This is a genomic window from Hyphomicrobium sp. (genome assembly GCF_051860585.1).
GTDB lineage: Bacteria > Pseudomonadota > Alphaproteobacteria > Rhizobiales > Hyphomicrobiaceae > Hyphomicrobium_C.
Genome location: NZ_JBHYDS010000005.1, coordinates 226,356 through 282,418, shown reverse-complemented (window position 1 = coordinate 282,418; position 56,063 = coordinate 226,356). Strand labels below are relative to the sequence as shown.

Annotated in this window: 50 protein-coding genes and 2 tRNA genes (2 of these 52 cut by a window edge); 30 read left to right on the top strand and 22 right to left on the bottom strand. The window is 65.2% G+C overall.

The annotated features are described in order from the left end of the window. From ACTIFK_RS10540 to ACTIFK_RS10510, 7 genes are all read left to right on the top strand, one after another. Window positions 1-926 carry the 3' portion of an FtsX-like permease family protein gene (locus tag ACTIFK_RS10540; protein WP_439543022.1) on the top strand. 265 nt of this gene lie to the left of the window's left edge, so the window shows 926 of its 1,191 coding nt (coding positions 266-1,191); its start codon lies beyond the left edge, outside the window; its stop codon occupies window positions 924-926. A gap of 256 nt (window positions 927-1,182) precedes the next feature. Beyond that, entirely contained in the window at window positions 1,183-1,959 is a 777-nt protein-coding gene (locus ACTIFK_RS10535) for an ABC transporter ATP-binding protein (protein ID WP_439543021.1), read from the top strand. A gap of 15 nt (window positions 1,960-1,974) precedes the next feature. Continuing rightward, entirely contained in the window at window positions 1,975-2,994 is a 1,020-nt protein-coding gene (locus tag ACTIFK_RS10530) for an HlyD family secretion protein (protein WP_439543020.1), read from the top strand. A gap of 215 nt (window positions 2,995-3,209) precedes the next feature. Beyond that, window positions 3,210-3,515 (top strand): hypothetical protein, encoded by a 306-nt coding sequence (locus ACTIFK_RS10525; protein WP_439543019.1) that lies wholly within the window; start codon window positions 3,210-3,212, stop codon window positions 3,513-3,515. Between the two features lie 26 nt (window positions 3,516-3,541). Next, the gene (locus ACTIFK_RS10520; protein WP_439543018.1) at window positions 3,542-3,982 is read left to right on the top strand and encodes a hypothetical protein; all 441 of its coding nucleotides are present in this window, start codon (window positions 3,542-3,544) and stop codon (window positions 3,980-3,982) included. 50 nt (window positions 3,983-4,032) lie between these two features. Next, window positions 4,033-4,176: a hypothetical protein gene (locus tag ACTIFK_RS10515; RefSeq protein ID WP_439543017.1), complete on the top strand. Its 144-nt coding sequence runs from the start codon at window positions 4,033-4,035 to the stop codon at window positions 4,174-4,176. Window positions 4,177-4,231: 55 nt separating this feature from the next. After that, window positions 4,232-6,079, top strand: coding sequence for a cyclic nucleotide-binding and patatin-like phospholipase domain-containing protein (locus tag ACTIFK_RS10510; protein ID WP_439543016.1), 1,848 nt, complete (start codon window positions 4,232-4,234; stop codon window positions 6,077-6,079). Here the strand turns inward: ACTIFK_RS10510 and ACTIFK_RS10505 are convergent. The 3 genes from ACTIFK_RS10505 to ACTIFK_RS10495 all read right to left on the bottom strand — a co-directional run bounded on the left by ACTIFK_RS10505 (window position 6,076) and on the right by ACTIFK_RS10495 (window position 9,577). Further along, window positions 6,076-7,569 carry an undecaprenyl-phosphate glucose phosphotransferase gene (locus tag ACTIFK_RS10505; RefSeq protein ID WP_439543015.1) on the bottom strand — a complete coding sequence of 498 codons (1,494 nt, stop codon included), beginning with the start codon at window positions 7,567-7,569 and terminating at the stop codon, window positions 6,076-6,078. The two genes, ACTIFK_RS10510 and ACTIFK_RS10505, sit on opposite strands and share 4 nt — an antisense overlap. Before the next feature lie 147 nt (window positions 7,570-7,716). Further along, the gene (locus ACTIFK_RS10500; protein ID WP_439543014.1) at window positions 7,717-8,898 is read right to left on the bottom strand and encodes a glycosyltransferase; all 1,182 of its coding nucleotides are present in this window, start codon (window positions 8,896-8,898) and stop codon (window positions 7,717-7,719) included. Further along, on the bottom strand, window positions 8,876-9,577 hold the full coding sequence (locus ACTIFK_RS10495; RefSeq protein WP_439543013.1) for a polysaccharide biosynthesis/export family protein: 702 nt from the start codon (window positions 9,575-9,577) through the stop codon (window positions 8,876-8,878). The genes ACTIFK_RS10500 and ACTIFK_RS10495 overlap by 23 nt, the downstream gene beginning before the upstream one ends. A 153-nt stretch (window positions 9,578-9,730) precedes the next feature. Between ACTIFK_RS10495 and ACTIFK_RS10490 the strand changes: the two genes are divergently transcribed. Together ACTIFK_RS10490 and ACTIFK_RS10485 are read left to right on the top strand one after the other, a co-directional pair. Continuing rightward, on the top strand, window positions 9,731-11,977 hold the full coding sequence (locus tag ACTIFK_RS10490; protein ID WP_439543012.1) for a GumC family protein: 2,247 nt from the start codon (window positions 9,731-9,733) through the stop codon (window positions 11,975-11,977). Between the two features lie 47 nt (window positions 11,978-12,024). Further along, window positions 12,025-13,152: a polysaccharide deacetylase family protein gene (locus tag ACTIFK_RS10485; protein WP_439543011.1), complete on the top strand. Its 1,128-nt coding sequence runs from the start codon at window positions 12,025-12,027 to the stop codon at window positions 13,150-13,152. Here ACTIFK_RS10485 and ACTIFK_RS10480 read toward each other — a convergent pair. Next, window positions 13,124-13,330, bottom strand: a complete 207-nt coding sequence (locus tag ACTIFK_RS10480) for a DUF2842 domain-containing protein (RefSeq protein ID WP_439543010.1) — start codon at window positions 13,328-13,330, stop codon at window positions 13,124-13,126. The two genes, ACTIFK_RS10485 and ACTIFK_RS10480, sit on opposite strands and share 29 nt — an antisense overlap. A gap of 174 nt (window positions 13,331-13,504) precedes the next feature. Here ACTIFK_RS10480 and ACTIFK_RS10475 point away from each other — a divergent pair, with 174 nt between their 5' ends. Further along, complete coding sequence (locus ACTIFK_RS10475; protein ID WP_439543009.1) at window positions 13,505-14,569, top strand: COX15/CtaA family protein; 1,065 nt, start codon at window positions 13,505-13,507, stop codon at window positions 14,567-14,569. Between the two features lie 271 nt (window positions 14,570-14,840). Here ACTIFK_RS10475 and argC read toward each other — a convergent pair whose 3' ends face one another. The 4 genes from argC to rplM all read right to left on the bottom strand — a co-directional run bounded on the left by argC (window position 14,841) and on the right by rplM (window position 17,627). Then, a complete protein-coding gene (gene argC, locus ACTIFK_RS10470; protein ID WP_439543008.1) occupies window positions 14,841-15,770 on the bottom strand; it encodes an N-acetyl-gamma-glutamyl-phosphate reductase in 930 nt (309 codons plus the stop codon). A gap of 18 nt (window positions 15,771-15,788) precedes the next feature. After that, complete coding sequence (locus ACTIFK_RS10465) at window positions 15,789-16,565, bottom strand: YjbE family putative metal transport protein (protein ID WP_439543007.1); 777 nt, start codon at window positions 16,563-16,565, stop codon at window positions 15,789-15,791. Between the two features lie 118 nt (window positions 16,566-16,683). After that, on the bottom strand, window positions 16,684-17,163 hold the full coding sequence (gene rpsI, locus ACTIFK_RS10460; RefSeq protein ID WP_439543075.1) for a 30S ribosomal protein S9: 480 nt from the start codon (window positions 17,161-17,163) through the stop codon (window positions 16,684-16,686). 2 nt (window positions 17,164-17,165) lie between these two features. After that, window positions 17,166-17,627: a 50S ribosomal protein L13 gene (gene rplM, locus ACTIFK_RS10455; RefSeq protein ID WP_439543006.1), complete on the bottom strand. Its 462-nt coding sequence runs from the start codon at window positions 17,625-17,627 to the stop codon at window positions 17,166-17,168. Between the two features lie 422 nt (window positions 17,628-18,049). Between rplM and ACTIFK_RS10450 the strand changes: the two genes are divergently transcribed. Genes ACTIFK_RS10450 through ACTIFK_RS10435 form a run of 4 tightly spaced genes read left to right on the top strand, consistent with a single transcriptional unit; the run spans window position 18,050 to window position 20,345 of the window. Beyond that, the gene (locus tag ACTIFK_RS10450) at window positions 18,050-18,622 is read left to right on the top strand and encodes a hypothetical protein (RefSeq protein WP_439543005.1); all 573 of its coding nucleotides are present in this window, start codon (window positions 18,050-18,052) and stop codon (window positions 18,620-18,622) included. Continuing rightward, on the top strand, window positions 18,619-19,464 hold the full coding sequence (locus ACTIFK_RS10445; protein ID WP_439543004.1) for an enoyl-CoA hydratase: 846 nt from the start codon (window positions 18,619-18,621) through the stop codon (window positions 19,462-19,464). Before ACTIFK_RS10450 ends, ACTIFK_RS10445 begins: the two co-directional genes overlap by 4 nt. Before the next feature lie 21 nt (window positions 19,465-19,485). Continuing rightward, window positions 19,486-19,920, top strand: coding sequence for a VOC family protein (locus ACTIFK_RS10440; RefSeq protein WP_439543003.1), 435 nt, complete (start codon window positions 19,486-19,488; stop codon window positions 19,918-19,920). Then, window positions 19,917-20,345: a CoA-binding protein gene (locus ACTIFK_RS10435; protein WP_439543002.1), complete on the top strand. Its 429-nt coding sequence runs from the start codon at window positions 19,917-19,919 to the stop codon at window positions 20,343-20,345. Before ACTIFK_RS10440 ends, ACTIFK_RS10435 begins: the two co-directional genes overlap by 4 nt. On the opposite strand, the gene ACTIFK_RS10430 is transcribed toward ACTIFK_RS10435, so the two are convergent. Beyond that, window positions 20,342-22,534 carry a glycoside hydrolase family 3 N-terminal domain-containing protein gene (locus ACTIFK_RS10430; protein ID WP_439543001.1) on the bottom strand — a complete coding sequence of 731 codons (2,193 nt, stop codon included), beginning with the start codon at window positions 22,532-22,534 and terminating at the stop codon, window positions 20,342-20,344. The genes ACTIFK_RS10435 and ACTIFK_RS10430 overlap by 4 nt on opposite strands. Window positions 22,535-22,703: 169 nt before the next feature. Here ACTIFK_RS10430 and ribA point away from each other — a divergent pair, with 169 nt between their 5' ends. Further along, a complete protein-coding gene (gene ribA, locus ACTIFK_RS10425) occupies window positions 22,704-23,339 on the top strand; it encodes a GTP cyclohydrolase II (protein WP_439543000.1) in 636 nt (211 codons plus the stop codon). 51 nt (window positions 23,340-23,390) lie between these two features. Here ribA and ACTIFK_RS10420 read toward each other — a convergent pair whose 3' ends face one another. From ACTIFK_RS10420 to ACTIFK_RS10410, 3 genes are all read right to left on the bottom strand, one after another. Further along, complete coding sequence (locus ACTIFK_RS10420) at window positions 23,391-24,281, bottom strand: TIGR01459 family HAD-type hydrolase (RefSeq protein ID WP_439542999.1); 891 nt, start codon at window positions 24,279-24,281, stop codon at window positions 23,391-23,393. Between the two features lie 157 nt (window positions 24,282-24,438). Next, window positions 24,439-26,400, bottom strand: coding sequence for an alginate lyase family protein (locus tag ACTIFK_RS10415; protein ID WP_439542998.1), 1,962 nt, complete (start codon window positions 26,398-26,400; stop codon window positions 24,439-24,441). Beyond that, on the bottom strand, window positions 26,400-27,524 hold the full coding sequence (locus tag ACTIFK_RS10410) for a glycosyltransferase family 4 protein (protein ID WP_439542997.1): 1,125 nt from the start codon (window positions 27,522-27,524) through the stop codon (window positions 26,400-26,402). Before ACTIFK_RS10410 ends, ACTIFK_RS10415 begins: the two co-directional genes overlap by 1 nt. Window positions 27,525-27,730: 206 nt before the next feature. On the opposite strand from ACTIFK_RS10410, the gene ACTIFK_RS10405 reads away from it, so the two are divergent. The 3 genes from ACTIFK_RS10405 to ACTIFK_RS10395 are packed head-to-tail and all read left to right on the top strand — an operon-like array spanning window position 27,731 to window position 31,397. Next, a complete protein-coding gene (locus ACTIFK_RS10405) occupies window positions 27,731-28,996 on the top strand; it encodes a nucleotide sugar dehydrogenase (protein WP_439542996.1) in 1,266 nt (421 codons plus the stop codon). A gap of 5 nt (window positions 28,997-29,001) precedes the next feature. After that, window positions 29,002-30,255 (top strand): glycosyltransferase family 4 protein, encoded by a 1,254-nt coding sequence (locus tag ACTIFK_RS10400; RefSeq protein WP_439542995.1) that lies wholly within the window; start codon window positions 29,002-29,004, stop codon window positions 30,253-30,255. An 11-nt stretch (window positions 30,256-30,266) separates the two neighbouring features. Continuing rightward, a complete protein-coding gene (locus ACTIFK_RS10395; RefSeq protein WP_439542994.1) occupies window positions 30,267-31,397 on the top strand; it encodes a glycosyltransferase family 4 protein in 1,131 nt (376 codons plus the stop codon). On the opposite strand, the gene ACTIFK_RS10390 is transcribed toward ACTIFK_RS10395, so the two are convergent. Together ACTIFK_RS10390 and ACTIFK_RS10385 are read right to left on the bottom strand one after the other, a co-directional pair. Then, complete coding sequence (locus tag ACTIFK_RS10390) at window positions 31,376-32,704, bottom strand: VpsF family polysaccharide biosynthesis protein (protein ID WP_439542993.1); 1,329 nt, start codon at window positions 32,702-32,704, stop codon at window positions 31,376-31,378. The genes ACTIFK_RS10395 and ACTIFK_RS10390 overlap by 22 nt on opposite strands. Further along, a complete protein-coding gene (locus ACTIFK_RS10385) occupies window positions 32,701-34,866 on the bottom strand; it encodes a GumC family protein (protein WP_439542992.1) in 2,166 nt (721 codons plus the stop codon). Before ACTIFK_RS10385 ends, ACTIFK_RS10390 begins: the two co-directional genes overlap by 4 nt. Before the next feature lie 371 nt (window positions 34,867-35,237). Here ACTIFK_RS10385 and ACTIFK_RS10380 point away from each other — a divergent pair, with 371 nt between their 5' ends. The 3 genes from ACTIFK_RS10380 (at window position 35,238) to ACTIFK_RS10370 (ending at window position 37,604) form a co-directional block, all read left to right on the top strand. Then, a complete protein-coding gene (locus ACTIFK_RS10380) occupies window positions 35,238-36,617 on the top strand; it encodes an exopolysaccharide biosynthesis polyprenyl glycosylphosphotransferase (protein WP_439542991.1) in 1,380 nt (459 codons plus the stop codon). 101 nt (window positions 36,618-36,718) lie between these two features. Further along, complete coding sequence (locus ACTIFK_RS10375; RefSeq protein ID WP_439542990.1) at window positions 36,719-37,111, top strand: hypothetical protein; 393 nt, start codon at window positions 36,719-36,721, stop codon at window positions 37,109-37,111. 178 nt (window positions 37,112-37,289) lie between these two features. After that, window positions 37,290-37,604, top strand: a complete 315-nt coding sequence (locus ACTIFK_RS10370) for a hypothetical protein (RefSeq protein ID WP_439542989.1) — start codon at window positions 37,290-37,292, stop codon at window positions 37,602-37,604. Between the two features lie 76 nt (window positions 37,605-37,680). Here ACTIFK_RS10370 and rlmB read toward each other — a convergent pair whose 3' ends face one another. Further along, window positions 37,681-38,604 (bottom strand): 23S rRNA (guanosine(2251)-2'-O)-methyltransferase RlmB, encoded by a 924-nt coding sequence (gene rlmB / locus ACTIFK_RS10365; protein ID WP_439542988.1) that lies wholly within the window; start codon window positions 38,602-38,604, stop codon window positions 37,681-37,683. Window positions 38,605-38,815: 211 nt separating this feature from the next. Here rlmB and ACTIFK_RS10360 point away from each other — a divergent pair. Next, window positions 38,816-38,900 (top strand) — tRNA-Tyr (locus ACTIFK_RS10360). Window positions 38,901-39,331: 431 nt separating this feature from the next. Here ACTIFK_RS10360 and ACTIFK_RS10355 read toward each other — a convergent pair. Together ACTIFK_RS10355 and ACTIFK_RS10350 are read right to left on the bottom strand one after the other, a co-directional pair. Continuing rightward, window positions 39,332-41,362 carry an OmpA family protein gene (locus ACTIFK_RS10355; protein WP_439542987.1) on the bottom strand — a complete coding sequence of 677 codons (2,031 nt, stop codon included), beginning with the start codon at window positions 41,360-41,362 and terminating at the stop codon, window positions 39,332-39,334. An 802-nt stretch (window positions 41,363-42,164) separates the two neighbouring features. Beyond that, on the bottom strand, window positions 42,165-42,650 hold the full coding sequence (locus ACTIFK_RS10350; protein ID WP_439542986.1) for a hypothetical protein: 486 nt from the start codon (window positions 42,648-42,650) through the stop codon (window positions 42,165-42,167). Window positions 42,651-42,988: 338 nt separating this feature from the next. Here ACTIFK_RS10350 and hemP point away from each other — a divergent pair, with 338 nt between their 5' ends. From hemP to ACTIFK_RS10330, 4 genes are all read left to right on the top strand, one after another. Beyond that, window positions 42,989-43,174: a hemin uptake protein HemP gene (gene hemP, locus ACTIFK_RS10345; protein ID WP_439542985.1), complete on the top strand. Its 186-nt coding sequence runs from the start codon at window positions 42,989-42,991 to the stop codon at window positions 43,172-43,174. A 247-nt stretch (window positions 43,175-43,421) separates the two neighbouring features. Then, window positions 43,422-44,729, top strand: coding sequence for an O-acetylhomoserine aminocarboxypropyltransferase/cysteine synthase family protein (locus tag ACTIFK_RS10340; protein WP_439542984.1), 1,308 nt, complete (start codon window positions 43,422-43,424; stop codon window positions 44,727-44,729). 330 nt (window positions 44,730-45,059) lie between these two features. Further along, on the top strand, window positions 45,060-46,688 hold the full coding sequence (locus tag ACTIFK_RS10335) for an ATP-binding protein (protein WP_439542983.1): 1,629 nt from the start codon (window positions 45,060-45,062) through the stop codon (window positions 46,686-46,688). 16 nt (window positions 46,689-46,704) lie between these two features. Next, complete coding sequence (locus tag ACTIFK_RS10330; RefSeq protein ID WP_439542982.1) at window positions 46,705-47,313, top strand: response regulator transcription factor; 609 nt, start codon at window positions 46,705-46,707, stop codon at window positions 47,311-47,313. A gap of 304 nt (window positions 47,314-47,617) precedes the next feature. Here the strand turns inward: ACTIFK_RS10330 and ACTIFK_RS10325 are convergent, their stop codons facing one another. Both ACTIFK_RS10325 and ACTIFK_RS10320 read right to left on the bottom strand, forming a co-directional pair. Then, window positions 47,618-48,124 (bottom strand): DUF892 family protein, encoded by a 507-nt coding sequence (locus tag ACTIFK_RS10325; RefSeq protein WP_439542981.1) that lies wholly within the window; start codon window positions 48,122-48,124, stop codon window positions 47,618-47,620. A 139-nt stretch (window positions 48,125-48,263) separates the two neighbouring features. Next, complete coding sequence (locus tag ACTIFK_RS10320; protein ID WP_439542980.1) at window positions 48,264-49,304, bottom strand: ROK family protein; 1,041 nt, start codon at window positions 49,302-49,304, stop codon at window positions 48,264-48,266. Window positions 49,305-49,586: 282 nt separating this feature from the next. Here ACTIFK_RS10320 and ACTIFK_RS10315 point away from each other — a divergent pair, with 282 nt between their 5' ends. Then, window positions 49,587-50,966 carry an autotransporter outer membrane beta-barrel domain-containing protein gene (locus ACTIFK_RS10315; protein WP_439542979.1) on the top strand — a complete coding sequence of 460 codons (1,380 nt, stop codon included), beginning with the start codon at window positions 49,587-49,589 and terminating at the stop codon, window positions 50,964-50,966. Window positions 50,967-51,067: 101 nt separating this feature from the next. Here the strand turns inward: ACTIFK_RS10315 and ACTIFK_RS10310 are convergent, their stop codons facing one another. Then, a complete protein-coding gene (locus ACTIFK_RS10310) occupies window positions 51,068-51,862 on the bottom strand; it encodes a matrixin family metalloprotease (RefSeq protein ID WP_439542978.1) in 795 nt (264 codons plus the stop codon). Between the two features lie 216 nt (window positions 51,863-52,078). On the opposite strand from ACTIFK_RS10310, the gene ACTIFK_RS10305 reads away from it, so the two are divergent. After that, window positions 52,079-52,402: a hypothetical protein gene (locus ACTIFK_RS10305; protein WP_439542977.1), complete on the top strand. Its 324-nt coding sequence runs from the start codon at window positions 52,079-52,081 to the stop codon at window positions 52,400-52,402. 106 nt (window positions 52,403-52,508) lie between these two features. On the opposite strand, the gene otsB is transcribed toward ACTIFK_RS10305, so the two are convergent. Beyond that, complete coding sequence (gene otsB, locus ACTIFK_RS10300; RefSeq protein WP_439542976.1) at window positions 52,509-53,321, bottom strand: trehalose-phosphatase; 813 nt, start codon at window positions 53,319-53,321, stop codon at window positions 52,509-52,511. Window positions 53,322-53,442: 121 nt separating this feature from the next. After that, window positions 53,443-54,537, bottom strand: coding sequence for a carbohydrate kinase family protein (locus ACTIFK_RS10295; RefSeq protein WP_439542975.1), 1,095 nt, complete (start codon window positions 54,535-54,537; stop codon window positions 53,443-53,445). A gap of 754 nt (window positions 54,538-55,291) precedes the next feature. Between ACTIFK_RS10295 and ACTIFK_RS10290 the strand changes: the two genes are divergently transcribed. Continuing rightward, window positions 55,292-55,831 (top strand): PRC-barrel domain-containing protein, encoded by a 540-nt coding sequence (locus tag ACTIFK_RS10290; RefSeq protein WP_439542974.1) that lies wholly within the window; start codon window positions 55,292-55,294, stop codon window positions 55,829-55,831. Window positions 55,832-56,008: 177 nt separating this feature from the next. Then, window positions 56,009-56,063, top strand: a tRNA-Gly gene (locus tag ACTIFK_RS10285); it runs 19 nt beyond the window's last position.

Below are 56,063 nucleotides of genomic sequence, written 5' to 3'. Positions count from 1 at the left end.
TTTTGATCGGCCACGAGAAGTACGCAGCGTTGTCGACGCCGGGCGTCCTCAAGGCCGAGGATATGATGGTCAGCTTCTCGTCGTGGCGCAAACCGGGAGGCGGAAAGAAGTCGTTCGTTCTCGTCGGCCTCGACTGGGAGAAGGGCGAAACCCATACCTGGGGTCTCGAAGAAGGAACCGAAGAGGATCTGGAAACTCCGATGGCCGTAGCCGCCGATCGGTCTTACCTCGTGGACCTGGGCATCGAGGGCCGAGGGGAATATGCGGAAATCAATGGCCAGCGTGTCAAGGTCACGGCGATAACGAAGGGCATTCGTTCGTTCGCGACGCTGCCCTACATTTTCACCCCGATCACGACGGCGCGCAAATTGAACAACGCGAGCCCAGTGCAGGCGAGCTACGTCCTGGTCACGCTTTTCAAGGACGCCGATGTTGAGAGCGTCAAGAAGACTCTGACCGAGCGCTTCAAAGACGGAGCAGAGGTTCTGACCCACGAGGAGTTCCGAGCACGCAGCATCAAGTACTGGATGTTCAGCACGGGTGCCGGTCTGGCCCTCATCACCGGCATGGTGCTCGGCGCCATCGTCGGCGTCGTCATCGTCGCTCAGACACTGTACGCCAGCACCAAAGACCACTTGAACGAATTCGCGACCCTGCGCGCTCTCGGCGCGTCCGCCAGCTACATCCACCAGGTCATTCTGGTGCAAGCGCTTCTCAGTGCCGTGCTGGGCTACGCGGCGGGTATGCTGCTCGCCATGCTGGCGATTGCACGGCTGAAGGTCCGCGTGCCGACACTGACCATCCTCATGACGCCCGAGATCGCCGGTTACTTGTTCGCGCTTACGGTCGGAATGTGCATTTTCGCGGCCATCACCGCGATCCGAAAAGTCACGAGGATCGACCCGGCGGGCGTCTTCAACAGGTGACGCCGATTAAAGGCCGGCTGCATGTCGTGGCCGGCCCGCGGCGGACCTCGCGTCCGCCGCACGCAAGGGGTTGCTCTTGCGTCGGAGAGTTCGGCTGAGTAGCGTTGGACGGGGTCGATCCGTTGTAAGAGCGATTGAGTTTTCGATTGGTGCGAAAAGCGCTTGTCCTGTGTCTGAAGTAACAGCCAGAGCGTCGAGTTAGTGCCAAATACGCAGGGTTGATTTCTGCGCTTCGGTTTCGGGAGACTTCGTGACTATGTCCAAGGGTTCAAGAGGGCCAAGCGGCCCGCAGCCGCTTCTGGAAGCCCGCAACATCGTCAAGACGATCGGCACCGGCGCAGGTGAGCTGCACATCCTGAAGGGTGTCAGCATGGATCTCCGTCCGGGCGAACTCACCCTTCTGATGGGACCGTCCGGCAGCGGCAAGACCACTCTGCTGTCGATCCTCGGCTGCATCTTGACGGCGACCAGCGGCGAGCTGCATCTGGCCGGCCACCAAGCCGTCGGCCTCCCCTCTGAGGACCTCGCCGAGATCCGCCGTCTCCACGTCGGCTTCGTGTTTCAGAGCTACAATCTTTTCCCGACGCTCACCGCCATCGAGAACGTGCTCGTTGCGCTGGACGTTCGCGATGCCCGCTCCTTGGATCCGATGGAAACGGCAGCTGAAGCGCTTAAGGCCGTGGGCCTGAGCCACCGCATGCACACCTACCCGTCGAAACTTTCGGGTGGCGAGAAGCAGCGCGTCGCCATCGCTCGCTCGCTCGCCGGCCGCCCCTCGGTCGTGCTGGCAGACGAGCCGACGGCGGCCCTCGACAGCGAAAACGGCAAGGCCGTGATGGAGCTTTTGAAGGAAGTATCGCAAGACCCGACGCGCGCCGTGATGGCCGTGACCCACGACCACCGCACGCTTCATTACGCCGATCGCATCATCACCATCGAGGACGGCCGCATCGTCGGCGACGACAGATCGCCCGGCAAGACGCATCTCCCTCCCGGGGGCACGCCGCCCAAGAGAAAAAACGCCTTAGCTTAAGAGAGATCTCGCATCATGTTGAAGCCACTCAATCTCATTCTCATGTTGGGTCTTGCCGGTGCCGGCGGATACCTCGCGTACGACAAGTACAAGAGCAGCACCGCCGAGCCGGTCGCGCTGGAAACCAAGGACTACGAAGTGGCCGCCCCCGGCGTCGTCGAGCCGAAGTCCGGCGAGATACGTTTGGGCGCCACCTATCTCGGCCGCGTCGAGGAAGTCCTCGTCGAAGTCGACGACAAGGTCGAGGAAGGCGAGCTACTGCTGCGTCTCGACGATGCGGAAGCCCGCGCCAAGCTCGCCTCGGCCGAGACCGAAGCGGAAGCAAGTCGCGAGGATAGCGAGAAGTCTGTCGTGAGCGGGCGCGAAGATGTGCGCAAGGCCGAGGACGCGATCTACTCGGCCGAGCGCGCCGTTACGGGCGCCCGCATCGAGCTCGACTACGCCATCGCGGCCAAGCGCAGTGGCAACGGCAGCGAAGCCGCCGTCAGCGACGCACGCCGCCGCCTGAAGGATTCGAACGACCGCCTGGAGCGCGAGCGCATCGCCTACGTCAAGGCTCAGTCGAAAGCGAACCTGCCGGCGCCGAATAACGCCGAGTCAAAAGTCAGCGCTGCCCGCGCCCAGGTGAGAATGGCCGAAGCGCTGCTCGACAAGACGCGCATTCGCGCGCCCTCGATCGGCACCATTCTTCAGGTCAACGCCAAGCAGGGCGAGATCGTCGCGCCGTCTCCGGAAACGCCGCTGGTCGTGATGGGCGACATGAGCATTGTTCGCGTCAAGGCCGAAGTCGACGAAGGTGACGTCGGCAAGATCTCGATGAACCAGTCGGCTTACGTGACCAGCGTCAGCCAAACGGCCAAGATCGACGGCAAAGTGACAAACATTGCGCCCACGCTCGGGTCGGCACGCATCGGCCCGCGCGGCCCACGGCGTGTGACGGATGTTGAAGTGATGGAAGTGACAATCGAATTGCAGGGGACGGCCACGGGTTTAAAACCCGGCATGCGGGTAGACGCCTTTTTTCGTAAGAACTAACGCGACCAGCCCCCCGTCCGGGCCGCCGGCCCGCCGAAAGCCCATTGCGCTGGCGGAATTCGACGCCGGCTCTGGGGTTAACGAGGGCGCAGAATAGCGCCCCCGTTGTGCCCGAGAAGCTACAATCTGCGACATAGTGTGGGCCGTCCTCAAAGACGGCCCATTTTTGTTGGCAATGTCCGGCGTGCCGGTCCACAATCTTGAAAAGATTGAGAATGTTCCAGCAGGAACAGCGCACGTCGGCCATCTCCCGCAAGGTCATGCAGTTCGCAGAAGCGGACTTCGACCCGTCGAGATGGAGATGTGTGATGCAAGGTCAGATTACGAAGTTTCACGAGGACATCGGGTTTGGCGTCATCAGCGCCACCGATGGTCGGAAATACCGGTTCGCGAAATCGGATATCCGCAACCCAAATGGGCACCTCTTGGGTATCGACGTGGATTTCCTCGTCGAATCACGTAGTCCGAAGGAGATCATCCTTCTGCACGGCTCGCCCTGGACCGTATTCGGCCGCAGCTAAGCAATTGCCAAGCGGGAATAGAAGACATGACGAACGAAATGATTGAACAGCCGTCCGGAGCCCTGGACACCAGCGACGTCCCGCCGGTCGGCGCGCGCGAGCTGGCGCTGGCTCTCAAGATTTTGTCGGCCGGGAACGGTCTCCTGCTTCCGACGGTGGTTCTCTCCGACAGCGACCTGCGCCGCGTCGAGCAGGACTTCTGGCAGATCTCCCCGCGCGCCCGCGTCCGCAAGGTTGCGGTTCTGCTGCGGTTCCGCAGTTTCCTTGCGGCCTGCAATTCGCGCCACGTCAGCGAAGTCATCGCCCGCCACGGCCAGAGCGCCGTCGTTATGGCCCTCGAAGTCGCCGCCAACATGCGTCTCAACGCCAAGTGGGGCTTCAATCCTCACAAGATGGCGCGCGCCATGAACGAAGCGCTGGCAGCCGCTGCCGACGGCTATCGCGGCGATCAATACGCCGCAGCATAAATTTACCATCCAGGGGTGATCCGTTCGCCGCTCGTTGCCATATCTTGGATATGGCAACCAAGGTCATCCTCGTCTCGTCCTTCCTGACGGTGTTTCTGCCAGCGCTGGGCTTGTTCGCGGCCGGGCTGGCGCGGGCGGCGAATATTAACCGCGCTTCCGCGCAGCAACGATTTGCCAATTTAAGCCGGCCCTGATTGGCCTCGGCCCACGTATAGTGGGCCATGACGGCAACGATCCGGCCGGATGCCAATGGACCCTGCTGACGGGCTTGCGCACGAGATCCCCGATATCGACCTGTTCTCGGGCCTGACCGAGACTGAGCGCACAGCCCTGGCCGCGCGCCTTGCCTTGCGCACCCTGCGCCGCGGCGACGTCCTGATGCGCCAGGGCGACGAGGCCGACGCGCTGTTCGTCGTTCTGTCAGGGCGTCTCGCCGTCACGCTCGACCACCAAACCGACCCGGTGAGCGAGATCGGCTCCGGCCAGCCCGTGGGCGAGATCGCGTTTCTCACCGGGCGGCGCCGTACGGCGACCGTCATCGCCATGCGCGACAGCCTCCTGTTTGCCCTCTCACGCGTGGAATTCGACGCCCTGGTCGCCGCCCATCCCGGCATCTGGCGCACATTGACCTCCATGTTGGCCAAACGCCTCGCCAAGACGACGTCGATTGCGCAGGCGATCCACGCCCCGCCGCGCCCGCGCACGATCTGCATCATTCCTGCCGGCGGCGCGCCGCTCAAAAGCGAATTCGTCGTCGCCCTCGCGCGCGCGCTTCGCCACAGCGCCCGCTGCGTCGTGCTGCACGGCGTCGCCGCGCGCAACATGCTGAACATGGGCGAGGGGCTCGATGGCCCGGAGGCGATCTCCCGCCTCAACGCGCTCGAAGCCGGACACGATCACGTGCTGCTCGTTGCCGACGATGCCCTGACACCCTGGTCGGAAAAGGCAATCCGCCATGCCGATCTCATCATCGCCGCCGGAGACCACACAGCCGACGCCACGCCGAACGCCAGCGAGCGCTTTGCCTCGCGGTTCGTGACGCCTGATGCGACCCGCCTCGTCCTGCTGCATCCGCAGCGAACGAAAGTGCACGGCACGTCCCGGTGGCTCGCCCCGCGTGCGGTGGCCATGCACCATCATGTCGCCCTCGACAGCTCCGCGGACATCGAACGGCTCGTGCGCTTTATCGAGGGACGCGCGGTGGGCTTCGTGGCGGCAGGCGGGGGCGCGCTCGCGGCTGCCCACACCGGCGTCTACAAGGCGCTGACGCAGGCGGGCATCGCCTTCGACATCATGGGCGGCACCTCAGCCGGCGCCGCGCTGGCGGCGGCCTTCATGATGGACACGAGCCCGGATGAGATCGACAAGTCCATGGGCGAAATGTTCGTCACCAACCGGGCGATGCGCCGCTATACGTTGCCGCGCTACGGTCTGCTCGACCACACCGTTTTCGATGCCGAGCTGAAGCGCCTCTATGGCCCGGCGGAAATCGAGGATCTATGGCTGCCGTTTTTCGCCGTCTCGACAAACCTCACGCGCTTCGCCGTGTCGGTCCATCGCACGGGACCGCTCTGGCGGGCCATCCGTGCCTCGTCCTCGATCCCCGTGCTGCTGCCGCCCGTCAACACGCCCGACGGCGAGATGCTGGTCGACGGCTGCCTGCTCGACAACACGCCCATCAGGATCATGCGAGATTTGAAACAGGGCCCGAACGTCGTGGTGAGCTTCAAGCCGCCTGAGATCGGACGCTTCGATGTCGACTACGACGCCCTGCCGTCGCGCGGCGAGTTGATGCGTCTCGTGCTCAACCCGATGCGCCGGGATCGACTGCCGGCCGCCCCCGGCTTGGTGACGGTGCTGATGCGGGCCCTGATGGCCAATCGCCACGACTTCCAGCGCGAGATGACGGCCGACGACATCTTGGTCGTGCCGCCGATCCCCGATGCGATGAGTTTTCTAGACTGGCACCGCCACGGCGAACTGTTCCAGGCCGCGTTCGCCTGGACGCAGGACGAGGTCGCGCGCCTCGCCACGGCCGGGCAACCGCCGTGGCTGGCGTCCGCGCTCAAGGACGCGATCGCCCGTCCTGTGAGCTAATAGGCGTTCTCGGACTTGAGCAGCGCGATCGGCGTCATGGCGAGAATGTAGAGGTCGAAGAACACCGACCAGTTCTCGATGTAGTAGAGATCGTGCTCGACACGCTTTTCGATCTTCTCGCGCGTATCGGTTTCGCCGCGCCAGCCGGAAATTTGGGCCCATCCGGTGATGCCCGGCTTCACTTTGTGCCGCGCGAAATACCGGGCGACGACCTCGTCATAGAGCCGGTCCGCGGCTTTGGCGGAAACGGCATGCGGCCGCGGCCCGACGAGCGAAAGGTCGCCCTTGAGCACGTTGAAAAGCTGCGGCAGCTCGTCGAGGCTGGTCTTGCGGATGAAGCGGCCGACGCGGGTCACACGCGGATCGTGCTTGGTCACGAGACGGTCGGCCGTCGCATCGCACATGTCGACGTGCATCGAACGGAACTTCAAGACCTCGATCATCTCGTTATTGAAGCCGTAGCGCTTCTGCCGGAAAAGCACGGGCCCGCGCGTCTCCAGCCGCACCGCGAGTGCGACCAGCAGCAGCACGGGCGACAGCAGGATCAAGCTAAGGAGGCCGATGCCTCTGTCGAACAGCCACTTGAACACGACGTCCCAGTCGGCGATCGGCCGGTCGTAGAGGTCGATCATGGCGACCGGCCCGACGTGCGAATAGAGGCGCGGCGAAAGCCGGATCTGCGTTGCCTGGGCGGGCAGACGGATGTCGGCCGGCAGCACCGAGAGCCGGTCCGTCACGTCGTTGAGCCGCTGCTCGCCCGCAACGGGAAGCGCCACGATCACGAGGTCGACCCGCATCGCGCGCGCCACGTCGAGCAGATCGTCGAGCGTGCCGAGGCGATTGCGCGAGGAGCCGTCGCGACGGAGGCGTTCGTCCGTGCGGTCGTCGAACACGCCGACGATGCGGATGCCCGCGCCCTGGTCCGCTTCGATGGATCGGATCAATCCGTCGGTCAGCGCCCCCGCGCCGTAGATGACGGCCCGCCGCAAAAGCCTGCCGCTGTTCGTGAGCTGCCGCATGACGAGGCTGACGGCGGCGCGCTCGGCCGTGAGGGCGAGGCCGCCGACGACGAACCACAGGGCGAGCCAGACGCGCGAGAATTCCGTGCCGGCCTTGAGAAAGAAGATCAGCACGCCGGCCGCGGCGAAAGCCGACGCCCAGCCCAGCATCAAGCGAGGCAGGTTGCGGTGGAAGGCCGCCAGCGGACGCGAGCCGTAGAGGCCGAGCAGATCGAGCACGAGAACGGCGCCGATGGACGACGTCAGAATGACCGCAATGTAGAGCGGATCGGTCACGACCTCGCCTTCGCCGAGATAGAGGACGGCCAACGCCAAGCCCGTGACGACGGCCGTTGCGAAGTCGGCAAGCCGCACGAGGCCGGCCAGCACGACGGGTGACAGATGGGCCAGGCGCGTCGCGGACAGCAGCGTGCGATCCAGATAGGCGGCGGCCGGCGTCGGCGCGGAGGAAGGCAGGGCAGGCGAAACCATGGTTGGCTCACAATGTGACGATGGCCGGGAAAATGTCCGGTCTCGAGACATTGGGTGCAGGCTCCATGCCACGGGGGTTCCGGGCCGGAAAAGGGCTCAAACACGGGCATTTGCGCCGGTATGGCGGGGTAGGGGAGTGCCGGCGTCTCAGGCCGGGACGGGAGCGCGGTAAAAGGCGAGCACTGCGTCGGCCATGGCCGAGACGGTAAACTTGCGGGCGACATTGTCGCGTAGTGCCTCGGCCCGCTCGAGCGCGGCCTCGGGGTCCGCCAGCACGTCGGTCATGGCCCGGAGAAGGTCTTCGACGGAGCCCGGCGCGACGAGGCGCGTGCTCGTTCCGGCAACGATTTCCGGAATCCCGCCGACGTCGGTCGCGATCACGGGCTTGCCGGCCGCACCGGCTTCCAGCACCACGTAGGGGAAGCTCTCCGCCCGCGACGGAACGACCAGGCAGTGCCCCAGCGGAAACGCCGCCCGCGCGGGCATGGCGCCCGGAAAGGTTACGTGAGCCCCGAGGCCGAGCGCCCGTGCCTGCTGCTTGAAGTCGTCGGCATCGGGACCCGCGCCGACAATCACGGCGCGCACCGGATGGGTGGCGACCAGGCGCGCGAGGGCTTCGAGCAGGATGTCCACGCCCTTGAGCGTGCGCAACTCGCCGATGAAAAGGAAATTTGCGGCGTCCGGGTTGGGCGGCGTTTGCTCGAAATCGGCTCGCCCGAGACCGTTCGGGATGACGCGCCTCGGCGCGCCGCTTTCCCCGATCAGGCGTCCGTACGCCTTGCGCGCGTAATCGGACTCGAAAATGAGACCGTCCGTCATCCGGCCCATGATGCGCTCGAGCACGAAGAAGACCGTGCCCGCGGCCGTGCCCGGCTTGTAGTGAAGCGTGCCGCCGTGGGGCGTGTAGAACACCTTCGCCCGTTCGCCGGCCATGGAGAGCCTTTTCCCCGCGAAGCGCGCATAGGCGCCGCCCTTGGCGCCATGGCCATGCAAGACGTCGAGGTCGAGCGCGCGTGCGATTTTCGCGATCGAGCGGATGGCGGCGATGTCGCCGAGGCCCGGCTGACGGCTCATCGGAATGAGCGACAGTCCGAGCTTGAGCTTGGGCGCGAGGGTGGCGAGGCGTGCTTGCGTGAGGCTGTCGGCCGCCGTGCGATCCGCGATGATGCCGACGTAATGCCCTCGCTCGGCCTGTTCGAGCGCCAGATCGTAGACATGCCGGAACAGCCCGCCGACGGGCGCGCGCATGATGTGGAGGATGCGAAGGGGCGCCTCGGCCGGACGCGGGTCGGTCACGTCGCTGGCCTCAGAAGAACCGCTCGTTGACATAGACGGTGTCCCCCGGAAGCAGCGGATAATCGCCCGGGGCATCGATCTGGTCGACGAACCCGTTGATCCGCCGCGTGATGCGGAAGCTTCGCGAGCTGGCGCGCTCCGAATAGCCGCCGGCGATGGCGATGGCCGTCTCGACTGTCATGCCGGAGACGAAGGGATACTGTCCGCCCGTCTTGACCTCGCCGTAGATGAAGAACGGCCGGTTCTGCAGCACGTCGACCGTCACTTGCGGATCGCGCACGAACTCGGCTCCGAGCCGTGAGCGGATGGCACTCGCGACATCGCGCGTCGTGCGGCCACGGGCGTCCACGTTGCCGATCAAGGGTACGGTGATGCGCCCGTCGTGATCCACGGTATAGGCGCGCGAAAGATTGGGCTGCCCGTAGACGAAGACGCGCAGCCGGTCGCCCGTGTCGAGAAGGTAGGGACCTTCGGCATCGGACACCATTTGCGAGCCTTGGAAACCGGCGGGCTGCACGGTCGGCGCACCCCAGGTGACGGTCTCGGCAGTCTGCTCGGGGCCGTTTTCGTAGACGTGCACCTGCCCGGCATGCCCGCCGATATTGGCGAGCGCGGCCGCGACGACGGATTCGGGATCGTGCGCACAGCCCGCCAGCAGCAACGCTGCAGCGGGGACAACGAAACGAACCGAAGCTCTGATACCGGTGCGCATGACTATCCGTTTACGGAAACCTACGCTCCGAGTGATAGGCCACGAGAGTTAATAAAATCTGAGGGGGCGATCCTTTTCGGGAAACTTAAGGAAATTCTAACGCGCCACCTCCTATCTCTATCAATCCGAGAGAAGGTTTGCGGATCGAGAGACATGCCCCCGAGACCCATCCAGCGTTCCGACGACATCGACTTGAAATCCGTCTGGCAGGCCGTCACCGGCAGTTTCAGGCGGCTGGTCGTCATTTCCGTTGTCTTGGCCGGCGCGACGTTCGGCGTGCTCAAGATGATGGCGCCGCTCTATGTCTCGGAAACGCAACTCGCGATCGAATCCAAGAGCACGAACAATCCGTTCTCCGACCCCTCGCGCAACGGGTCCTCGGACAGCGTCAGCGTCCGCATGGACAAGGAAGCCGTCAACACCCACGTCCGCGCGCTCATGTCGACGGACCTCGCCGAGACCATCGTGCGCGAGATGAAGCTCGCCGACTTGCCGGAGTTCAACAGCGCGCGCGGCTCACCGGACGCTCTATCCGGCATCCTGCGCCTGGCTGGCATCGGCGCACCGCGTGCGAATGAGACCGACCAGGACCGCGCCCTGAGGTCGTTTCTCGATCGTCTCGAGGTTTACTCGCCGAAGGAAAGCCGCTTCATTGGCATTCGCTTCACCTCGATCGATCCGGACCTCGCGGCCGCAATCGCCAATCGCGTGGCTGAAACCTATCGCAACAAACTTGCCCAACAGAGCCTGACCGAGACCGACGACGTCCAGAAGGCGCTCGCCCCCAAGATCGAGGAACTCGCCCAGGAAGCCGCGCGCGCCGAGTCGGAAGTCGAGAAGTTCCGCGGCGAAGCCAACATCTTCAAGGGTGGGCAGCAGGCGACGGGCCTCAACGAGCAGCAGCTCGCCGAGCTCAACGCCGAGCTGTCGAAGGTCAAGGCCTCCCGCAGCGAAGCCGAAGCGCGCGCCAAGCAGGCCCGCGAGATGCAGGACCTCGGCAGCGCCGAGACCTTGGCCGACGTGCAGAAGTCGCCGCTCATCCAAAACTTGGTGCAGAGCCGCGTGCGCGTGGAGCGGCAGATCTCGGAACTGTCCGCGACGCTGCTCTCCGGCCACCCGCGCATGCGTCAGCTCCACGCCGACCTCACCGGGCTGAAGGGCCAGATCGCAGGCGAGGTCGCCAAGATCGTCGACGGCATCGGCAAGGAAGCGAAGGTCGCGGCGCTCCGCGAAGAGGCCGTCGAGAAAAGCGTGAGCGACATCAAGCGCCAAATCGTCGGCGCCGGTCCGGAGGAAGCGAAGCTCCGCAGCCTCGAGGCCGACGCCAAATCGAAGCGCGGCGAGCTGGACCGCCTGCGCGCCCAGTATGAGGCCAACCGCGTCCGCGCCGACGATACCCGCACGATCCCGGTCGAGGCCCAGATCGTGTCGAGCGCGCGTCCGTCGACCGTGCCCTTCTTCCCGAAGCGCGGCGCAACGGCGCTGCTCGTGGCGATCGCCTCGTTCCTGATCGGCTTGGCCCTGGTCGTGACGAAAGCGCTGCTGAGCGAGAGCCCGGTCGCCCGACAGGGCCGCAAGGGACCTCAGAACAGGCGTGAGTTTGCCCCGGTGCTGCCGGAGCCGCCGCCGTCACCGGCACCGCCCGCGCCGCGCCGTGGCACGCCGCAGACCTATCGCGCCGATCCGCTGCCCGCCCCTTCCATGCCGGCCCCGCCGATGCCTGAGGTTGCTCACGCCGCTGCGCCAGCCGCCTCGCATGCGGCTCCTCCGGTCTCGATCTCGACCGCCGACGCCTTGGCCGGAAGTGTCGAAGGCCTGCGCAAAGGCAATCTGGCCGGCGTCCGCACGCTCTTCGTCGGCGCGTCCGACGTGTTTTCTCTGGCCACGGAAAGCGCGGCCTTCTGCCGGCGCCTGGCCGAAAAGGGCCTGACCGTCATCATGGTCGATTGGAGCCCGGCCGGCTCTGGCGTCGCCGAGCCGCTGGGACAGGCCTCTTGGCCCGGCTTCAGCGAGCTGCTCGACGGCAAGGCCCGCTTCGAGGATGTCGTGCTCTCGCTGCACGACAGCGACGTCCACCTCATTCCCTCGGGGCAGCGGATCGACCTGTCCGCCACCGCGCTCGATAGCGACAGCGTCAACTTCCTGCTCGACGCCCTGGACGACGTCTACGACCACATTGTCGTCGTCAGCCACGTCGAGCCGGCGAAGGATCTGTTCGAGGCCATGCAGGGCCGCTTCGATTGCGGCGTCGTGCTGGTCGAAGACAAGGCGCAGAAGGCGAAGGCCGTCGGCGCGCCGGGTACGTTCCTCGGCTACGAGGTCGACGGCATTGCGCTCTTCGCCTTCGAGAAGCAGCCCGAGGCCAATCGCACGCGTCAGAAGTTCGCCCGGGCAAGTTGAGCCTGGGCAGCCCCGAACGATGCGTGAAATGCACCCGCGAGCGACCCATGACCGGTAAAGCCACGATCCTGATGCAAGCCGCCTTGAAAGCGCTCCATGCGACCGGATTGGCTGCCGCGTTCGCGCCGGTGGCGCGTGGACGTGGCGTCGTATTCACGATGCACAGCGTGTCGCCCGCACCGCCCCGCGCGTTCGAGCCGAACCGCATCCTCAAGATCACGCCCCAGTTTCTCGACACCGCACTCTCGACGGTCAGGCGCTGCGGCTACGACATCGTTTCGCTCGACGAAGCAGCGCGCCGCCTGAAGGATGACGGTGCGGCACGGCCCTTCGCGTGTTTCACCCTCGACGACGGCTATCGCGACAATCGTGAGCATGCCTACCCGGTGTTCAAGCGGCACAACGCTCCGTTCGCCATCTATGTTCCGGCCGATTATGCCGACGGCAAGGGCGACCTCTGGTGGTACGTGCTGGAAGCCGCCATCGCCAAGGCCGATCGGGTCCGCTTCGAGGTCGATGGCCACGAGCAGGTGTTCGAAACCGCCACACCGGCAGCCAAAGATCGCGCGTTTCAGCAGATCTATTGGTCTCTACGAGCGCGCCCAGAAACCGAGATGCGGGCGAAGATCGCCGCCATTGCAGCGGCCGCAGGATACGACACGGCGTCGCTCTGCCGCGACCTGATCATGGACTGGGACGAGATCCGCGCCCTCGCAGCCGATCCGCTCGTCACCATCGGCGCACACACCTGCCGCCACTTCGCGATTGCCAAACTGCCCGAGGACGAAGCGCGCGCCGAGATCGCCGGCAGCGTCGCCCGCATCGAGCGCGAGCTGAGCCGCCCCTGCCGTCACTTCAGCTTCCCCTACGGCGATGCGACGAGCGCTGGGCCGCGCGACTTTGCCATCGCCCGCTCCCTCGGCCTCGAAACGGCCGTGACGACGCACAAGGACGTGGTGAGGACGGGCTCCGACCCGTTCGGCCTGCCGCGCATTTCGCTCAACGGGGATTATCAGGAGGCACGCTACGTCGAGGTGATGATGACGGGCGTCCCGTTCGCCTTGTTCGACGCCGCGAAGGCAGTCGTCCGCCGGGTCAGGCGTCTGTCTGGCGTCGGCCGCCATGAAGCGCCAAGCGGTCTCCCGGTCACGCGTCCGGACGCTGCATCCATTTGATGAGCCACATCGCCGGCAACACCCACAAAAGTCCGGCGACCGGATAGTAGATGAGCTCGACGACCTTGCTGGCGCTGACCTGCAGCACAATCGCGACCATCATGGCCGCCAGCGCATAGACCGACAGGAACACCAGCAGCAGAATGGCGCCGACTAATTTGCGCGTCCGGAGGGTCATGGGCTCGCCTGGCGTTACGGGATCGAGCGCCACCTTAAATCCGAGAAGCACCCCTCCGTCTAGCGCCGCTTCATCGCATTGAACCGGGGGCTCCGACGGCCTATCACCGGGGCGGCGAAAAGAAACACGCGCGCCACCATGGGGAAAGCCGCGCGGTATCCGAGGACAAGGCGCATGACGGCCATCGGCACGGACAGTTCGGGCAGCGCAGGCACGCATGCCGCGGCGTGGGACAAGGCCGTGCAGGGCTGGATCTGGATCATCGCGCTCCTGGTTCTGGCGATGATCACGGTCGGCGGCGCCACGCGCCTGACGGATTCCGGCCTCTCGATCACCGAATGGAAGCCTATTCTCGGCGCCATCCCCCCACTGACGGACGCGCACTGGCAGGAGGCGTTCGCCAAGTACAAGGAAATTCCCGAATACCACCTCGTCAACAAGGGCATGTCGCTCGAGGCCTTCAAGGCCATCTACTGGTGGGAGTGGGGGCATCGCTTCCTCGGCCGCATCATCGGCCTCGCCTTTGCCCTGCCGTTCGCTGCCTTCTGGTTTATGGGCGCGCTGCGGCAGGGATATCCGCTGCGCCTTGCCGGCGTCCTCGCCCTGGGCGGCCTTCAGGGCGCCATCGGCTGGTACATGGTGCAGTCCGGCCTCGTCGATCGCGTCGACGTGAGCCAGTACCGCCTGGCGCTGCATCTGACGGTCGCGTTCCTGATCCTCGCCCTGGTGATCTGGCTCGCACGCGAAATCGGCCAGCATGAACGGGCCGGCACCGCGCGCCTCGCCCGCCTTCCGGCGGCGATCGTGGCGCTCATTCTCACGCAGGTGGTGATTGGTGCCTTCGTTGCGAGCCTGAAAGGCGGGCTCGTCTACAACACGTGGCCGATGATGAACGGGGAGCTGATTCCGGACGATCTCTTCGTCCTCGAGCCCTGGTACCACAATCCCTTCGAGAACCCGGTGATGGCTCAGTTCGTCCATCGCCTGGTCGCCTACACCGTTGTGCTGGCCGTCGCGGTCGAGGCGTGGCGCTCGTTCCGGAAGGCGACGGACGGCGAGCGCCGCGCGTCCGCCGCACTGATGCTCGCGGCCGTCTTGGGACAGGCAGCGCTGGGGATCTGGACGTTGCTGGAAGCCGTGCCGATCGGGCTCGGGATCGCGCATCAGGCGTGCGCCGCGATCCTGCTCGTGATCGCAACCCGCCACCTGCATATCGTCTCGCGTCAGGCGCGAGCGTAGACGGACAGAAGCGTCTTATGCGGCGCGCTTCAATCCAGGACGCTGCGGCAGCGACGAGGGCGTCTTGGACGCGAACGCTGCAATCGCGAAGGCACCCACGACCAGGAAGACTTTAAAAGACAGGATCATCGCCAAACCTCCGCGCGCATTTGGTCGACCCTAAGTCGCCGAGCAATCCCACGCAGTACTGTACGGAACACCGACGGGTCTTTCGCAGGCGACCGGTCTTTCGCGGGCGACGTATCTTTCGCGGGATCGTGCGTTCCGGGGCCTAAAGCCCGAGCATCAGCCGGATGTTCTGCACGGCCGCGCCGGCCGCGCCCTTGCCGAGGTTGTCCAGGCGCGCGACCAGCAACACCTGCCCGTGGTCCTCCTGCGGAAACACGTACAGCTCGAGCTGGTCGGTCCCGTTGAGGCCGAGCGCATCGAGCCGCCCGCCGAGCTTCGCGGTTTCCGCGGCAGGCACCACCCGAACCTGGCTGGAGCCCTGGTAGTGCCGCTCGAGTGCCGCTTGCACATCGCGCGGCTCGGGTTTCCCCGGCAGCAGGTCGAGGTGCAATGGAACGCTGACAAGCATGCCCTGGCGGAAATTGCCGACGGACGGCACGAAGATCGGCCGCCGCGTGAGCCCGCTGTAACGATGCAGTTCCGGCACATGCTTGTGCGCAAGACCGAGGCCGTAGAGTTCGAACGCCGGCGCGGTCTTGGCGACCTCGTAGGACTCGATCATCGGCTTTCCGCCGCCCGAATAGCCGGACACCGCGTTGACCGTGACACCGGTGTCAGCCGGCAGAAGTCCCGCGTCGACGAGCGGGCGAATGAGCGCGATGGCGCCCGTCGGATAGCAGCCCGGGTTCGCGACATGCGTGGCGGCCTTGATGGCCTGCGCCTGAGCGCCGTCGAGTTCGGCAAACCCATACACCCAGCCGTCCGCGACACGGTGCGCGGTCGACGCGTCGACAATCCGCGGCGCCCGGTCGCCGAGCGATGCCGCGAGCGCGACGGCCTCCACGGCGGCCGCATCGGGCAGGCACAGCACCACAACGTCCACGTTCGACATGGCATCGCGGCGCGCGGCGGGATCTTTGCGCAGGGCGGCGTCCACGCTCACGACGTCGATCGCGGGATCGGCGGCGAGCCGGTCCCGGATCTCGAGGCCGGTGGTTCCGGCCTCGCCGTCGATGAAGACGCGTGCTGTCATTGCTGCGCCGGCCTATCCCTAAGGAGCCACGGGAGCCGGTTCAGGCGCGGCCGGAACCGTCAACCCGTCGACCGAGATATGAACGTGCTTCGGCACCCAATCGCACAACATGTTCGAGTGTTCGCAGGCAAGCTGCGTCGTGCCGGAAAAAATCATGTCGAGCGCCACATAGACGATGATGAGCAAGCCGATCCAGGTGATCCAGGGGTATTTGACCAGCAAGGATGCAATGAGCCGCGAGGCCAGCGCCATGAGAATGATGGCCACTGCAAGGCCGATTACGAGTACGAGCGTCGAGCCCTTGGCGGCGCCGGCGACCGCGAGAACGTTATCGAGCGACATCGACACGTCGGCGAGCGTGATGGTCCAGACCGCCGGCCAGAAGCCGAGGTGCGGCAGAGGCACGCCGCCGCCACCATCGACGGCCTCGACGTGCTCATGCTCTCCAACGACGACCTGCCGGTACATCTTCCAGCTAACCCAAAGCAGCAGCAACCCGCCGCCGAGGATCATGATCCCGCCGATCGCGAGAAGCTGGGTCGTCAACGCGGCGAACAAGATGCGCAGAACGACTGCGGCTGCGATGCCCCAGAAGATCACCTGATTGCGGATCGACTTGTCGACCCGGGATGCCGCCAGTCCCACGACGATGGCATTGTCGCCGGCGAGCACGAGGTCGATGATCAGAATGTTGAGGAGAGCAACCGAGTTCTGCTCCCACCAGGTCGTGCTAGCGAGATGGCCGATTTCGGTCAGCAGGGCTTCGATCATCGAGACGAACCTTTCCAGCTCCATTGGCCCGGCGGCTCTATCTGCCCCGGTCGTTTGGCGGCAGAAGAACACCATTCCGCGCAAAAAAACAACGGCCCGCGCGAGGGCGGGCCGTTGCCGATGTCCGTAGGTAGAAGGCCGACTAGCGCTTCGAGAACTGGAAGCTGCGGCGAGCCTTCATGCGGCCGTACTTCTTGCGCTCGACGGTACGGCTGTCGCGCGTCAGGAAGCCGCCCTTCTTGAGAACGCCGCGCAGTTCGGGCTCGAAGTAGGTCAGAGCCTTGGAGATGCCGTGGCGAACGGCGCCAGCCTGACCGGAAAGACCGCCACCGGCGACCGTCACCATAATGTCAAACTGGCTCGCGCGGTTGGCTGCTGCGAGCGGCTGCTGAAGCAGCATCTGCAGCACAGGGCGTGCGAAATACGCCTTGAAGTCTTTTTTGTTGACCACGATCAGGCCCTTGCCGGGCTTGATCCAGACGCGTGCGACGGCGTCCTTGCGCTTGCCGGTGGCATAGGCGCGGCCGAGCTTGTCGAGTTTCTGCACGTGCACCGGCGCGTCTGCCGGCGAGGAGCCCTTGAGGGCGCCCAGGTCGTCCAGGGACTTGGTTTCCTGCACCATGGTCATGCCCTCGAATTCTTACGATTGAGCTTCGCGACGTCGAGCTGCGTCGGCGCCTGCGCCGCATGCGGATGCTCGGCACCCTTGTAGATCTTGAGATTGCGCATCAGCTTGCGCTGCAGCGGGCCGCGAGCGAGCATGCGCTCGACTGCGAGTTCGATGACGCGCTCAGGAAAGCGGCCGTCGAAGATGCGCTTCGGCGTCGTCGCCTTGATGCCGCCCGGATAGCCGGTGTGGCGATAATAGACCTTGTCCTCGCGCTTTTTGCCCGTGAACACGACCTTCTCGGCGTTGACGATGATGACGTTGTCGCCGCAGTCGACGTGCGGCGTATAGAGTGCCTTGTGCTTACCTTTGAGGCGCACGGCAATGAGAGTGGCTAACCGGCCGACGACGAGACCCTCGGCGTCGATGACGATCCACTTCTTGTCGACCTCGCCAGGCTTGGCGACGAAAGTTTTCATGGCGGGAAGTGCTCCTGCCTTCTGGAAGGGGAAGATGGATGGCGCGTTTCCGCACCGTTCGGAAAGCAGGTGTCTACGTGATTGCCGCGAGACCGTCAATGGTGCAATAAATCTAAAAACGTCAACAAAATCAACTAATTGGATAGTACGGTAATATATAACCACACGTGCGGTAACGACGTACCGTAGTCATCGATGCGTCGGCGGCTCTTTTCGGCGCGCGCTAACATTCTTGCTGATGCCGCCATGGAGGTGTAGCCCAGAACGCGCGCACCGACGGATCGGGCCGCTGCGGGGGTTATGAACAAGAAGCGCGGGGACCCGGAAGTTCTTACATCCGTCCCACTTCTGCGCTTTGGTAAGACTCGCGCTGGGAAGCCAACGAAATCCGGTACGGTCTCGGAAATGGGAGATGACGCTTGATGAGCACGTTCTTTTCGCGCCTTAAGGCGCTCGCCGCATGTGTCGGCCTTGGTGCGGGCATGGCGGTCGCGGCAGCATCGAACCTTGCGGCGCAGGAATTCAAGCAGATTGAGCTGACCGACACGATGGTGACGTCGTTCATCGCTGCGCAGAAGGATTTCGCGCCGCTCGCCAGCAAGCTCGTCGAGGGCGGCGAGACGCCGGACGACGCGCTCACCAAGGAACTCGAGAACATCGCCAAGAAGCACGGCTTTACCAGCTTCGAGGAGTTCGAGGACGTCGGCGCCAACATCACGCTCATTCTCGATGGTCTCGATCGCTCGAGCGGCAAGTTCACCGACCCCGTCGAGAAGATGAAAAAGGAACTCGAGGAGATCAAGGCCGACAGCTCGATCCCCGCCGAGGATAAGAAGCTCGCCGTCGACGATCTGACGCAGGAAATCGCCGCCGCCCAGCCGCTGAAGCATCCGGCCAACATCGAGGTCGTCAAGAAGCGCGCCGACGAGATCGAAGCCCTGATTCCCGAAGAAGCCGGCGAGAGCGCACCCGACGGCGAAACGCCGGCACCATGACGGCAGCGGCTCAGCCCGCGGCGTCTGTTGATACCGGTGCGCCGGGCGATGCCGCGCTCCTGCGCGTCGATCGCCCGGAGCCGGGCGTGCTCCTCGTCACACTCGACGCGCCCGAGCGACGCAACAGCTTGTCGCGCCGCATGATGGCGGCCCTCGCCGAGGCGATATCGAGTGCCTCGGCCGACCGCGACGTGGCGGCCATTGTGCTGGCCGCCGCCGGCCCCGCGTTCTCCGCCGGACACGATCTGAAGGAGCTGTCCGCGCACCGCGCCGACGCCGATGGCGGGCGCGCATTCTACGAAGACACCATGCGGGCGTGCGCGCGCCTGATGCAGGACATCGTCGCAAGCCCCAAGCCGGTGATCGCGGCCGTGCAGGGCATCGCGACGGCGGCCGGCTGCCAGCTCGTCGCCACCTGCGATCTCGCCGTCGCCGCATCGTCCGCGACCTTCGCCACGCCGGGCGTCAATATCGGCTTGTTCTGTTCGACGCCGATGGTAGCGCTGTCGCGCAACGTGCCGCGCAAGCAGGCGATGGAAATGCTTCTGCTGGGCGAAGCGATGTCAGCCGGGGATGCTGCCCGTTATGGCCTGGTCAACCGGGTGGTTCCGCCCGAGCGCGTGCTGGACGAAGCGCTCGCCATGGCGCGCATCGTCGCCGCCAAGTCGCGCACCACGGTCTCGATCGGGAAGCACGCCTTCTATCGACAGATCGAGCAGCCTCTCGCGGCCGCCTACGATGATGCCGCCGCGGTCATGGTCGAAAACATGATGGCCCGCGACGCCGCCGAGGGCATCTGCGCCTTCCTGGAAAAGCGGCCGCCCAACTGGAACGAAACCTGAGAACTCGGAGCAGGGAGTGAGATGGAGCCACGCGTATCCTTCGTGACGCTGGGTGTTTCGGACATCGCCCGCGCGCGCGCCTTTTATGAAATCTTGGGCTTCCGCGCCTCATCCGCCTCGAATGCCAACGTCACGTTTTTCGATGGCGGTGGCATCGTGCTGGCGCTGTACGGGCGAGCCCCGCTGGCCGACGACGCAGGCTTGGCCGATAGCGCGCCCGGCTTTTCCGGCGTCGCGCTCGCGCACAACGTGCGCACCGAAACTGAGGTCGCGGCCACGCTGGCTGAGGCGGAAGCCGCCGGCGGCAAGATCGTGAAGCCCGCGCAGCGCGCCTTCTGGGGCGGTCATTCCGGCTACTTCGCAGATCCCGACGGCCACCTTTGGGAAGTGGCCTACAACCCGGGCTTTCCAATCGACGAGCACGGCCGCGTAACGCTGCCGTTCGACGCGGCATGATCACTCCGACCGACGACGACATCGCGGAAATCCTGAGGACGCAGCGCACGTTTGCGATGATCGGCGCGTCGAACAATCCGAACCGCCCGAGCTTCGGCGTCATGGCCTACATGCAGGCCAAGGGCTTCCGCATCATCCCGGTCAACCCGACCCTTGAGAATGGCGAAATTCTGGGAGAACGCATCTACCCCGATCTCGCAGCCCTCGCAGGCCCGATCGATGTCGTCGATATTTTCCGCCGCCCCGACGCAGTCCCGGAAGTCGTGCGCGCCGCCATCGCCGAAAAGGACCGCCTGTCCATCAAGACGATCTGGATGCAGATCGGCGTCATCCACGCAGGTGCCGCCGAAGAGGCGCGCGCTGCGGGGCTCGCCGTGGTCATGAACCGGTGTCCCAAGATCGAGTACGCGCGACTGCTGCTCTAGTCGGTGATGTCGAATCCGGTTTCCAAGTCCGCCGCCGAGCTTCCCCCCACGAACACGCGGATCGGCCCCGCCTCGACGATCTTGTTGCCGTCCTCGTCGTGATATCCGAGCGCCGACGCCGGGAGCATGAAGCGCACCGTACGTTGCTCGCCGGGCTGGAGCGCGATCTTCTCGAAGCCCTTGAGCTCGCGCATCGGCCGCGAGCGCGAGGCCACGGTCTGGCGCGTATAGAGCTGGACCACTTCCTGGCCGGCCCGCAGGCCCGCGTTTTTCACTTCAACCCGGACCTCGATCTTTCCGTTCGCGCGAACCGCCGGCGCGCTGATTTTGAGCCCGCTGTACTCGAACGTCGTGTAGCTGAGCCCGTGTCCGAACGGATAGAGCGGCGTCGGCTTCTCGTCCACATAGCCGGTCGTGTAGCGGTCTCCCGTCGCCGGCCGGCTGGTCGGCAGATCGCTGTACGAGATCGGGATTTGCCCCACCGACCGCGGGAACGTCATCGGCAGCTTGCCCGATGGCGCCACCTCGCCGAGCAGAACTTCTGCCAGCGCCGTCCGGCCCTCGGTGCCGGGGTTCCACGCGATCAGCATCGACGCGACCAGCTCGTTGGCGGCCGAAAGCGCGAGGGGGCGTCCCGTTTCCACGACGAGCGCGATGGGTTTGCCGATCTTGGAGAGCGCATCCAGCATCTCCTGCTGGACGCCGGAAAGTGTAAGATCCGCCCGCGAGGCGCCTTCCCCCGACACCGTGCAATCCTCCGACACGATGAGCACGATGAGATCGGCGCCGCGAGCGATGCTCAGGGCATGCTCCTTGTCCTTGAAGGACTGCCCGCACGGATCCGCGAACGCTTCCGAGTAGAGCAGCCTCTGCCTGTCGCCGATGCGGGTCAGCAGCGCGTTGAGCAGCGTTTCGGTGCGAGGCTTCTCGAGGTCGGCCGGGCCGTACCAGGAATGGTCGTTCGTGGAGAGCGCGGCCGATCCGATCAGCGCGACCGTGCCTGACGCCTCGGTGATCGGCAGCGTGGCGCCGCTGTTCTTGAGCAGCACGAAGCTCTCCCGCGCCACCTCTCGCGCGCGCTTGCGCACCGTTTCCTCGTCCATCTTGGCGGGGATCTTGCGGACGCCGCCGGGCGAATCCTCGAACAATCCCATGCGGTATTTCACGCGCAGGATGCGGCGCACCGCGGCGTCGACCTCGCTGATTGGCACCTTGCCGGCTTCGACCGCGGCTTCCAGGTGGCGGTCGTAGGCCTTGCTTTCCATGTCGAAATCGATGCCCGCATGCAGCGCGCGGCGGGCGGCGTCCGCGAGGTCGGCCGCGACGCCATGGTTTTTGAGCTCCATGATGGCGGCGAAGTCCGACATCACGAGCCCGTCGAACCCGAGCCGTGTCTTGAGCACATCGGTGATCAGCCGCCGGTTGGCGGTCACGGGCACGCCGTTGACGGTGTTGAACGACGCCATCACCGTTTCCGACCCGGCCTCGATCGCAGCCTGGAACGGCGGGATGTAGCGGTCGAACAGCTCGGGCGCCGAGATCTGCGCGCCATTGTAGTCGCGCCCGCCTTCCGGCGCGCCATAGCCCACGAAGTGCTTGGCCGACGTCGCGAGGCCGCCCTTTCGGTAGCCCCGCACGCGGGCCGCCGCAAAGGCAGCCCCAAGCAGCGGGTCTTCGCCGGCCCCCTCGATCACGCGCCCCCAGCGGGGATCGCGGGAAATGTCGATCATCGGCGCAAACGTGAGATTGACCCCCGTCTGGGCCGTTTCGAGCGCAATGGCCTCGGCGGCGCGCTCGGCCAGCTCCGGCCGCCACGTGGCGGCCCAGGCGATCGGCGTCGGAAACGAGATGTGGAAGGCATAGATGGCGTCGATCGCGAACAGCAGCGGGATCTTGAGGCGGGAGGCTTGGACGACGGCCTCGAAATCCTTGACGTGCGCCGGATTGACGACGTTGAGCAGGCCGCCGATGCGGCCTTGCTTAACCGCTTCAAGCTGAGGCTCGCGCGGGAAGGCATAGGACGGAAAATTCAGCTGGCCCACCTTCTCGGTGAGCGTCATGCGGGCCATCAGCGCCGTGATCTTGGCTTCGATGGCGCGGTCTGCCGAGGGTGTGGCCGTGGGGGTCGAGCGAGCGGGTGTGGAACAGAGCGAGGCCAGCAGGGTCAACAGCAAAAGGCCATGTTTCATCGATGCGCGCCGCCCTTGTGCGTTTGCGAAGAAGCCATGCTATACGGACCCCGAGCCCCGCGTCCAATTCGCATCTTGTGGACTGGGCCATGTGCTACAACATGTCGTCCCGGCAAGGTTCCATTCCACCCGGCGGCCAAGGCGAAGATCTGAGACGATGGAGGGCAAGATGCCGCTCAGCGGCGTCCAGCCGAAGAAACTCGACACCGATCGTTCGGCGCACACGATGCTGCCGATCGAACTCGATGGCGTTGAGGTCGTGTTTGAGGCACGTGCCTACGAAGGCAAGGACGAACATTCCCAGGCGATGGCCCTCATCAATCGCGGCACCGGTGCCGAGGCGAACGAGATCCCGCTCGTCCGCGTCCATTCCGGCTGCGTGACGGGTGACATTTTTCATTCCCTGCGGTGCGATTGCCGCGATCAGCTTGAGGTGGCCCTGCACCGCATCAGCGTGACGCCGAACGGCGTGCTGGTCTATCTGCCCTATCATGAGGGCCGCGGCATTGGCTTGTTCAACAAGATCCGTGCCTATGCGCTCCAGGATCAGGGCCTCGACACGGTCGATGCCAACATCGAGATCGGCGCGCCGATCGACGCGCGTAACTACGAACTCGCGGCGGAGATCCTGCTGAGCCTCGGGTTCGACAAGATCCGCCTGATGACGAACAACATGACCAAGGTCGACGCGCTCGAGCAGGCCGGCATCGAGATCGTGGACCGCATTCCACTGGTCGTTCGCCCCGGCGCCCACAACGAACATTATCTCGACACCAAGCGCCGGCGCATGGCGCACAAGCTCTAGCCCCGCGTTGCCGCAGGGCTCGTTGTCAGGAAACGCCACCTAGCGGTCGCGTCACCAGGCGAGCCCGGCCATGGCCCCGAGCGCCGACGGCCCGCCGGCCGGAAAGAGCGTGGTCAGCTTGGCCTCGTCGATTTCCGCTCCGGTCATGGCCTCGCCTCGATGGATCCCGCCGGCAATGAACAGGGCGTCGAGCCCGGCGGCCGTTGCGCCTGTAAGATCCGTACGCACCGCGTCGCCGATGACCAGGATCCGGTCGTCGCATACTGTCGTCCCACGGATTTTCTCGGCCATCGCTTTGGCCGCCGCATACGCAGCCGCGTGCGGCTTTCCAGCCCAGAACACCTGCCCGCCGATGTGCGCGTAGGCGTCCGCAATGGCGCCCGCGCACAGGAACAGGCGTCCGCCCACATCGACCACGAGATCCGGATTGGCGCATACGAACGGCAGCCCGAGCGCCTTCGCGCGCGACAGCACCTCGCGATAGGTCTCGACCGTTTCGTTGATGTCGTCATTCAGGCCGGTGCACACGATGGCATCCGCGTGTTCCAGGTCCGCTTCCTCCGCGGCTGAGCGTTCGAAGAATGCGGCGTCGCGCGCGCGCGGGCCAATGAAGTAGACGCGCCGGTAGCCGGCGTCGGACATGTGCGCGAGCGCGATCTCGCCCGACGAGACGATCCCGTCGTAGGCGTCGGGAGAAACATGGCGCGCTTCGAGCATCGCGACGACCCGGTGCACCGGCACGGGCGCATTGGTGAGCAGGATCACCGTGCCGCCGCCATCGCGAAACCGGATCAGCGCGTCGGTCGCTTTGGGATACGCCCGGACGCCGTCGTGAACGACGCCCCAGACATCGCAGTAGAGCACGTCGTAGCGCACGAGCAGGTCGCCCGCCTGGGCGAGGATCGGCGGCGGCGCGGATTGGGCAGGGGAAGGGGACGTCATTGAGAAATCCAAGGAGGTCATGGGAAAGGAAGCGGCGGGACGCGTCACATCGCAGGCGGACCGTAAAGCAACTGCGGTGCTCCGATCCAGCCGCTCGCCTGCGCCATAGTCGCCCAGTCCCTGCTCGGTTCCCAGTCCTTGCCCGGTGCGGAGTGCGCTAGGCCAACTGAACGCGCACGACGGCTCCCGTGCTGGCGATCCGCCCGCGCCACACGATCCGCCACGCCGGGTGTTTGATACCAAAGGCAGGCGAAACCCATCCGCCGCCGCCTTGGATCGCCGGGCTTTCGGACGTGCTGTCGAGGGCGCCGCCGCGGGCAAGCCCGATTTCACCGGGCGTCTCGAAGTGCAGGAGAATGGGGGCGCCATCCGCGACCCGCACCGTGACCGTCCGCTCGTCCAGCGTGGCTTCGCAGTCCGCAGCGAGCTGGAAGGCGATCTCGACGGGCAGGGGCGTGTCCGTTCCGAGCAGCCGGTCCCGGATCGCAAAGCCGTCGTTCGTCGCCGACACCGTCCGTTCGTGGCGCACGCCGAAGCTGCGCTCATAGCCGTCGTGCGAGGCGCGAAGCTGCCAGTTGCTTCCCTCGCGCGCGTCGTCGAGGCGCGCGTTCGCCTTGGTGCGCCAGTTGAACGCGCCTGCGATCTCGCTCTGGTTGGCTCCGCCGATTGAAAGCGTCGTGTGGGCCGCCGTGCCGCGGAACCAGTCCCGCCACGCGCCGCCCGAGTGATAGAGGTACGTTCCCGGATCGGCCAGCACCGGCCGCCCGTCGATGGCAGCCACAAGCGAGAGCGCGTCCGCATGGCCGTGTGCGGCGATCGAGAGGTAGCCGAGCGGCCCATGATCGAGCGCCAAGGTCACCGCCCGTCCGCCGCGCGTTTCACGCACAACCGTAAGGCCGCCCTCGGCGAACGTCGCCAGCCCCGCCATCTCGGGAGCGGGAGCGGGGAGCGAAAAAATGGCGTCGCGAAGCTGCGGACTGACAGGCGGCAGGCTATTCGGCTGTCCCGCGAATCCGGCCACGGCGCGCGCGACCGACACGGCATAGCAGGGCTCGTGCGCGCCGAGCGACAGCACACGCCCCTCGTCGTCGTCGCCCATGGCGGGCACACGGCCGCGCGCGTCAGCGAGCCAGGCGATGTAGTGCGCGAAGAGAGCCAGGCGGCGGGACACGGTCTTGGGCAGGGGTGAGCGCGCAGCTTTGGCGGCGAACGCGGAGAGGAGGAGGAATTCCGCGGTGAACGCGCCGTAGGTTGGCGATTGTTCGGCGGGTGTGCCGTCGGCGTGGATTTGCAGGCCCGCTTCGCGCACGAGCACGTCGCGCGCGGCGGCTTCCTGCGCGTCGGCATCCCGAAGGTCCGGCATCGCCAGCGCCAGCAGAAACGTCCCCGCGGCCTCGGCGACCAGATGGTTGTTGGCCGATGAAAAGCGCGATGGAAAGCGCGCGATCCAGAACGCATGCGCGGCGAGCAGCGCGCGCACCCGCCGGACGGTGTCGGCCGAGAAGCGGTCTCCCGCAAGGCTGGCCGCCACGAGGAGGCTGATCGTGCGCAGCGCGCATTCGATGCCGGAATTCCACCCAACGCCGCGGAACGGCGGGTTCGCCTCGTACCAGCTCGCGATGACGTCCTCTATCAGCGCCAGCGCGCGGGGATTGCCGGTCAGCGCCACATCGGCCGCCAGCGGCTGCAGGAACTGAAGCCGGTTGAACTCCCACACGTACTTGATGTCGCCGAAGCGCCGTTCGTGGCGGTATTGGATATCGAACGTGAAGGCCTCCGCGCCCGGCCACAGCCGCCCTGTCACCGGATCGAGACGCCAGAGATCCGGCGAGATCGGAACGCCGGGCAGACGGCGTGGCCAATCGCGTCCGAGCGCGCTGAAGCGGCCGTCGACATGCCGGCGCGCGGCGTCGCCGATGGCGGCGCGCACCTCGGGCGGTGCGGACATCAGCGCCTGCCGCAGTCCTGGAATGACCGGCGCGATCCCTTCGGACGCATACCGCTCCCACCCCTCGGTCAAGGTGCGCGCGCTGAACTTGAGCGCCAGCTCCTGCACGCGATGGAGCACTTCACCGGGGCTCATGCTCTTCAGGCGGCGGACATACCAAGCGAGGGACATCAGCGCACAGCCTCCGACCAGATTGCTGCGAGCCGGCCGACGTAGTCGGCCATGTCGAGGTTCGTCCGATGGAAGTCCCGCGCGGTCTTGCCGAGCCGGATGCGGAGCGGGGCGTCCGTCACCACGCGCCGCAACGCCGCGGCCAGCGCAGGCGCGTCGCCCGGCGGCACCAGCAGGCCGGTTTCGCCGTCGCGCACGATATCCTCCACCGCGCCCACCGGTGTCGCGATCACGGCGAGCCCCGCCGACATGCCCTCGATGACCGACATCGGCAGGTTTTCATCGAACGACGGCAGCACGAGAATGTGGGACGAACGGAGCAGCGCGCGAGCCTCGTCCGGACCGGCCCAGCCCGGCACGTCGACCCGAGAGGACAAGCCAAGAGCCTCGATCCGCTGCCGCGTCTCCGCGACATCTCCGTCGCCCGCGATCACGGCCCGCCAGTCCGCGAGATCCGAGATCGCGTGCAAGGCTTCGACCAGCTCCGGCACGCCTTTGCGCGCCCCGACGCGTCCGAGAAAAAGGATGCGGAGCGGCCCCGGGCCGCCTGCCCCCGCCACATCCGGCATGGCGTCGGACGCATTCGGCAGAATGACGATGCGGTCGCGCGCCTCGGGCACGCGCGCGGCGATGAAGTCGCGCCAGACGCGTCCCAGCACGATGACTCGCGCCGCGCCGCCGATCAGCTTGCGCGCGCTCGCCTGAACCTGCGGGGTGGCCCCATCGAAAAATGTACGAAATCGCGATCCGTGCAGGTGGATGACGTAAGGCACGCCAAGACCCCGGGCGGCCTTGCCGACGATCGCCTTGCGGCGCGCGCTGCCGTCGCTCGAAAGATTGATATGCAAGAGGTCCACGCGCCCGAGAGCCTTGCATCCTGCGAGCTCCACCAGAAACGCGGCAAGATAAACGGGCGAGGCCCAGATGCTGCCTTGTCCGCGGGTGGTCCCGAAACGCACCGTCCAGCGTCCAAGGCGGCCGTCGCCGGTGCCGTCTGGGCCGAGAGCGTCCCGTAAACCATCCATGAGGCGGTCGATGCCGCCGCGTCCGCCCCGCCCGAGGGGGGTCGCCACGAGCACCGTGGGCGGCTTCTCCCACGCGTCAGGTTGTCGCTCGCCGGTCATGCCGCCCCGCCAGATCAGACCAACCGCCCCTCGAATGGGCAGCAATTTCGCGCGCAAATGCAAGGTTGCGGACAGGCCCAACATGCCGTCCGTACCCCTATGAAGTTGTTAACTCGTTTCAGAAGCTTAGCGCGATTTATTCCGCATGCGCGGGCATGGTGGCGGCGTTGTTTAACGAGCCCAGCGGCGCATTGAAGGCAGTACGAGTGAAGATCGCGATTTTTGGACTGGGGTACGTCGGCATTACCGGCGCGGCCTGCCTGTTGGGCGAAGGTCACACCGTTGTCGGGGTGGAAATCAGCGAGCAGAAGAGCCGCATGATCGCGGCCGGCCGGTCCCCCATCGTGGAGACGGGCGTCGACGAGTTGCTGGCGGCAGGCGTGCGCGACGGCCGTTTGTCGGTGGTCGCGACTGCGGGCGAGGCCATTGCCGACGCCGACATCGCGATGGTCTGCGTCGGCACGCCGAGCGCGCCCGACGGCTCCCACAACATGACGTACATCATCAACGTCTCGCAGCAGATCGCCGCCGCGTTGGGCGAAGCCGCGCGCTCGGTGCCGCTGACGGTGGCCTTCCGCTCCACGATGCGGCCGGGCTCGATCGACGGATTGATCCAGCCGATCTTCGACGCCGCGCTGGGCGACCGGCGGAACGAGTTGGTCGAGCTTGTCTACAACCCGGAATTCCTGCGCGAGTCCTCCGCCGTTGCCGACTACATGGCGCCGCCGAAGATCGTCGTCGGCACCGCCGACGGCAAAGCCTCCGCCCGCATGACCGAGCTTTACAAGACGATCGACGCTCCCACCTTCATCACCGGCTACAAGGAAGCGGAGTTCACGAAGTTCGTCGACAACACGTTCCACGCCGTCAAGGTGGCGTTCGCCAACGAGATCGGCCGCTTCTGCGTGTCGCTCGGCATCGATGCGTCGAAGGTGCACGAGATCTTCGTGTCCGACCGCAAGCTCAACATCTCGCCCTATTACACGCGACCCGGCGGCGCCTTCGGCGGATCGTGCCTGCCGAAGGATGTCCGCGCCCTCCAGTATCTGTCCGACGATACCGGATCGAGCGCCTACCTGATCGAATCCCTCATCAAGTCGAACGACGCGCATAAGCGCTTCCTCTACGAGCACGCCACGCGCGACCTCGAAAAGGGCGCCCACGTTCTGATGGTCGGCTTGGCCTTCAAGCCCGGCACCGATGATCTCCGCGAGGCTCCGCAGCTCGATCTCGCGCGCCGCTTGCTGCAGAACAATTACCGCGTCTCGATCTTCGATCCTGCCGTCAAGCCGAGCCAGCTCGTCGGCCAGAACCTCGGCTATGCGTTCGCGCACCTGCCCAACATGGCGAAGCTTCTGGTCTCGGAAGAGGAGGTCGCCGCGACCGCCTACGACCGCGTCCTCGACACCAATGGCCGCGCCAAGCACGTCACCTTCAAGCCCGCACCCGTCGTCGATCTCAACACGCTGTAGGGGCCATGAACGATCAAACCGCACTTCGGATTGAAGACGCCACTGCGAAAGCTAGTCCGGCTGCGCCGCTGGCGGGCCGCAAGATCCTGATCGTCGTTGAGAACCTGCCGGTTCCCTTCGACCGCCGTGTCTGGCAGGAAGCGCGCGCGCTCACCGCGGCGGGCGCGCTGGTTTCCGTCATCTGCCCGGTCGGCAAGGCGCACACCGAAACGTACGAGTGCCTTGAAGGCATTCATGTCTATCGCCATCCGCTGCCGGTCGAGGCCAATTCCGCGGCGGGCTATGCGCTCGAATACGGCGCCGCGCTCTTTCACGAACTCCGCCTGGCCTTCAAAGTGTGGCGCCGCCACGGCTTCGATACGCTTCACGGCTGCAATCCGCCGGATCTCATTTTTCTCGTCGCGCTGCCGTTCAAGCTGATGGGCAAGCGCTACGTCTTCGATCACCATGACATCAACCCGGAGCTCTACGAGGCCAAGTTCGGCCGCCGGGATGTGTTCTGGAGGCTGATGCGGTTCTGCGAATGGCTCACCTTCAAGACCGCCAACGTCGTCATCTCCACCAATGAAAGCTACCGCCGCATCGCCATCGAGCGCGGCGGCAAGAACCCGGATGACGTGTTCGTCGTGCGCAGCGGCCCGGACCTGTCGCGCGTGAAGCACGCGGCGCCGAACCCGGCGCTCAAAAACGGCCGCCGCTATCTGGTCGGCTATGTGGGCGTCATGGGCGATCAGGAGGGCATCGATCTTCTGCTCGAGACGGCGCGCCACATCGTCCACGACCTCGGCCGCGAAGACATCCAGTTTTGCCTCGCCGGCGCAGGTCCGAGCGCCGAGAAGTTGAAGCAGGAGGCCATCCGCCTCGGGCTCGCGAGCCACGTCACGTTCATGGGCCGCGTTCCCGATGATGCGCTGTTCGAGTTGCTTTCCACAGCGGACGTTTGCGTCAATCCGGATCGCGTCAATCCGATGAACGATAAGTCGACGATGAACAAGATCCTCGAATACATGGCGCTCGGGAAGCCCATCGTTCAGTTCGATGTCACGGAAGGGCGCGTCAGCGCCGGCGAGGCGTCGCTCTATGCGCGCGCGAACGATCCGGTGGACTTTGCCGACAAAGTGCTGGAGCTTCTGGCCGACCCGGCGGCGTGTGCGCACATGGGCGCGTTCGGCCGCCACCGCATCGAGACGGAAATGGCGTGGGCGTATGAAGTGCCGCGCCTGATCGCGGCCTACCAGCGCGTGAAGACGAGAGGCTGACGAAGACCGCCATGACGTCGGCAAGCGCATCGGCGCCGAGGCTTGTTCACGTCATCTCGTCGCTGGGCGTCGGCGGGGCCGAGCGGCTGCTCGTCGATTTCATGGCCTCATTGCGCCCCCAAGAGCACGACGCCGTCACGGTCATCGTCATGAACGGGTCCGACCCGGTCATGCTCGCCGATTTATGCAAGACGGGCGTGCGCGTGCTCGCCTGGGATCGGCCGCGTGGCTCGCGCGACCCGCGTTATCTGTTCCGGCTGATGGAGGATATCGGCTCCGGCCCGGTCGTCGTTCACGCCCACAATCGAGGCAGCAAATTCTGGGCGATGCTGGTGCGCCTGCTGCGGCCGAAAACCCGCCTCGTGTTCACCGTCCACGCAATGCACATCGTCGAAGCCTACGGCGCCGTTCACCGCGCGGTCCACAACCGGCTCGTCGATTGCACTGTAGCGATTTCGCGCGCCGTCGCGGCCGAATGCGAAGCGAGTGGATTGCGCAATGTCGTCGTGGTGCGCAATGGCGTCGATCTATCGCGCTTCCGCATCTCCCCCGAATCCGAGGCGTGCCGCCTGGAGCGTGAGCCGGATCGCGTGCCGGTGATCGTCACGGTTGCCCGGCTCGTCCACGCCATCAAAGGCCAGGACGTGTTGATCGAGGCGGTGGCGCGGCTGAAGCAGCGCGGGATGGCAACGCGCCTGCGCCTGATCGGCTCTCCATCGAGCGATCAGCCAGAAACTCCAGCCTACTTGCGCGAGCTCGTCACGCGCCATGGGTTAGAGGGCGACGTGACATTCGTAGAAGGCGTCGCGGATGCGGCGCCCGAAATCCGCGCCGCCGATATCTGCGCCGTACCCTCGCGCGCGGAGGGCTTCGGCCTCGTCATCCTGGAGGCGATGGCGTCGGGCGTGCCCGTGGTCGCGTCGCGGCTCGATGGCCCGGCGGAGCTGATCGAGACCGGACGGACCGGCTACCTGGCCGAGCCAGGAAATGCAGACGACCTCGCCGATAAAATCGCCTTGCTGCTGTCCGATCCCGCGCTCGCCTCGCGCATGGTGCGGGATGCCCGCGCCGTCGCGGATACCCACGACATCGCCGTCATGCGCGACGCGTATTTGGATCTCTACCGGCGTCTCGCGAGATAGGCGGCCGCGGGAAGCGCGCGCGCCGGAGCGAAGGGCCGCAGCAAGACCAGCACCAGGAATGTCGCGATGGTGAGAACACTCGATTTGCCGCCGAGGCTGAGCGAGGTCGTCGCCACGGCGAGGAAGTAGAGCAGCGGCCACACGGCGCCCGGGCGGCAGCGCCGCACGATCGTCCAGCCGTGCGCGAAAAGAGCGGCAAACACGAGACCGGCGACGATGAGCCCGTACGACAGCGCCATGCTGAGCCAGAAGCTCTCGATACCGCGCTCGAGACCGAGAATGCCCTGCCATGTCAGAACCTGCCGATGGTCGGGCGCGAACACGAAATCGCTGAAGGGAATGCGGCCGACAAGTTCGAGCATGTCCCAGCGGGTCTGCGCGCTGCCCGTGTCGTCGGCGAAGCGGTCGAGGATGCGCTCGAAGAAATTGGAATGCGCCAGCAGCAGCAGGCCGATGCCGGCGACCGGCACGGCGACGATGGCCGCCATCATGGCCCGCGTGTCGAGATGCCCGCCGTTGAGAACGGCCAGCAACCGGCGCCCGGCGATCAGCGCGAGCATCAGGAGAGCGAGCACCGTCGCGCCGCGCCCGCCGAACGCGGCCATCGAGGCCAGGCAGATCGCGAACGCCGCCGCCCGCACAAGCGGCCGAAGATCGCGGCCGCCGCCGACGGCCAGGATCACGATGTAGGTGCCCGTCAGCATGGCATTGGCGAGGGGATGGCCGAGCAGCGCCGTGGCCCGCCATTCGTAGTTCAGGTCTTCGCCATCGATGACGAACGGGGTCAGCCGCCATCCGGTCAGGAACTCGCCGATCCCAAGCACGGCATTGCCGATCAGCAGGGCATGCAGCAGCAGCGCCAGCGTGCGCCCCCTCCGTTCCGGGATGACCCGCAGAAGCAGCAACACCAGCGGCGCGGGGAGAAAGGTCTCGAGCAGCGGCGTGAAGGGAATCTTGGTGACCACGATCGCCTGCGCGCAGGCGATGAGCACGGCGCCGATCATGAAAAGAGCAGCCGGCGTTTCGTGAAACGCGCGAACGGCGGCGCTCAGCGGGTCGCCGGTGCCGCAGGCCGCCGCGAGTGCAAGGAAGCAGATGAAGAACGTCGCCGGGTGAAACTTGGTCAGCACGTTGCCGCCCGCGTCGCCGTAGTCGAAACCGAGCGCAGCCAGTGCGAACGGCGAGATCGACAGGATCAGCACGGCGTAGACGGCGAGCGCCGCGGTCAGCAGCCGGCTTTCCGCGCTCGCCCGTGCGACGTGAGGCGCGCGAACGTTCGGCCGGTAGGCAAGGGACGCGGCCGTCACGTGCGCCTCGCGTCCGCGTCGTTGAGAACGATGCCGGCGACTTTGTCCAGCATGGGCGCAAGCACCCGCAAGGTATCGTCGAGGGCCGATTGCGAGGTGACGCCGCTGCGCGTCACGATGGCAATGCGGTCGGCGAGCGGCAGGAGGGCGGAGCCGGACTCGTCCTGGGCGAGCGGGCCCGCATCGATGATGACGAGATCGTAGTCGAGCGCGGCTGCCGCGAGGTTGGCCGCGAGCCGCCGCCGCTCGGCGCGCTTGAGCAGACGCAGGTCGGCCGGCGCGAGCGGCAGGAACGCCAGGCTCGATTTCGCATCCCGGACGGTGTGCGAGGTCAAGGCTTCAGGCTTTGCGAGCAGCGTCGCCCAATCGGAGGAGATATCCGGAGCCAGCGCCGCGGACAGCGCCGCCGCGGACGAGCACGCATCGACGAGCAGAACGCGCTCGCCGCGCAGCGCGCCAGCTTGTGCGATCGCCAGCGCCACGGACGACGTGCCCGTGCCGTGCGAGGCCCCGACCATCATGACGGCCGTCGGATAATCCTGATGGCGATCCTGCTCGAATGCCGCGAGCAGTTGCAGGATACTCTGCCGGTAGGCGCCGTCCGCCGGGCCGTCGGGCTCGGAGACTGCGACGAGCGCGCGTCCGAGTTCGCCCTCCCCATTCTCCGCACGGAGTGTCGCGCCGCGTCGGCCGAGCTTGAGGAGTGACGGCGGCCCGGACACCAGCGACGGCACCGGGAACAGGGCGTGCTCGCTCAGTGCCGGTGCCCGCGAGGTCGATCGAACGGTGGGAGCCAGTTGCTCGCCGGCCAGCGCCCGCACGATGCCGAACCCGAGGCCCGCGAATGCGCCGAGCCCAAGCACGAGGATGTTGATCGGCCAGCTCGGCACGGCCGGAGCGGTCGCCGGAGAAACGACACGCGCGTAGGGAATGGAGATCTGCTCCTGCTCGCGCGTTTCCTTGGCGCGTTGCAGGAAGGTGCCGAGCACATCGCGGCTCGTCGCCACGTCCTGCTGCAGTTCGCGCAGCTTGATTTGCGCGGTCGATGACCGCGAGACTTCGGTCTTGCTCGTCTCGATGATCGTTTGCAGCTCGCGCTCGCGCCGCGATGCCACGTCGTGTTCGGCCGTCAGCGCGCCGGAGAGACGGCGCAGTTCGGCGTCGATTTCCGCCTGGATTTCCCCAAGCTGGGAGCGGGCCTCGATCATCACGGGATGGCGGCCCTTGAGCTGCGACTCGAGCGACGCGACGCGGCGCGAAACCTGCGCATGCTGTTCGCGCAGCCGCTGGATCGTCGGCGAACGCACCGCCTCCGGCATGCTGTCGAGCGCCGCCTTCGTGGAGCGTGCGGCGCGGATCGACTCGAGCCGGCTCTTCGCCTCGGCCGCCGTCGCGCGCGCGGTCGCGAGCTCACCGTTGAGCTTGCCGAGTTGCTGCTCGTCGAACATGCCGCCTTCGGAAACCGTGATCCGGTTGCGCTGCTTGAATTCGTCGACTCGATCCTCGGCTTTCCGCACTTGCTCGCGCAGTTCGCCGAGACGGCTGTTGATGAGTTCGTTCGCCCGCCGCTCGTCGTCGGCGCGTGCCGAGGTCTGGTTGGCGAGATAAAGGCTCACGAGGGTGTCGGCGATCTGCGCCGCCTTCGCCGCCGATCCGGAGCTGACTTCCACTTCGACGATGTAGGTGCGCGGCGCGCGAATGATCTTGACCTTCTTGGCGAGCTTGGCCGCGGCCAGTGCCTTGGCCGGGACCGCGTCCGAGGACGCCGAAAAGAGAGTGCGGAGTTTGGTCAGCGGGCCGGTGCCCGTGAATTCGCTATCCGTGTCCAGGCTCAGCGTCTCGACGACGCGCTGCATCATCGCATCCGAGCCGATGATCGAAACCTGGCTGTCGACGATCGCAAGATCGGCGCCGCTGCTGTTCGGCGCCAGCCGCTCTTCGTTGACAACGCGATTGGGCAGCGGATTGATATAGAGGACCGAGCTCGATGTGTAGGTCGGCGGAGTAACGACCAAATACGCGACGGCGAGCCCGAGAGCGATCAGCGTGGAGGCCGCGATTTCGCCGGAACGCCGGCGCAGCACCGCCAGCAGCCCGGAAAAATCCGTCGGCCCGGCGTGCGCCTCTTGCGCGGCCATGGCGTAGTTCGAACTCATCATCATCACTTGCGCTCGACTGAAACTGCCGGATGTCCCGCCCCGGAGGATGCACGCACAATTGTGCCCAATCGGCGTCAAATGAAACATGTCGTTAAGCAGTTGGTTACCGCGCGGCCGGCGAGGCGGATGCGTGCGGCGGACACGCTTCCAGCATCCGCCGATGTGGGCAGATGTCTGACGATCCGTAGGCGATGCAGATATTAACGAACGCTTTACCAAGCTATTGAGATGAAGCCAGATTTGCTCCATCTATGCCCGGTTGCTGAAGCAATCGGCCGCCTCGCGGCTGAGAGGGTCTACGTCCGCGTATCAAAATGGAAATTTCAAGAAAACCGGTCAGCCGCAGCGCTGAGATCGAGCCGCTGCCGCGTGGCATGTCGAGCACGACATTCGCGATTGGCGTCTTCGCGCTTAGCATCGTCGCGGTGCTCGGCTTTGCCGTGGCGATTGGCGCTCTATTGGAATTCTTCGTCTCGGATCGGATCGAGAGCCTTCGCCCCTACGTTTTGGCGGGCCTGCTGACCGGCCTTCTCTATGCCGTGCCCCATCTTGTGATGGAAACGTCGGCGCGCTGGCCGGGCGTGGCGCAAGGCGGTGCTCCGAGCCGCAAGTTCGAAATCTGGACGTTTGCGAACCTGATCCTGGCGCTCGTCTCGACGGTGCCGACCGATCGCGACCTGCTGTCGTACGGCTACCTGGCCTTATTCTATGCCGCGGGTCTGGGTCTTCTCACCGGTTTGTCGATGGGCGCGTCCGCGGTCCGCGCACACCTCGTCGAAACCGGCCGTATCCGGGGACGCCGCATTATGGTGCTCGGCCCCCCCGCGGAACTTGAGACGATGACCGAGCGTGCGGCCAGCAGCCGGCAGGGCTTCCATGTCGTCGCCGCCGAGGTGTTGCCGACGCACGCACTGAGCGACAATCGCGCGGCGATGTTGAAAGCCATCGATGACGTGACGTATCGGGCGCGGACGCTTGCCATCGACGACATCATCGTATCCAGCACCGCGTTGGCCGACAGCGACGTCATGATGCGCCTGTCCGGAATCCCGGCCTCGGTCCACATTCAAACGCTGATGCCGCTCGATCGGTTTGCGGGCGTACGCGTCGCGCAGTTTTCCGAGCTGTCCGCGCTGACCGTTTCGCTGCCGCCGTTGGCTCCGCTGCAGCGAATCTGCAAGCGCGTCTTCGACATCGCGCTCGCCTCGCTGGCCGTCGTTGCGCTCTTTCCGCTGCTGGCCGTCGTGGCGCTGATCATCAAGCTCACGAGTCCCGGCCCGGCGTTGTTCCTGCAGCGCCGCCGCGGCTTCAACATGGGCGAATTCCGGATCTGGAAGTTCCGCACGATGACCGTGGTCGAAAGCGGAGCGGATCTCGCTCCAGCCGATCAGGATCAGAGCCGGCTGACATGGATCGGGCGTCACCTGCGCCGATTGAACATCGACGAGCTTCCCCAGCTCTTCAACGTCATCAAGGGCGACATGACGATGGTCGGCCCGCGCCCCCATGCGCTCGAGGAGGACGATCTGTTCTCGCAATGGATCGAGACCTACAGCTCGCGCGCCAAGGTCGTCCCCGGCATTACCGGCTGGGCTCAGGTGAACGGCTGCAGGGGCCGGGCATCGACGATGCAGGTGATCAGGAAGCGCGTCGAATACGACAGGTATTACATCGAGAACTGGTCGATGATGTTCGACCTGCACATCATCGTCCTCACGCTTTTTTCACCAAAAGCCTATCGTAACGCGCGCTAGCAGGCGTTCCCGGCCCCGCCAGGCCACCGGTTAAAGCAATGTTATGCGATTTGCGCTATCGTCCCGGTCTAGAGTTTCTTGTGTCGCCCGAGGAGTTTGTCATGCGTTTACGGGTTTTCGCTTTGCTTGCGGCTGCCGTCGGCCTCGTGCTGACGCCGCTCGCGGCTGAAGCCGGCCATCGCCGCGCGCCGCGCGGTTACGGCGAGGTGCAGGTCGTGCACCACTACGGCTACTATCCGCGCTATCGCAACGTCTATCACCGCGACTTCTATACCGACCCCTACGCGTATCGGGCGTCGCCGCGCGGCTACTATCCGTACTACAACTCGGGCTACTGGCGTCCGACCGAGGAGCTGCGCTATCGCCGCGCCTGCTGCCGTCCGTACTCGGGGTTGCCGCCTTACTATCAGGCTTGGGGCTACCCGAAGCGCTATTACAACCATCGCGCATCGTACCGCAGCTATCACCGCCACCGCCACCATCGCCATTGGTAGAGCGATCTGATCCGGACACGCAAAGGCCGCTCTTTCGAGCGGCCTTTGGCGTTTTTCGGCTACGCGAAATCCGCGTTCATGCCCCATTCATGCGGCATGGTTTTTTCTGATGTCATGAACTTTTCCGTTCCGCGTTGCGTTGTCTGCGCGGATCACTCTTGAGATTGGGACCTGACCCATGATGAAGAAGCTTATGCACGCACTGATGGCCTTGACCTTGATCGCCGGCGTGAGCGCGTCGTCGATCCAGCCTGCGGAAGCAGGCCGCGGAGGCCGTGTTGCAGCCGGTGTTGCCGCAGGGATTATCGGTCTTGGCATTCTCGGCGCTTACGGCCATGCCCGCGACCGTGAGTATTACCGCGCGAGCGGCGAATGCTATCCCGGCCCTGAGGAATGCGGCTGGCGCGACCGCCGCTGCTTCGAAAACAGGTATGGCGAAATGGTCTGCCGTGGCGGCCGTTGGACCTGCTGGCGCCCGACCTACTGCGATTGATCGGTTAGACGCGTTTGAGGTTCGAGGGCGGTGCCGTTTCGGCGCCGCCCGTTTTCGTGCGCGTCGTATGTTGGTGTCAGGTCGTGGCGCCTGCGCGCTTCCGCGAGATCGCCGCCCAGTGCAGCGTCACCGCTGCGGCATTCGACACGTTGAGACTGTGCAGCGATCCGCCGGTTGTGATTGAGACCAGCCGATCGCACGTTTGCGCGGTGAGTTCCCGCAGGCCCTTGCCTTCGGCGCCGAGCACGATGGCACACGGCCCCTCGAACGACTGGTCTTCCAGCCGCACGTCGGACGCGCCCTCGAGGCCGATGAGCTGGAAGCCCTGAGCCTTGAGATCCTCCATCGTCTTCGCGAGATTTTGCACCGGCAGCACCGGGACGAGGTCGAGCGCGCCGGACGCCGCTTTCGCGAGCACGCCATTCAGCGGCGGACTGTGGCGTCGCGTCATGATGAGACCGGCCGTCCCGAACGCGGCCGCCGAGCGCAGCACGGCGCCGAAATTGTGCGGGTCCGTGACGTGGTCGAGCAGCACGAGCGGCCCATGCGTCTTGGCGCGCGCGATCAGCTCGGCCAGCAGCGGCTCCTCGAGCGGTTGCGCTTCGAGCAGCAAGCCCTGATGCACGGTGTCCGGGCCGAGCAGATGGTCGAGATCGCCCGGTGTCGCGCGGTCGATCAGCACGCGGCGGGCGGCGATCACCTCGGCCAGGCGGATTTCCGCGTTCTCGGTCGCGAGCAGGCGAACGACGCGGCGGTGTTTATTGTTGAGGGCGGCTTCCACCGCATGGCTGCCGAAAATACGCACGAGGCCGTCGTCGATGTCGCGGCGCGCAACGGGCGGTTGGCGTCCGTGGCCGGACCGTCCTGGTCCTCCGGGACCGCTAGGGCGATCACCACCGCGTCCGCCGGACTGGCCACCAGAGTGTCCGCCGGGGCGCTTTGCGCCTGGGCCCTTCTGCCAAGGTTTGCGGTCTGACTTGCCCGCCCGGCTGTCTTTCATGGTGAGGTGTGCTCCGGATGGCGGCGATGCCGCCCAACGTCAGACCCATACGGGTTTTCGCCCGCTTTTCCAATTGACATTGGGGGGCCGGATTACCATAAGGACGGCGTTGCCCTGCCGCTCGGCGCGCGCAGGGCGATTTTGTTTGATAGGCCGGATGGAAAGCCGTTGGCGCGCCGCCACGGAGGAGACCGGTCTACCGGATTGGCACGGAGAGGTGCCCGAGTGGCTAAAGGGGACGGACTGTAAATCCGTTGGCTTCGCCTACGCTGGTTCGAATCCAGCCCTCTCCACCACCAATCCCAAATCCAGCCGGCAGCACGTCCTAGGTAGCGCGATCGTGGCCTCGAAGGTCACTCCTGCAGGCCGGCTTTGCGCAGGCCCTCGGCGAACATGGCGAGATGCGCCGCGCCGTGGATCGGAATCCGATCCTTGATATTTGAGACACGCAGCTTCGGATCGAGGCGGCGCCAATCCGCAAATGCACGCCGTACTTTGGGGCGGGGCCACGATTTGGTTGTCGGGCCACGCGCTGTTTCATTTTTGGGAAGTGGCCGTGGGGATCTGCACGCCTTCGAACCTCGCGCGCGATTTCCCAGCTTGACGCTCTGGGCGATCTCCGATGCGCGGGTCGCCCGTTCCGCAACCGCTTGAACGTCCGCAAACCGCTTGAGCGGACGCGTCACCCGGCCGGCGCTCGGCCGTCCGGGCGACGCGATGCCGGTGATCAGTCGCGGTCGTTCCAGCCTTCCTTCGAAAGCAGCGGCGTGATGCGGCGGACCGAGACGCGGCGGTTGATGCGCGACGGCTCCTCCGTCGGCACCTTGAGATATTGCTCGCCGTAACCCTGGGTCGTGAGGTTCTCGGGCGGCACATCGAACACGTCCGAGAGGATGACCGCCACCGTCTCTGCGCGCCGGTCAGAAAGCGACAGGTTGTCAATGTCGGAGCCCACGGCGTCGGTATGGCCCTCGATCAGGAAGACCTCATCCGGCGAGCGGTTGAGAATACGCAGCATCGCCTTCGCCATGCTCTCGAGCTTCGGATACTGATCCTCGCCCACCTCCCACGATCCGAAGCCGAAATTGACGGCATCGAGATCGACGCGCCGCATGCGCTCCAGAACGGAGTAGCTGTGACGTACTTCGTCGAGCGAGTAGCCGCGGTCCAAGCGTTCCACCGGGGGCGCCATCAGGGTGTCGTAGACTTCTTCGGAAGAGGCGCGGTCGTAGTCGACGATGTACTCGTCACGCGGAATGCGGATGCGCGGCGGTGGAAGCTCGACGTAGGCATCGCGGTAGTCGCGATCCTCGTCGAACCGTGAGTGGCGATGGCGGCCGTAATAGTGGCGGTTGTCGATCAGCACGAGCTCACGGCCGTCCCGATCCCTGCGGCTGCGGCGGTAAAGTTGTCCGTCGTCATCCTGCAGCGAATAGATGAGTGCGCCAGCGAGGCCCATCGTCACGATCATCGTCAGGCCGTCCTTCCGCCGCTCGCGCCGAACCTCGCGGCCCGTCCGCTTGAAGCGGTTGCTCTCGTCGTGGCGAATGAAGGAGCGGTCGTTCTGCCGGATGATGACGCGATTGTCGGGCTCGATGATGTCGCGGCGGCGGCCGTCGAACAGCGTGCGCTCCTTGCGGCCGTTACGCACGTCGTCGAACTTCTTCGTCGCATCGGGACGCCAGTTCTCGACTTCACGAAAACCGCCTAGATTCTTATCGCCACCCTTATTGCCGCCACCCTTGTTGAAGTCACGGGCCTGATCGCGCGCGCGCTGGAACTCTTTGTCGGCGGCGCCCCGGTCGAACGCTTTCGGCGGTGTGCCAAAAATCGCCTTCCCATTCGCCGCTCCGCTCCAATTGCCCTTGGGCCCTGCGCCTTGCGTCTGTTTCAGCGCGTTCTGACGAGCGGCCTCCGCGTCGAGCTGCTTCTTGCGGACCGCGTCGTCCCGCGCCTTGAGCGCGTCCTGGCGCGCGCGGGTGGCATTGTCGACGGCATCCTTGCGCTGCTGCAGCGCCTTGTCGCGCGCCTGGACCTTGTCGTCGATGGCTTTCTGGCGGTTCTTCAGCGCCTCGTCGCGCGCGCGGATGGCGTCCTGCTGTTGCTGCAGGGCCTTCTGCTTGGCCTGCTCGCCCTGGAGCTGCTTCTGCTTGAGAGCGTTCTGCCGGGCCTGCTCGTTCTGAAGTTGTTTGTCCTTGATGGCGTTCTGGCGGTTCTTGATCGCCTCATCGCGCGCTTTGATCGCGTTCTGCTGTTGCTGAAGGGCTTTCTGCTTCGCCTGCTCGCCCTGGATCTGCCGGTTCTTCAGCGCCTCGTCGCGCGCCTTGATCGCGTTTTGCTGCTGCTGGAGCGCCTTTTGCTTCGCCTGCTCGCCTTGGAGCTGCTGTTGCTTGACGGCGTTCTGACGGTTCTTCAACGCCTCGTCGCGTGCTTTGATCGCGTTCTGCTGCTGTTGCAGGGCCTTCTGCTTGGCCTGCTCGGCCTGGATCTGCTTTTGTTTGATGGCTTTCTGGCGCGCCGCGTTTGCGTCTGCGGGGTTGCCGCCGTTGTTGTTGCCAGGCGGGGGGTTGCCTTCTGCCCAGGGCTGCTTCTGCGCAAGCTCGATACGCCCATCCATCGGGGTCTTGTCGCTGCGAATAGTGTCCGCGCGGGAAAACCCCGGAGCGGAATCGTGTCCGGGCACTTCGGAGACGGCGCGCCCCGAGTTGAAGAAAGCGAGCGGAAGAGCGAGGAGGAGGGGGACAGCGCGAAGGGTCATACTGGGTCCATGTTCAAAGGGCCGGAGTAAAAAAGGGCCAGAGTCGAAGGGCCGGTGTCAAAGGCCCGGAGTCACCCCAGGGCGGGGCTGCGATCGAGCGAGAAGCCTCTGCCGGCGGAAACTGCCGAACGCAACACTCTATCCATCAAAATCACTCTACCGATCGAAACCGCGCAAATCATGGCGCAGGCGGGTCGGACACCAGTTGAATTTGCTGGAAATTTCGACGGAGCGTTGGCAAAAATGACTTGTCCTGAGGAAGCCCTGACGGCGGCGCGGCCGGTTGATCTTCCGGGCCAGCATCCGCTTTAAATCCGAATGCGACGAAAGCGATGCCCGGACAACACGATCCGCCCGCGCCAGCACTCAACCGATGATGACGAGCACCAGCCGATGATCAGGCCGAGCCGACCCGCCCGCCGCACGCTCGAGCGAGCACGCAACGCACTCCAGCGAGCACGCTTTGCGACCGGATGCGCCGTGGCGCTGGCGGCTTTCGCGAGCGGAGAGGCCGCAGCAATCCCTGGCCGGTACTGTGGGAACATCGTGGAAAGCGGCCAGTCATCGGGGGCCACGCAGGAAGAAGCGTTGAAGACGGCACAGACACGGTGGTCCTCGCGAGCGGGTGCTCTCGGACCGGGCTACGAAAACTGGGAGAGCGCCGGCGAGCGCGCGCTCGAATGCGAGAAGGAGGGCCCCGGCACGTTCAGGTGCAAAGCGACTGGACGACCATGTCTCCCGCCAGGCACGCTTCCGAAAGTCGAGATGTGAAAGGCCGCCGCGTGCCCTGAGGCATCGAGGCTCAGTGCAGCGCGAGGCTTGGCGATGTCAACGGCCGGCGGTTGTCGGTCGGCGCCAACGCGGACCCGAACCGCGCCGCGGCGGCAGCCAGAACCGGCGCTTCGCTCCGTCCGGAGAATTCCGCCGCCGCATCCGCGATGTCGCCGCGATCCCCCCGGACTCCCGCCTGCATCAGCAGAAGCAGCAGCCACTCGTCTTCGGTCACCTTGAGACGGCAGGACGGACATTGCGGAGACAGGTATCCGAAGCTGCCCATCCGTTCGGCGCGCATGGCGCGGATGATCCCGGTAATGCGCGAAGCGATCAACGGGCCATTGTCCGCGCCGTAACGCATCTCGGCGTGACTGATCGCGCGGTCGCAGCCTTCGGCGCGGTTGTGTTCGTAGCTCATGCAAGTGAGACGAACGAGATGAAGCCATTCCCGCTCCATCTCGCCAAGGTCGTTCACGTCGAAATTGTGCGAGAGCGCATTTGCGTCGGTGCACATGGTGAGCTCCAGCCTCCGCACGCGCGCTCGTGAAGAACGCATGAGAGAAAAAGGGCGGCGGCAGCGACCAGCCGATCTCGGAAGAACGATCGGAAGATGCGCTGCCGCCAGTGTGGAGGCCCAGGCAGTGCGGGAGGCGTAACTGGGTCCCCAGAGCGCATCGTTGAATTCCAGCGTAAGCGGTGGGGTTAGTCACCGAACGCGCCTGCGGCGAAACAGGCAAATCACGATGCGGACTTGCGGACCATAGTAATCTGGATATAAATAGTCAACAATAGATCGGCGCCACAACGCCGCGCCCGCAGCACGTTACGCCATCAGCACGATACGGAAGAGCGATGTCCGGAGACGACGATAATCACAACTCAGGACAACGCGTCGTCCAGCCGTCGCGTGCGGTCACGATCGTCCGCCACAAGGTGTCCGATCTGATGAGGGGTGGCCGCGAGGCGGTCCTCGAACACGACGGCGCCGACTATCACCTTCGCATCACGGCCAACGGGCGATTGATCCTGACCAAATGACAGATGAGGTGAGGGCATGATCGCGTTTCTCAGGCAGGTCCGCCGGTTGATCGGCGCAGTCGCAGGCGATGTCGAAGCCACCGAGCGCCAGCCGTAAGCGCCCAAGGGGTCCATGAAAGCGGGTCCACAAAAGCGGGTCCGATAAATTGGAATGTGCTCCGCTTCTCGCACGCCCCTCCTGACGCCGTCGCCATGGTGAGGTAGACCTGTCGGCTGTCACAAATTGGCGGTTCGGGAGGACCTCACTATGAGCACGAGCAAGACAACGGCGCCGCGCGTCGAAACCCTGTCGCTGCATGCGGGCTGGCGCGCGGACCCCACCACCGGCGCCGTGGCCGTCCCGATCTACCAGACGACGTCCTATCAGTTCCGCGACACGGAGCACGCCGAGAACCTGTTCGGCTTGAAGGAACTCGGCAACATCTACACGCGCATCATGAACCCGACGACGGACGTGCTGGAAAAACGCATCGCCGCGCTCGAAGGTGGCGTGGCTGCGCTCGCCGTCGCATCGGGACAGGCGGCATCGGCCTTCGCCGTCCAGAACCTTGCCCACGCCGGCGACAATGTCGTGAGTTCGACCGATCTCTACGGCGGGACTTGGAACTTGTTCGCCAACACGCTGAAGGATCAGGGGCTCGAGATCCGTTTTGTCGATCCCTCCGACCCGGAGAATTTCCGCCGCGCAACCGACTCCCGCACGCGCGCCTACTACGCCGAGACCCTGCCGAACCCGAAGCTCGCCGTATTCCCGATTGCAGAAGTGGCCGCGATCGGCCGTCCGCTCGGCATCCCGCTGATTGTCGACAACACGGCGGCGCCGATCCTGTGCCGGCCGCTCGATCATGGCGCGGCTATCGTCGTCTACTCGTCGACGAAGTACCTCGGCGGACATGGCACGTCGATCGGCGGCGTGATCGTGGATGGCGGCACGTTCGACTGGGCGGCTCATGCCGAGCGCCAGCCTGCGCTCAACACGCCGGATCCGAGCTATCACGGCGCGGTCTGGACGGAGGCCGTCAAACCGCTCGGCCCCATCGCCTACATCTTGAAGGCGCGCGTGACGCTGTTGCGCGACCTGGGCGCGGCGCTCTCGCCGTTCAATGCGTTTCTCCTGTTGCAGGGCGTCGAAACGCTCGCGCTGCGCATCGCCCGCCATTCGGAAAATGCGGCGGCGGTGGCCGCCTGGCTCGCGAAGCATCCGGCGGTGACGCGCGTCATTCACCCGTCGCAGCAGACCGGCGTGCAGCGCGAACGGGCAACACGCTATCTCTCCGGTGGCGAGGGCGGATTGGTCGGCTTCGAACTGTCAGCGGGTCGGCAGGCGGGCCGCCGCTTCATCGATGCGCTCAAGCTTTTCTATCACGTCGCCAACATCGGCGACACGCGCAGCCTTGCGATCCACCCCGCGTCCACGACCCACTCCCAGCTTACTGGCGAGGAGTTGATGGCCACCGGCGTGACCGACGGCTACGTGCGGCTCGCAGTCGGCATCGAGCATATCGACGACATCCTGGGCGACCTCGATCAGGCGCTCGCCACCGCGACCGCATGAGTGCGCGCCCGGGACGGATATCGGGGCATACGCGAGACATGGACAAACAAAGCCCCGAGCTTCGCCAGAGGCTCGGAGGCGGGATGCATGGGCCCGCCAGATCCACGTCCTTGCGGCAAATCGGATGTTTTCCAGCTCAGCGCGCCGTCGATCCCCCTGCGAGGCGAGCATTAAGCGGCGCTGTGATATAGTGTTGCACTTCCAAAGCGCGAACTGTTAGCCATTCTATAGACAATCACGTGGCGTCAATTGCGCATCCGCAACCAGGGCGGCGTACATCGGGAAGGATACCTCGGTACTTTGGCTGACATGCAGGAAGCGAGAAAAGCGATGCATGGATGGGGTCAGGAAGCTGCGGCGAGAAAGCTGCCCGTAGCCGCTCTGCTGGCCCATCCGCCGATCGTCATCGGATTGCTTTATCTTGCGAGCTACGCGCTGCTGGACTGGCTGAGCTTCATCAGCCCGATTGCGCCCGTGGGCGTCACTCCCTGGAACCCCGCGACCGGGCTGAGCTTCGCGCTCGTTCTGCTGCTTGGGCGCGAATACGTGCCGTGGCTGTTTCTCGCCCCGCTCGTCACCAGCGCGCTCGTGCTCGATTTGCCCGTGCCCATCCTCGTCCATGTCCTCGGCGCCATTATCGTCGGTGCGGGCTACGGCATTGCGACCAGCATCTTGAATTTGCCGCGTCTCGCATTCGACCGGACCCTCAGCACCAAGCAATCTCTTGTGCTGCTGATCACGGTAGCGCTTGTGAGTACCGGTATCGTCGCGGTGACGTACGTTGGCTTGCTTGCCGCCTTTGGCCTCGTGCCGAGTGGCGAGTTCGTGATGACAGCCACCCAGCTCTGGATCGGCGATATGATCGGCGTGACGGTGCTGACGCCATTCCTGCTCATCGTTTCGACGCGGCGGCGCATCCTCGTGCCCTCATTCGAGCTGGCCGCGGTCATCGTTGTGCTAGCGCTCACGCTTGCGGCGGTTTTCGGCCTTTCGGACACGTTCCGCGTCAAGCAGTTCTATCTGTTCTTCCTGCCCGTCATGTGGATGGCGGTGCGGTTCGGCCTCGAAGGCGTGACGCCGGGTTTGGTGATCGCGCAAATCGGCCTGATGACCGCCATGCACTACGCCGGCGTGAATGCGAACGAGATCACCGCCTATCAGGCTCTGATGATCGTGCTGTCCTTGACCGGCCTGACCATCGGCGCGGTGGTGAACGAGCAGCAGAAAACGCAGGCGCAACTGCGCCAGAACCAGGAAGCGCTCGAACGCGCCGCTCGCCTCGATACCATGGGCGCCTTCGCCGCCGCTCTCGCGCACGAGATCAACCAGCCGCTGACCGCCATTTCGAACTACACGCGCCTGGCCAAGATGGCCGTCGAGAAGCAACCGCCCGACAACGAAGCCGCGCGCGAAGCGGCCAAGAACGCCGTTGCTCAGGTCGACCGGGCGGCGGAAGTCGTGCGCCGCTTGCGGGATTTCATCCGGCTCGGCCACAACGAGATGCGATCGCACTCGATGACGGACCTGATCCGGGAGTCGATCTCCCATTGCCAGTTGGACGCGCAGGCAAAGAACTTGACGCTGGAAACGCGCGCGCTGCGAACGCTTCCGCCCGTCCTCTGCGACGGCCTGCAGATTCAGCAAGTATTGATTAATCTTATCCGCAATGCGGCCGAATCCATAGCCTCCGGCGCGCGGCCCGATGGCCGGATCAGTGTCGAAGCGGAGCTGTCCGGTGCTCGCGTAGTTGTGACCGTTCGTGACAACGGTCCAGGCTTCGATCCGGATATCCTGGAGCGCGCACTGACGCCGTTCACGACGACCAAAGACGAGGGCTTCGGCCTCGGATTGGCGCTTGCGCGGTCGACTGCGGAATCGCACGGCGGCCAGCTTTCGGTGGAAAGCACTGGCGGCGGCGCGTCGGTTTCCTTTACACTTCCCACGGCCAACCCGAAATGAAACGCGAGGAAAGCAAGTGACCGTAGCTTTGATCGATGACGATTCCGCAGTTCTGCATTCCATGCGGCTGCTGATCGAGAGCCGTGACATCCCTGTCGCGTGCTATGAATCGGCCGAGGCCTTCCTGAAGGAACTCCCGGCCGCCAAGCCCGCATGCGTTGTCGCGGACGTGCGTATGCCCGGCATGACCGGCCTGGAACTGCAGCGGGAGTTGAAGCACCGCAATCAGGAAGCCCCGCTCATCCTCATCAGCGGCCACGCCGATGTATCGATGGCCGTCGAGGCCTTGAAGCAGGGCGCCTTCGACTTTTTCGAAAAGCCTTACGATGGCGAGCGTCTTGCCGCGAGCGTGTCCGATGCCGTGCAGAAGGGCCGTCAGCGCTCCAGCGAGAACGTCGAGCGCGACGACATTGCCGAGCGTTTGAAGGGGCTCTCTCCGCGTCAGCGCGAGGTCCTCGAGTTCGTCGCCTCCGGCATGTCGAACAAGCAGATCGCCGCCAAGCTCAACATCAGCCCGCGCACCGTCGAGACCTATCGCGCCTGGGTGATGGAGCGCATCGGCGCGCAGAACGTCGCCGATCTGGTTCGCAAGGTGAGCGCGTTTCTGCCGGCGGAAACGAAATAGCCAGGCGGGCGTATCGGGAACTTTCGTGAGTGATTGCGGGTTAAATCGCCATAGCACTTAGGCGACGCAAGCCGCGCCGCACAGAACGAAAGATCTCAAGATGCGATACATAGTTTTATGGGCCATGGGCGTTCCAATCGCCGGTTTGATCGTTCTTCACCTTCTCGGAATGATCTGATCGGGCCAGCCCTGGACAATCGACAAAGCCGGCCCACGTGGGCCGGCTTTGTTGTTTCGAGCGGTGTGAACGGAATTGGATCGCCGGCCGCCAAATCTGGCGTTCAAGATCAGGCGTCATCGGGCGTCAGTGCAACCCGGCCTGTTCGACCATCGGCAGTTCGGGCGTAATGCCCTCCTCGATGAAGGCGAGGTCGGACAGGATGCTCGCTTGCACGAGCTCTTCGGCGATGCTGCGCCGGATGTCGCCGATCGCTTCTTCGAGTTCGCACTGCTCCGACCAGCGCAGCAGCGCTTCGTAAAGCGTGATTTCGTATCGCTTGAGGGCCAGGAGTGCGGCGGCGCATCCCTGCGTGCCGCCTTCGTGCGCGCCTGAGCAAGATTCCATGGCTTCCCGCAGCAAGGCTGTCGCCACCCAAGAGGCTTCCGTCCGCGGCTCGAGAAAGAGGACTTCGAACAGCTGCTCGATGCGCCGCAGCTGATCCTGCGACTGCCGCTCGATCTCACGGACGGCGTGCACAAGCCGCTCGTCGCTCACGGCGGCGGCGATGGCCCGCATGGTGACCATCAACTGCTTTTCGGTATCGTAGATGTGGCGCAACGTACGCATGTAGACGCGTTCGAACTTGTGCATGGCGCGACATCCGTCTCCGGCACACTGGCTGTGCCTCCCGGCACTGGCAATGACGGTAACGCGGCAGAATGCGGGCAGTTCCCTGCAGCGCAGCATCGCCGCCTGACGAACGGCGAAAAAAGTTCGATTTTCGGCTGCCTTATCGCTTGCTGCGCGTGGTGAAGCGCACGTTGCCAAGCCCGGTGCCGATCGTGAGTGCGCCCCAGTGCTTGTAGGTGCGCATGGTGGGCAATTCGCTCAAGCCCTGCACCACAGCGTCGTTGTGCATCACAACCGCCGTCTCGTGCTTCCCGATCTCCGGGATGGCCTCGCGAATGGTGGCGGGAAGATTGAACCCTTTGCTCTGCCAGTTGCCGGGCAGATTCTGCGCCCCGGTCTCGATGGACCCATCCGCGTTGATCAAGCCTGGACAGCCCACTCCGATCACCGGTGCGAGGTTGATCTTCGCCTTCGCCGCCTGCTTGAGAAGATCCTTCAGCATGTCCGTCATGCGCTCGACGGCTTCGTCACGCTTGGTCTTCTCGTCGCCATGCCGCCACAGCTCCGACTTCCACACCTCGGCCTTTTCGAGCTTGGACGACTTCTTGAGGTTCAGCTCCACGAGGCCGGTGCGGATGTTCGTGCCGCCAATGTCGACGGCGAGAATTCCGTCGAAGCCTTCCAGCGTCCACGACGGCATCAGATGCGCTGCGCCGATCAGGCCCGCCTCGTCCGGATGGTTCTTGATCAGATGCAGCTCGACGTCCGTCCCGGCGGATTTGAGCAGCACCGCCGTCCGGCCGACCGCCAATTCGCCGACCCGGCTTTGGCGGAAACCGCCGCCGACGACGATGGCTTCCGTACCCCGCCAACTCGCGCTCTTGAGGAAGCGATGGATCACATGGGTCAACTCCTGCGCGAAGGCCTCGACGGCGCTGTGCACCAGACCGGCCGCCTCGTGGTCGCCGTCTGCGAGCAGCGCATCGAGCGTCTTCTTGCTGACATCCTCGATGGCCTCGTCACCGAGCGGATCCGCGCCGAGCTTGCGCAGCGGCTCGCGCCACTCGTCCATGATGGCGTTGAAAGCCCCTCGGCTCGCCCGGTCGCCGACAAAGCCGTCTTCGTCGCGGATCTCGAGATTGTAGCTATCGACTTCGACGCTCGGCAGCGTTTTGGCGCCATGTTCGGTGATGACTGGCAAATGGGCATCCTGTGCGAGGGGAGGGAGGCGAAGGACGGGGCGCGAGAGGCATGGAAAAAGGGCGTGGAGAAAGGCTCAACGCAGTGAGAACGCGCAACGCCCCTGGAAAGTCGAACCCGCCGCGAAAAATTCTTGCAGCCGGTTATCGAGGCCGCCGGCAGAGCGTGCGCTGATGCACTGCATCATTTAGCCACCGAGGGGGTCATCCTTTGGTCCTTTTTCCGCGTCATAGAACATGTTGATCAGGCGAGAGAATTAGAACCGGAAGGAGGCGAGCGGGCGATGCAGCAAATCGTTCCTGGCCGCTCCGTGCTCGGAGTGGTTTTGTCAGGTGTGTGCGGTGTCCTGATGGCGGGCGCGAGCGAGGCGCAGGCGTATGTCAGCGCCGGGTGCAATGCCGCCAACAAAGGCGGTTTGAATACGTCCGTCATGCCCGGTAGCGGCATGGTCCGCGAGGTGCGCCTGGATGAGGGCGAGACGCTGACCCTGACAGTCACGACCAAAGGCAAAGCGGCCCTTTCCGTTCACAGCGAAGGCGACGCGGAGCGCGTGCTGCATTCCGGCCGATCGACATCGGTCGTGTTCGTTGCGCCGCGCACTGCGAGCTACGGCTTTCATATCGACGCCGACGACAGTGCGGGCGCGAGCCTCGGCGCGCGCTGCACGTCCATCACGGGCGCGGCCAACGAGCGCGCGCTGCTTGACCGCCGCAAGGCGTTCCTCTCGCAGAGCGACCCCGAGCGCATTCGCATCGATCGCCCCGCCGGCACTGCAAAACCGCTCGAAGCGCCAGGTGCGACGAACGCAAATGGCGAAATCCCGAAGGAAGTAACGGCCTCCGTCAGCGTGTCTGAGCTGCTCTCGGCCATGAATCCCGGCGCCAAGAAGGATCCCGGCATTCTCGATTTCTGGTTCGAGGGCCGTTACATGAACTACGACACCGGCAGCTTTCAGACGCGCGAGTCCGACGGCAACTTCAGCGTCATGTACTTCGGCAGCAAATACATGGTCGGCCCGGACATCATGATCGGCGCGCTGGCTCAGTTCGATCAAACCGGAGAGGCGCTGGGGACCGGCAACAAGGCGTCCGCCAGCGGTTGGATGGCGGGTCCCTATGTCAGCGTCCGTTTCGGACCGGGCATCATCTTCGATGGCCGCGCGGCCTGGGGCACGGCGCAGAACCTGCCGCTGGGGATCGCCATCGATACCACATCGGCCGACCGGAGCCTGCTTCGCGGAACCGTTCGCGGCACACGCCAGTACGGCGGTTGGGACGTCACGCCCAAGGTCGGTCTCAGTTACGTCGAGGACACGCCGGGACGCCTGCCGGTTAGTTCGGCCGAGGGATCATCGCAGACGCCGGCGGGCACAGGGCGTCTCGACGTCGTGCCGGAGGTGAAGCGCCGCTTCGACATCAACAGCGAAACGTACATCGAGCCGCGCATCGCGGCCGGCGGGTTCCTGTCGTTCGGCGAAATGTCCGCCCTTAACCCCGGCACGTCGGTCGTGCCCGAAGTGCAGTGGAAGGCCGAGGCCGGCGTCGCCCTCGGCAAGAAGGACGGCGTCAACTGGCAGGCCACCGGAGGCGTCGAGACGGGCGCGGCGACCGTCCAGGACAACTGGTCCGGCCGCCTGCAGCTCAACATGCCGCTTGGGAAATAGTGGGACATAGCGTTCGGAGCACGTCGGCAGAGCTTGGACGTGAAAGCGGCGGCACCCCAGGGGCGCCGCCGCAAACGTATCCGGTCATGTCGCGGCGCCGGCTACGGCTTTGCCGCGTCCGAAAGCCCCAAAGCGTTTGCCGGGTGCCCTGCGCGCGTCGCGTTCGAGCGCGCGTGGCCGAACTGGAGGTGCGGGTTCGGCGTTGATCCCTTGCGGCCGTAAAGCGCCGCCGCGCCTTCGATGTCGCCCGGCTGAAGCTCGCGCGACTTCTCGACATAGCGAAATGACATCAGCTGCCCTTCTGGCCCCGGATGGTCGAGCCCGATGGCGTGTCCGATCTCGTGCGTCATCGTGAACCGCAGATCGTAGACGTCGAGGTTGCCGTCGAAGCCGATTTTCCACGGCTGACGGGGATTGAGGCAGATGAGCGACTGGCGGATGTCACCCACGCCCTCGGACGAGCGCGGCTCGGAGGTCGCGAGCGCCACGTTGGTGAAGGCGCGTCCGCGCGGCTTGGCGTCCGCGCCGATCAGGATGCCCGCGTCCGCGACCGAGGATGTCTCTTCGAACGCGATGTTGGCGGCCTGCTCCCAAAGCGTGAAGGCGGCGCGTACCTCGCGGCGGAAATCGTCGTCACGGATATTGGATGGGCCGAGCGCCGCGCCGGGCGGCAGCATGGCGCCGCAATTCCGTGCCCCCGCGAACGAGGTGGGTGCGGTCAGGAAGGCATAGGTGATCTTGGCAGGCATCCCGTGCGCCGGCAGCCGCCAGCGGACGGCGTCGCGGCCGTCCAATTCGAGCAGGCGATACGTCTCGGCTGATGCCGGTTGCCCCGCAACCAGCAGGCCTGACGCCAGACACAGCGCCAAACGGCCAAAGCCGGCAAGTCCCCTCAAGTGCAGCTCCCCAAAGCCATCCCCCGTAGTGATTGTGCATACACCCTTCCTAGGGTGCACCGCAATATGGGTCAATGTTTGAAGGTATTGCGGTGCGACTGCGCGCAAACCTCATCAGTAGTCGGTCCATACTGAGGGGATTCGGCAGTGGAACCAAAGGGCTAGCAGGTCCGTTAACCCATCCGATCACGCGGAAAAATGTGGAGAAACGTCCTTATGAACTACAAAGCGACGATCCTCGCGGCTGTCATGGCCGCGGCCTCGCTGCAGCTTGCCGGCGCCGCCAATGCCGCGCCCGTTGGGCCCGTGCAGAATGCTGTCACGACCGAACGCGCCAATCTGCAGTCCGTGGACTATCGGCCGTATCGCCACTGCCACCGCAACAAATGGGGGAGGAAGTGGTGCCATGGTGGCGCGCATCGCCGTCACGGCTACTACGGCTATGGCCCGAGCGTGAACCTCTACATCGGACGCGGCCATCGGCATCACCACCATGGCCATCGCGGACACCGCGGCCATCGTGGTCACGGTCGTCACTAACGCTCATGCCTGACTGAAGTTGAAGGCCTGTCCGGGACACCGGGCAGGCCTTTTTCGTCCGGCAGATGCGGCCCCGCCGGCAGATGCGGCCCCGAGAGCGGCAGGTCTAGTGTCGCGGCTGGATTTGCTCGATCACGGTGAGCCTGTGGGCGAGCTGCTCCAGCCAGCGCACGACGGCGCGCGGCCCGGCGAGGTCGGCCCGGTCGTCGCCGTAATGCTCGCCTGCCACGCGCAGTGCGAACCCGTTCATGCTCTCCGCCACGGAAAACGCGGCCTCGTCCCCGATGTCGTCGCCGATCATGATCGGCACGCGGTTTCGGAAGGCGGGCAGTTTTGCGAGAGCGGCAAGCGCCGTACCCTTGGAGAGCCCGGAGGGCACGAGTTCGAACAACTTTTTGCCGCGCAGGATTTCGAACACCCCGGCATGCCTGTCGAGTGCGGTCTGAAGCGCGGCGAGGACCAACGGCTCCGCGCCGGGCGCAAGCCGGTAGTGAACGGCGAGACCAGGCCCCTTCGGCTCGACGATGATGCCAGGCACCGACGCGGCCAGCGCGCGCATGTCGGCGAGAAGGTCGTCGGGCAGGCGCGCCTGAACCCGCTCGATGTCGAATTCGGGACCTATGCGCAACTCCGCGCCATGAATGCCGGAGCCCGCCAAGCGGAGAGGACGCAGGATGTGGTCGATGTCGCCCAGGATGCGCCCGGTGACGATCGCAACCGCGCCGTCGAGGCTGTAGTGGAGGCGCTGCAGAAGCGGAATGAGGCCGTCCGGGACCTGCACGAGTTCGGGCGTCGGCGCGAGCTCAAGAAGCGTCCCGTCGACATCGAGAAACAGTGCGCACGCCCTCGGGTTGCCCAGCATGAAGTTGGTGCACGCGCTGAGACGTGGCGAGATCGGCACTGTCGTTTCCGCAACCATTTCTCTCTCTTGGGTCCTTCGCGTTCGCTGGCGGCAGGCGGCACATTCTAGCCCGGTCCGATGCTTCGCGGTCGAACATGACGACGGTATGGCCGCTGCCTGTGCTTATCACCGCCCGTGCTCACAAGGGCCATCCGATCACATGTGGCGGCGCCCTCGCTTCCGCCAGCCGTCCGTCGAGTTCGCCGCGCGCAAGAAGTCCGCTGCGCGTGTCGATGAAGCCGAGCACGCTTGCGGCATTGTTCGCGGCGGCGCGCAGCGCGAAATCGGGCGCGGCGCCGAGGGCGATGTAGGCCGCGAAGGTCGAGCCGAACGCATCTCCGGCGCCCGCCGTGCCCGCCACCTCAACCTCGACCGCCGGGCAATAGATCATCCGCCCGTTGGATGCCGCGAAGGCGCCGTCCTTGCCGTCCGTCAGCACCACGCTGCCCACGCCTTCCCCGGTGAGGGCGCGAAAGAATGCGCGTACGCTAATGGTGCGCCCGTTGGCATTGAGGCCGCGCGTCGCGAGGCGGGGCAGGCGGAGTTCGCCGGGAAACGGCAGCGCATCGTCGTCGGCGGGCACATCGCGATCGAGCAGCGACAGCACGTCTTCGGCCTCATGCCGGTTCAGGGACAGGATGCTGATCTCGGACAGTGCGGTCTTGAAGGCGGCGCTGTGCGCGTGGAGCTGGCGCGTCCCCGGATTGACCGCCACGCGCGCCTGGGCGGCCCGGGCCTTTTCGACCAGCAGCGGAAAGCACCGAGCGGCCTCGTTGGATAGATTTGCGATGTAGACGAGATCGACCGCGAAGGCCCGGTCGTCGATGTCCTCGGGCTCGAGCAGCGTGTTCGCGCCGCGAAACGTAAACACGCCCGCATTGCGATCGTGCGACGACACGAGCACCGAGGACCCGGTCGGCGCGCGTCCGTCACGGAGAACCCACTGCGCGGAGATTCGTTCTTCCGCGAGGCTCGCGAGGATTTGCTCACCTCTTCGGTCGTCGCCGATTTTGATGAGCGTTGCGCAATCGAATCCGAGACGCGCAAACGAGATCGCCGTATTCACCGCCCCGCCGCCGCAATGCATGGAAATGTCGATCGCCTCGGTCTTTCGCCCGTCTTCCAGCAAGAGATATGAGGTTCCCGCGTTGAGCAGCGACATGCGTTCGATGGCGGAGTTCTCGATGATCGCGATGGTGTCGATCATGGCGCCGCCGACGGTCAGCACCTTCATGGCTAAGGGCCCTCGTCGGTGGACAGGAAGATGAATAAAATTCTGTGTTCGGGATCAACGCGGAAGTCGGGCCCCCGGTTCCGGACAGGGTTCAGTTCCGGACAGGGCTCCAGAGAGCCGCGCTAAGTCCAAGTGGCGCGCAAAGTTTAAGAGGCGAAGGGGCTGCGGTTGGTGCCGGCCCGCGCTTTGCGCCAACCAACAAGTCAGTCAAGCCCGCCAGGTTGGTCGTGCGCGACCCGATCAGTCGTGCTCGACCCAGACAAGCCACGCCAGCACACCGAAGGTTAGGATGATGACTGAGAGCGTGAGAGTAGACGATAAAATGGCCGTCACTCCTGATTGGGCCGGGACCGCGCACAGCGGCCCGAACAAGGTCTAGAAATCCGGCGATCCGAACGCGATTGGCAATGCGAGCGATGAGCCGGACGCGCCATCAACGCGCACTCTTTGCCCGGGTTCCGGGCGTGCGGCTACGTGTGCGGCGACAGAGTCTCTGTCATGAATACGCGCGTAACTCCGCAGCTTAGATAACGGCCTGTCGGCTGCGGGAAGTGTGCAGTTCTCGCGCATTTTATGTGCACAGTTTTGGCGCTCACGGAGGAACCATGGACTGGAGAAAGAGTTAGTTCGGCAAGCGCGCGAGTTGCTCGCTTAGTGCATGCGGTGAGGTGTGCGCGTGTGGGCGCTGAGCCATTCGGGCTTGCCGTTCTTGTTTCATGCGCCTCGTCGCGGAAAACGAACAAGGAGACGACCGATGAAATCCAAGCTGCTCTCGGCAATCTGTATGCCGGCCGCTCTCGCCATTGGCGCAGCGACCGCAATGGCACAAGATGCGAACCCGCCTGCTTCACCGTCGCCCGCGCCGGCAGAGCGCGCGCCTGATCCCGCTGCGCCGTCACCCTCGCCGGCTCCGTCCGCTGCTCCGGCCAACCCCGCTCCGTCGCCGTCGGCTGAGGCTCCGGCCCCGTCGTCCGACACGGCAAAGAGCGCAAGCAACTTCTCTTCGACGCAGTCCGCCGATGAGTGGCGTTCGTCGAAGCTGGTCGGCATGGCCGTCTATAACCGCGCCAACGAGCGCGTCGGCGATATCAACGACCTGATCCTTGGTCCGGACGGCAAGATCGCCAGCGCCGTGATCGGCGTCGGTGGTTTCCTCGGCATCGGCGAAAAGCTGGTCGCAGTGGACTTCTCTGAGCTTCAGCTCAACCGCGATGCGGACGGCACGATGCGGGCAACCGTCAACAGCACCAAGGAGTCGCTGGAATCGGCGCCGGACTACAAGTTCGCCAAGTAACTTCGGCGGCACTGTCTAAGGGAGAGGAGCGAGCGATCGCTCCTTTTTCTTATGCCGCAGGCATCGGCCCTGAGCGGACGTTGTCGAAGGCCGCCTGGGCGCTTCCCATGATCAGAATTTGATCCTATAAGGGCGCCCCACGGCTCGCCGTGCCGGGATCGGCATGCGGGCCGCAATGCGGGTGTAGCTCAATGGTAGAGCAGCAGCCTTCCAAGCTGAATACGTGGGTTCG

Coding starts and splice junctions, on each gene's coding strand:
- ACTIFK_RS10515 (WP_439543017.1), top strand. CDS start 4,033: ATGGCAACCAAGGTCATCCTCGTCTCGTCCTTCCTGACGGTGTTTCTG.
- ACTIFK_RS10450 (WP_439543005.1), top strand. CDS start 18,050: ATGAGCACGTTCTTTTCGCGCCTTAAGGCGCTCGCCGCATGTGTCGGC.
- ACTIFK_RS10495 (WP_439543013.1), bottom strand. CDS start 9,577: ATGCGCACCGGTATCAGAGCTTCGGTTCGTTTCGTTGTCCCCGCTGCA.
- ACTIFK_RS10510 (WP_439543016.1), top strand. CDS start 4,232: ATGGACCCTGCTGACGGGCTTGCGCACGAGATCCCCGATATCGACCTG.
- ACTIFK_RS10305 (WP_439542977.1), top strand. CDS start 52,079: ATGAACTACAAAGCGACGATCCTCGCGGCTGTCATGGCCGCGGCCTCG.
- ACTIFK_RS10395 (WP_439542994.1), top strand. CDS start 30,267: ATGACGTCGGCAAGCGCATCGGCGCCGAGGCTTGTTCACGTCATCTCG.
- ACTIFK_RS10295 (WP_439542975.1), bottom strand. CDS start 54,537: ATGAAGGTGCTGACCGTCGGCGGCGCCATGATCGACACCATCGCGATC.
- ACTIFK_RS10480 (WP_439543010.1), bottom strand. CDS start 13,330: ATGACCCTCCGGACGCGCAAATTAGTCGGCGCCATTCTGCTGCTGGTG.
- ACTIFK_RS10530 (WP_439543020.1), top strand. CDS start 1,975: ATGTTGAAGCCACTCAATCTCATTCTCATGTTGGGTCTTGCCGGTGCC.
- ACTIFK_RS10520 (WP_439543018.1), top strand. CDS start 3,542: ATGACGAACGAAATGATTGAACAGCCGTCCGGAGCCCTGGACACCAGC.
- ACTIFK_RS10370 (WP_439542989.1), top strand. CDS start 37,290: ATGATGAAGAAGCTTATGCACGCACTGATGGCCTTGACCTTGATCGCC.
- rplM (WP_439543006.1), bottom strand. CDS start 17,627: ATGAAAACTTTCGTCGCCAAGCCTGGCGAGGTCGACAAGAAGTGGATC.
- ACTIFK_RS10350 (WP_439542986.1), bottom strand. CDS start 42,650: ATGTGCACCGACGCAAATGCGCTCTCGCACAATTTCGACGTGAACGAC.
- ACTIFK_RS10435 (WP_439543002.1), top strand. CDS start 19,917: ATGATCACTCCGACCGACGACGACATCGCGGAAATCCTGAGGACGCAG.
- ACTIFK_RS10415 (WP_439542998.1), bottom strand. CDS start 26,400: ATGTCCCTCGCTTGGTATGTCCGCCGCCTGAAGAGCATGAGCCCCGGT.
- ACTIFK_RS10465 (WP_439543007.1), bottom strand. CDS start 16,565: ATGGAGCTGGAAAGGTTCGTCTCGATGATCGAAGCCCTGCTGACCGAA.
- ACTIFK_RS10440 (WP_439543003.1), top strand. CDS start 19,486: ATGGAGCCACGCGTATCCTTCGTGACGCTGGGTGTTTCGGACATCGCC.
- ACTIFK_RS10525 (WP_439543019.1), top strand. CDS start 3,210: ATGTTCCAGCAGGAACAGCGCACGTCGGCCATCTCCCGCAAGGTCATG.
- rpsI (WP_439543075.1), bottom strand. CDS start 17,163: ATGGTGCAGGAAACCAAGTCCCTGGACGACCTGGGCGCCCTCAAGGGC.
- ACTIFK_RS10355 (WP_439542987.1), bottom strand. CDS start 41,362: ATGACCCTTCGCGCTGTCCCCCTCCTCCTCGCTCTTCCGCTCGCTTTC.
- ACTIFK_RS10315 (WP_439542979.1), top strand. CDS start 49,587: ATGCAGCAAATCGTTCCTGGCCGCTCCGTGCTCGGAGTGGTTTTGTCA.
- ACTIFK_RS10490 (WP_439543012.1), top strand. CDS start 9,731: ATGCCCCCGAGACCCATCCAGCGTTCCGACGACATCGACTTGAAATCC.
- ACTIFK_RS10325 (WP_439542981.1), bottom strand. CDS start 48,124: ATGCACAAGTTCGAACGCGTCTACATGCGTACGTTGCGCCACATCTAC.
- ACTIFK_RS10380 (WP_439542991.1), top strand. CDS start 35,238: ATGTCGAGCACGACATTCGCGATTGGCGTCTTCGCGCTTAGCATCGTC.
- ACTIFK_RS10335 (WP_439542983.1), top strand. CDS start 45,060: ATGCATGGATGGGGTCAGGAAGCTGCGGCGAGAAAGCTGCCCGTAGCC.
- ACTIFK_RS10400 (WP_439542995.1), top strand. CDS start 29,002: ATGAACGATCAAACCGCACTTCGGATTGAAGACGCCACTGCGAAAGCT.
- ACTIFK_RS10505 (WP_439543015.1), bottom strand. CDS start 7,569: ATGGTTTCGCCTGCCCTGCCTTCCTCCGCGCCGACGCCGGCCGCCGCC.
- ACTIFK_RS10340 (WP_439542984.1), top strand. CDS start 43,422: ATGAGCACGAGCAAGACAACGGCGCCGCGCGTCGAAACCCTGTCGCTG.
- ACTIFK_RS10420 (WP_439542999.1), bottom strand. CDS start 24,281: ATGACGTCCCCTTCCCCTGCCCAATCCGCGCCGCCGCCGATCCTCGCC.
- argC (WP_439543008.1), bottom strand. CDS start 15,770: ATGACAGCACGCGTCTTCATCGACGGCGAGGCCGGAACCACCGGCCTC.
- ACTIFK_RS10375 (WP_439542990.1), top strand. CDS start 36,719: ATGCGTTTACGGGTTTTCGCTTTGCTTGCGGCTGCCGTCGGCCTCGTG.
- ACTIFK_RS10475 (WP_439543009.1), top strand. CDS start 13,505: ATGACGGCCATCGGCACGGACAGTTCGGGCAGCGCAGGCACGCATGCC.
- ACTIFK_RS10500 (WP_439543014.1), bottom strand. CDS start 8,898: ATGTCAACGAGCGGTTCTTCTGAGGCCAGCGACGTGACCGACCCGCGT.
- ACTIFK_RS10385 (WP_439542992.1), bottom strand. CDS start 34,866: ATGATGATGAGTTCGAACTACGCCATGGCCGCGCAAGAGGCGCACGCC.
- ribA (WP_439543000.1), top strand. CDS start 22,704: ATGCCGCTCAGCGGCGTCCAGCCGAAGAAACTCGACACCGATCGTTCG.
- ACTIFK_RS10445 (WP_439543004.1), top strand. CDS start 18,619: ATGACGGCAGCGGCTCAGCCCGCGGCGTCTGTTGATACCGGTGCGCCG.
- rlmB (WP_439542988.1), bottom strand. CDS start 38,604: ATGAAAGACAGCCGGGCGGGCAAGTCAGACCGCAAACCTTGGCAGAAG.
- hemP (WP_439542985.1), top strand. CDS start 42,989: ATGTCCGGAGACGACGATAATCACAACTCAGGACAACGCGTCGTCCAG.
- ACTIFK_RS10535 (WP_439543021.1), top strand. CDS start 1,183: ATGTCCAAGGGTTCAAGAGGGCCAAGCGGCCCGCAGCCGCTTCTGGAA.
- otsB (WP_439542976.1), bottom strand. CDS start 53,321: ATGGTTGCGGAAACGACAGTGCCGATCTCGCCACGTCTCAGCGCGTGC.
- ACTIFK_RS10290 (WP_439542974.1), top strand. CDS start 55,292: ATGAAATCCAAGCTGCTCTCGGCAATCTGTATGCCGGCCGCTCTCGCC.
- ACTIFK_RS10410 (WP_439542997.1), bottom strand. CDS start 27,524: ATGACCGGCGAGCGACAACCTGACGCGTGGGAGAAGCCGCCCACGGTG.
- ACTIFK_RS10430 (WP_439543001.1), bottom strand. CDS start 22,534: ATGAAACATGGCCTTTTGCTGTTGACCCTGCTGGCCTCGCTCTGTTCC.
- ACTIFK_RS10485 (WP_439543011.1), top strand. CDS start 12,025: ATGACCGGTAAAGCCACGATCCTGATGCAAGCCGCCTTGAAAGCGCTC.